The sequence below is a fragment of the Aeromonas bestiarum genome (assembly GCF_028751155.1).
Lineage (GTDB): Bacteria > Pseudomonadota > Gammaproteobacteria > Enterobacterales > Aeromonadaceae > Aeromonas > Aeromonas bestiarum.
Genome location: NZ_CP064746.1, coordinates 140,001 through 197,671, shown reverse-complemented (window position 1 = coordinate 197,671; position 57,671 = coordinate 140,001). Strand labels below are relative to the sequence as shown.

Genomic DNA, 57,671 nt, shown 5'->3' with positions numbered 1-57,671 from the left:
GGCGCCCTGCCCTTCTTCTTCATCAACCACATCGACTTCACCGATGCCTACTTCGAGACCATGTCAGGGGTCACCACCACGGGATCCACAGTGCTGTCGGGGCTCGACGGCATGGCCCACAGCATCTTGCTGTGGCGCTCCATATTGCAGTGGCTGGGGGGTGTGGGTTTCATCGTGATGGCGGTGGCCGTGCTGCCCTACCTCAACGTGGGCGGCATGAAGCTGTTCCAGACCGAGAGCTCGGATTGGTCGGACAAGAGCGCGCCGCGCGCCAAGACGGTGGCCAACAACATAGTGGTGGTCTATCTGGTGCTCTCCATGCTCTGCTTCCTCGCCTACTGGGTGAGCGGCATGACGCTGTTCGAGGCGGTCAACCACTCGATGACCACCCTCAGCACCGGCGGCTACTCCACCTCGGATCAGTCCATGTCCCACTTCTCCCACTCGGCACACTGGATCGGCACCCTCTTCATGTTCCTCGGCGGCCTGCCCTTCCTGCTCTATGTGCAAGCCCTCTCCCGCCGTGACAACAGCCTGCTCAAGGATGCACAGGTGCAGGGCTTCTTCTGGCTGGTGATCTGGGTCACGGTCGTCGTCACCTTCTATCTGTGGATAAGGGACATTTACGGCTTCATGGATGCCTTGCGCATCAGCAGCTTCAACATAGTCTCAGTGCTCACCACCACAGGCTTCGGCCTCGGCGATTTCGGCACCTGGGGGCCGCTCACCAGCATCATCTTCATCATCTTGCTGGCACTGGGCGCCTGTTCCGGCTCCACCGCCGGCGGGCTCAAGATCTTCCGGGTACAGGTGGCGTTCGCCCTGTTCAAGAAACAGATGCGCCAGCTGATGCACCCCTCCGCCGTCTTCCCGCAGAAGTACAACGGTCGTCCGGTCAACGACGCCATCATCCGCTCCATGATCTCGTTCGTGCTGGCCTACTTCGCCGTCATACTGCTGATCGCCGCCCTACTCGCCGCCATCGGGCTGGATCCCCTGACCGCCATCTCGGGCTCCATCACCGCCGTGGCCAACGTGGGTCCCGGCATGGGCCCCGTCATAGGACCCAGCACCAACTTCGCCACCCTGCCGGACTCTGCCAAGTGGATACTGTCGTTCGGCATGCTGCTGGGGCGGCTCGAGATCCTGACAGTGGCCGTGCTCTTCTTCCCCTCCTTCTGGAAGCAGTGATCAAGTTGCACTCCGGAGTCCGCCGACAAACGAAAACAAGAAGGGCAGCCAATGGCTGCCCTTCTTCCTCTCATGCCGTGCATGACCATCCACCTCACTCGGCGGACTCTTCCCGCTCCAGCGCGCGGTTGACCAGCGGCTCGGGCAGCGTCTTGGTCACCTCGACCCCCAGCTCGCGGAAGCGCTCGGCCTGGGCGATCAAGTTGCCACGGCCGTTGACCAGCCGCCCCATCGCCTTGTCGTAGCTCTCCTGCGCCTTGTGCAGGCTGCCCCCCATCTGCTGCATCTCCTCCACGAACAACCGCAGCTTCTCGTAGAGGCGACCGGCCCGCTCGGCGATCTGGCGGGCATTCTGGTTCTGCCGCTCATAGCGCCACAGGTTCTCTATGGTGCGCAGCGCCACCATCAGGTTGGTGGGGCTCACCAGCAGTATATTGTTGTCGAGGCCGTAGCGCACCAGGGAGGGATCGGCCTCCACCGCGGTCAGAAAGGCGGGCTCCACCGCCACGAACATCAGCACATAGTCCAGGGTACGCACCCCGGGCAGTTGCTGGTAATCCTTGCGGCCCAGCTCGCGGATGTGGTTGCGCACCGAGGCGACGTGCTCCTTGAGCGCCACCGCCTTGCCCAGCTCGTCGTCCGCGTTGTACCAGCGCTCGTAGGCGGTCAGCGACACCTTGGCGTCTATGATGATGTCTTTTTCCTGGGGCAGGTGGACTATGACGTCGGGCTGGTAGCGTTTGCCCCTGTCCACCTCGATGTTGACCTGGGTATGGTACTCGTGGCCCTCGCGCAGGCCGCATTCGCTGAGGATGCGCGCCAGCACCACCTCACCCCAGTTGCCCTGCTGCTTGCTGTCCCCCTTGAGGGCGCGGGTCAGGGCCGCCGCCTCTTCGGTCATGCGGGCATTGAGCTCGGCCAGACGCTCCAGCTCGAACTTGAGGCTGTGGCGCTGGGCCGTCTCCTGGGCGTGGGTCTCTCCCACCTGACGACGAAAGCCCTCGAGCTGCTCTTTGAGCGGAGTCAGCAGCAGATCCAGGCTGTTCTGGTTCAGTTCGCGGAAGTTGCCGGAATTTTGTTCGAAGATACGGTTGGCGAGGTTTTCAAACTGCTGGCTGAGGCGCTGCTCCGCCTCCTGCTGCAGTTGCAGCTTCTCGGCGGCGGCCAGCCGCTCGCTGCGCAGGGTGGCTTCGGCATCCTTGAGGCGGGCAGTGAGCTTGATCAGCAGAGTCTGCTGCTGATCCAGCTTCTGCTGGCCCTGCATCCGCTCGTCCTGCAACTCGTCGAAGCGATCCTGCAGCGCCTGATGGCGCTCTTGTGCCAGCATCAGCTCCTGAGCCTGCGCCGTGGCGGCCCGACGCCCGATCAGCCAGCCAAGCCCGAGAGCCAGCACGGCGGCAGGCAACAAGATCCCCCAGAGCCCGGGCTCGATCATTTGCGGCTCCGCTGACGCAGGAAGAGCTCGAGGTAGCGGTTGAGCAACAGCCAGATCACCACATAGAGGAGGTAGGCGGCCAACACCACCCACTTGTGACTGTTAACCCCGGTATCGAGCTCGGCGAACTCTATATCCTTGATGCGGCAGTAGCCCCACATCAGCAGGGGGAAGATATACAACAGAGACGCACGCCACAGAAATAACCACATGAGTTCATTCAATCCCGCAAAAAGACTCGCCTAGCTTACACAAGGGCAACCCGGCTTGCGATCCTGGCCGGCGCTATTCTCTGGCTTGCCAGCCGAAACTTGGATAAAATTAACCCCTAATAGGTATCAGGGGTGAGCATGACTCATTTTTTCTGTCGATGGCTGACGCACGCATTGGGGGGCTCCCGCAAACCGGACGTGGTTTGTCACGAGGCACGCCCGCCCTGGGCCATCGAAGAGTCCCAGTACCTCTCCCTCTGCACCCGCTGCGGTGAATGCTTCAAGGCCTGTCCCAACGGCCTGCTCAAACCGGCAAGCCAGCCCGAGTACGAGGGGACCGCCATCGCCGGCACCCCAGTGCTGGATCTCGCCTGCGGCCAGTGCAGCTACTGCGGCAGCTGCGCCAGGGCCTGTCCGACCGGCGCCCTCGACCTGCAGTGGGGACGACAGGTGCAGACCCGGGTGCAGATAGAGGCGAGCTGTCAGGCCAAACAGGGCTTCTACTGCCTGCTGTGTGAAGATGCCTGCCCCCAGCAGGCGATCAAGGCCACCGCCGACGGCGTCAGCGTCAACATGGCGGCGTGCGATGGCTGCGGCGCCTGCGGCCTCGCCTGCTTCCATGGCGCCATCACCCTGATCCCCCAGCTCTGACCCGGGCCGCCACCCTAGTCTCAAATACCAGAAAGCAAAAAGGGGCCTGTGGGCCCCTTTGTCATGTCCGGCGCGGCGTTTATGCCATGGCCAGGATGGAATCCTGTTCGATGCCGAGCAGGTGGCAGAGCCGGGTCGGATCGCGCACCGCATCGGCCAGGGTGTACTCCCCCAGCACCTCGAGGAAGGCGTTCATGGCGCGGCGCAGTATGCCCTGGATGCGGCAGCCACCGGAGAGGCGGCAGTTCTCGCGCTTGCAATCCACCGGGCAGAGCACGTGTTCCATGTCCATCACCACATCGCGCAGGTTGATGGAGACGGCGGAGCGGCCGAGGCGGATGCCGCCATGCTTGCCACGTACCGTCTCTATGTACCCCTTGATGCCGAGCTGGTGCACTATCTTGACCACGTGGTTGCGGGAGATGGCAAAGGTATCGGCCACCTCAGTGATGGTCGACAGGCGATCTCCCGGCTGAACCGCCAAAAAAGTCAGGGTACGCAGGGCATAGTCGGTAAATCGTGTCAGTTGCATGGTCGCACTTGCCTCTTACTACAAGCCAGAAATCAGGACGACAACCTAAAGCTAAGAAGCGGGGCCGCGCTTCGCTTGCACGGAGTACGCATCTTAATCTGAGTCGTGGAGTGACAAGGTTAAGAGCAGCTCAGGCGGGTGTCGATGAAGATGCACATAAATCGACACTTTCTTTGATTGATCGCAAACTTGCAGGCTTAGTCCAAGGTTTGGGGTGTTTTTGGCGGCTAAATTCGCCTGTCTTCCCCACACACCCGAGTGGATTCACCTGCTCCATACGAAACCGTTTTTCAGGATTCAGTGAGGCTGCCTGAGCCAGTTTTTCAAGGCGCTGGAGGGAATCGAGCTCTCGGAGGCGACCGCGAAGGCCCCCCAATCCACCGCGCACTGCAGGGCATCCTGGATCGCCATGCCGCGGGCCAGCCCGTGAATGAGGCCGCCGGCGAACGCATCCCCCGCCCCCGTGGTGTCCACCACGGACACGGGCCGCGCCGCCACCCGGATCTGCTCCTCGCCGTGAATGGCCACGGCCCCTGCCTTGCCTTCGGTCAACACCAGCCACTCCAGCTGCTCTCCCGCCAGCTGGCGGGCATGCTGCCAGGGGTCGCTCACCTCGCCGAGATCGGAGCGGGAGGCCACCAACACGTGGCAGGGGCGGCGCGCCTGCCCGCCCTTGGGATACTGGGCCACCACGAAGCTCTTGCCGAGCATCTGTCGCATGTAGCCGATGATGGCGGTGCCGGGATAGTTCACGTAGAGGCAGTCCACCCCCTCCAGCGGCAAATCGCCGGGCAGATCGGGGCGCCTCGGCCGTCTGAGGATGGTGCGCTCGCCGGTGGAGTCCACCAGGATCAGCAGCTCGCCTGTCTCACCGCCGAACCGCTCCACGTGGGAGCAGTCCAGCCCATAGCTCGCCGCCTGCTCCAGCAGCCAGTCGCCCGCCTCATCCAGCCCGATGCGGGAGGCTATGGTCACCTCGTGGCCGGCCCACACCAGCCCTATGCCGGTGTTGGCGGCGCCGCCCCCCAGCCGGCGGCCCTGATCCACGTATTGCAGGCGGGCTCCGGCCACCAGGGGTTCGGAGAGGGAGAGCACATGATCACAGTTGAGATTGGCGAGCAGCAGAATACGGGACATGGAGAGACCTCACTGACAAGGGATCCCAGTATATGAGAAAGGGCCCTGACGGCCCTCCCTGAAATCGCGGGGTTTGTGAGCCCGCTCGACGTTTGCCGGCCAGCTTCACGCTGCGGCGTCAGCCCAGCACGGACTCGGCGCTGACGTACTCGTAGCCGAGCGCCTGGGCCACCGCCGCCTGGGTGATCTTGCCCTTGAACACGTTGAGACCGGCCCGCAGGTGCTTGTCATCCCTGAGCGCCTGGGCGTAGCCCTTGTCGGCCAGCGCCAGCACGAACGGCAGGGTGGCATTGGTCAGGGCGAAGGTGGAGGTACGCGCCACGCCGCCCGGCATGTTGGCCACGCAGTAGTGAATGATGCCGTCCACCACATAGGTGGGCTCCTCGTGGGTGGTCGGGTGGGAGGTCTCGAAACAGCCGCCCTGATCGATGGCCACGTCCACCAGCACCGAGCCCTTGCGCATCAGCTTGAGCATGTCGCGGGTCAGCAGCCTGGGCGCCGCCGCCCCCGGGATCAGCACGGCGCCGATCACCAGATCCGCCTGGGCGATGCAGGCCTCGATATTGGTGCGAGTGGAGTAAAGCGTCTTGAGGGCCGGGCCATAGAGGCTGTCCAGCTCCCGCAGCCGCGGCAGGGAACGATCCAGAATGGTGACATCGGCTCCCAGTCCCAGCGCCATGCGCGCCGAGTTGACGCCAACCACACCGCCCCCCAACACCACCACCTTGGCGGGCGCCACCGCGGGTACGCCACCGAGCAGGGTGCCATTGCCCCCCTGCGCCTTCTCCAGGCTGTGGGCCCCGGCCTGGATCGCCATCCGCCCCGCCACCTCTGACATGGGCGCCAGCAGCGGCAGGCCGCCGCGCTCGTCAGTCACCGTCTCGTAGGCGATGGCCACAGCCCCCGAGTGCACCAGCAGCTGGGTCTGCACCGGATCCGGCGCCAGGTGCAGATAGGTGAACAGCAGCTGATCCGGCCTGAGCAGTTCACACTCCTCCGGCTGGGGCTCCTTCACCTTCACTATCATCTCGGCCCGGGCAAAGATCTCCGCCGCGCTGGCCACCAGTTCGGCCCCGGCCGCCTGGTACTCGGCATCGGACAGTCCGATCGCCTCGCCTCCCTGCTGTTGCACCAGGACCTTGTGTCCCCGGGCCGCCAGCTCCTGCACTCCGGCGGGAGTCATGCCGACCCGGTATTCATGGTTTTTGATTTCCTTGGGTACGCCAATAATCATGCTCGCTCTCCTGCTGTGATCCCGCCGGTCGCTCCTTCGCCACCGGGCAGTATGCCCAAAAATTGCAACAGCCACTGCATCATGGTGGCCGAGTCCACCTCCCCCTCCAGCGAGGAAAGGCTGCGCTGATAGCGGTCGTCGGACAGAAAGTCCCGCCGCCGCTCGATCAGCGCCCGGTTGTACTCCACCGAAAACTCCGGATGTCCCTGAATCGCGACTATGTGATCCCCCTGCAAGAACATGAAGTTGGGACAAAAATCGTTACCCGCCAGCCGGATCGCGCCCGGCGGCAGCTGCTCGACCTGATCCTGGTGACTGGCCAGGATCCGGATGGTGTCCAGCCCGGGCTGCATCCAGGCTCCGGTCGCCAGCATGGGATGAACTGAGACGCCGAGCCCCCAGCCCTTGGTGGATTTCACCACCTCGCCCCCCAGCGCCTGGGCGATCACCTGATGGCCGAAGCAGACTCCGGCCAGCTTGACGTCGGCATCGTGGGCCTGGCGGATCCAGCCGCGCAGCGCCTGGATCCAGGGCAGATCGCTGTAGGCATCGTGACGCGAACCCGTGATGAGCCAGGCATCGCACCCGTGCAGGTCGTCCGGCAGCTCGCCATCGAGCGCCGACCAGACCCGAAACTCCAGCCCGGGGGCCAGGGCCCGAAAGCCCTTGATAAACATCTCGGAGTAAACGGGGCCGAAATCACCCGCCAAATCGGGGTCCAGCCGGTCACAATCGAGAATTCCCAGTCGCATCTGTAACTCCTTTACAGAGATTGCCCCCGCAGAGCTATGGCCTGCGGGGGCAACAAGTTAGGCCATGGCAGCGTGCCTGCGCGTCACTTCATGGTCGGCATGGAGAACTCGGCGCCGGCGCGCAGGCTCTGTGGCCAGCGCGCCGTCACCGTCTTCATCCGGGTGTAGAAACGCACCCCATCCGGCCCGTGCATGTTGAGCGGCCCGAAGATGGACCGCTTCCAGCCACCGAAGCTGTGAAACGCCATGGGCACTGGGATGGGGACGTTCACCCCTACCATACCGACCTGAACCCTGGCGGTGAAGTCCCGCGCGGTATCGCCGTCGCAAGTAAAGATGGCGGTGCCGTTGCCGTACTCGTGTTCGTTGATGAGCCTGAGCGCCGTCTCGTAATCCGGGGCCCGCACTATGGCCAGTACGGGGCCGAAGATCTCCTCCCGGTAGATGCGCATTTCGGGGCTCACCCGGTCGAACAGGCTGCCACCGATAAAGTAACCTTCCCCGTGACTCACGCCGCGACCATCGACCCGCAACTGGGCCCCCTCGGCCACCCCCTGATCCACGTAAGCGCGCACCTTGGCCAGATGTTCACGACTGATCAGGGGCCCCATCTCGCTCTCCGGGCTCTGACCCAGACCCGGCCCGACCCTGAGTTGCGCCACCAGTGGCGAAAGCTTGGCCACCAGCGCATCGGCTGTCTCATCCCCCACCACCACGGCCACCGAGATCGCCATGCAGCGCTCACCGGCGGCGCCATAGGCCGCCCCCATCAGGGCGGAAATTGCCTGATCGAGATCCGCATCCGGCATCACCAGCATGTGGTTCTTGGCGCCGCCCAGCGCCTGTACCCGCTTGCCGTGGGCCGAGGCGGTGGCATAGATGTACTGGGCTATGGGGGTGGAACCGACAAACGACACGGCGCCGACCCGCGGATCGGTCAGCAGCACGTCCACCACCTCCTTGTCGCCGTTGACCACGTTGAGCACACCGTCCGGCAGACCGGCCTGCTTGAGCAGCTCGGCCATGCGCAGGGAGAGGGACGGATCCTTCTCGGACGGCTTGAGAATGAAGGTGTTGCCGCAGGCGATGGCCACCGGGAACATCCAGAGCGGCACCATGGCCGGGAAGTTGAACGGCGTGATGCCGGCGCACACCCCCACCGGCTGCATCATGGAGTGGCTGTCCACCCCGCGGCCCACGTTGAGGGAGTGCTCCCCCTTGAGCAGATGGGGGATGCCGCAGGCAAACTCCACCACCTCCAGCCCGCGAGTCAGCTCCCCTTGGGCGTCGGAGAAGACCTTGCCGTGCTCGCGGCTGATCAGCCGGGCCAGATCATCCCTGTGCTGCTCCATCAGCTCCTTGAAGCGAAACAGCACCCTGGCCCGTACCAGCGGCGGGGTCTGCGACCAGTCGGCGAAGGCGCGCTCCGCCACGGCAATGGCCTCGCCGCATTCGGCGGCCGTGCTGAGCACCACCTGACCCTGCTGCTGGCCGGTGGCCGGGTTGAAGATGGCACCGAAGCGCTCGCTGCGACTCTCTGTCGTCTCGCCGTTGATAAAGTTGCTGACCCTGTATGTCATAAATCCTCCGTGATGGTTAATCCGTCTCTCCCTGCGCCGTCTCGCGCGAGCCGGGCACAGGGAGATGGCGCCCAAATCCGGGGCGCCATGCAATTCAAGGTGAAAATCGGTTACGCCTGCGTCTGCAACACGTCCTGCAGCAGGGTGAAGAGATCGTCTATCTGGCTGCGCTCCATGATGAGGGGCGGCGACAGGGCTATGATGTCGCCGGTGACGCGGACAAGCGCCCCCTTCTCGAAGCAGCGCACGAACACCTCGTAGGCACGCTTGCCCGGCGCATCCGGCAGGGATTCGAGCTCTATGCCCGCCACCAGTCCGTAGTTGCGCACGTCCTTCACATGCTTGCAGCCCTTGAGGGAATGGGCCGCCTCCTCCCAGTAGCCCGCCAGATCGGCGGCGCGGGTCAGCAGGTTCTCGTTGCGATAGATCTCGAGGGTCGCCAGCGCGGCGGCGGCGGCCACAGGGTGACCCGAATAGGTGTAGCCGTGGAACAGCTCGATGGCACCCTTGCCGGCGGCCATCATGTCGTCATAGATGCCGTTGCTCACCAGCACGGCCCCCATGGGGATGGCGCCGTTGGTGAGCCCCTTGGCGCAGGTGATCATGTCGGGCATGACATCGAACTCCTGGGCGGCGAAGGGGGAGCCGAGGCGACCGAAGCCGGTGATCACCTCGTCGAAGATCAGCAAGATGCCGTGTTTGGTGCAGATCTCCCTCAGCCGCTTGAGGTAGCCCTTGGGCGGCATGATGACACCCGTACTGCCGGCTATGGGTTCGACTATGACGGCCGCTATGTTGCTGGCATCGTGCAGGAAGACTATCTTCTCCAGCTCGTCGGCCAGGGTCAGATCTTCATCGGGCAGCCCCCTGGTGAAGGCATGCTTGGCGATGTTGAGGGTGTGGGGCAGGTGATCCACCCCGGTCAGCAGAGAGCCGAACCACTTGCGGTTGCCGGGAATCCCCCCCACTGAGATGCCGCCGAAACCAACCCCGTGATAGCCGCGCTCGCGACCAATCAGCCGGGTGCGGGTGCCCTGCCCCCGCGCCCGCTGCCAGGCCAGCGCAATCTTGAGCGCCGTGTCCACGGCTTCCGAGCCCGAGTTGGTATAGAAGACATGGCCCAGCCCCTTGGGGGCTATCTCCACCAGCCGGTTGGCCAGCTCGAACGGCAGGGGGTGCCCCATCTGGAACGTCGGCGCAAAGTCGAGGTGGGAAATCTGCTGGGAGACAGCCTCTGCTATCTCGCGGCGACCATGGCCCGCGTTGCAACACCAGAGCCCGGCTGTGCCATCCAGTATCTTGCGGCCATCCTCTGAGTGATAATACATCCCCTCTGCCGACTTCAGGATGCGCGGCGCCGCCTTGAATTGCTGGTTGGCGGTAAACGGCATCCAGAAGGCGGACATGTCGGAGGGCGTATTGATGTCGCTGATCGGTTTCATGGTCACCTCATCCTTAAGGTGTTTAGTAACTATCGGCTTATGCCTATTAAATTAAACACCTAAATTCCTAAAAAGGGGCTCATTATCGCCCCATCTGGTGCCACCCCTAGCTGATACATGAGCAGGGTGGTATAAGATATTTAACACAATTTTAATAATAGTAAACAGTCAAGGAGTGTCTATTGATGGATATAGGTCACCGCCTCAAGGCGGTTCGCACCAAGGCGGCCCTCTCCCAGCGCGAGCTGGCGAAACGCTCCGGTGTGACCAACGGTTTTATCTCCCAGATCGAGAAAAATCAGGTGAGCCCCTCGGTCTCCTCACTGCGCAAGGTGCTGGAAGGTATCCCCATGTCCCTGGCCAGCTTCTTCACCGAAGAGACAGAGATGGGAACCGAGGTGATCTTCCGCGCCAGCGACATGCCGGATCTCGGCACCCATCCCATCAGCTACCGGCTGGTTGGCCACAGCCGCGCCAACCGTGCCATCGGCATGATGCAGGAGATACTGCCGCCGGGTGCCGACACGGGTGACGACATGCTGAGCCACGAGGGAGAAGAGTGCGGCATCATCATCCGGGGCACGGTCGAGGTCACAGTCGGCGAGCAGATCCACCAGCTGGCGGCGGGTGATGGCTACTACTTCGACAGCCGTACCCCGCACCGTTTTCGCAACGTGGGCGAGCAGGAGTGCGTGCTGATCTCCGCCAACACCCCGGCCAGTTTCTAAGGCCATTCAACGGCGTTCACGCCGATCGCTGACGCCTTGCCCCGGCCGGTTTCTCGCTCATGGCGAGTGACAAGGATGGCCGCCATTGCCGGGGATAAAGGGGCAAGTGTTTAATGAATTGTTACAGAATGGATTTACAAGCGGCAAGATGTTTAGCATATTGATACGCGGAGACCAATTCTTTGCCGGTTCAAGGAGTGAACATGAGTGACCTGACCCTGGCCCAGTGGCAACACAAGGCCGCCCATCTGACCCTGCCCTCGCAAGCCTTCATCGACGGCAGCTACCGGGACGCCATCAATGGCGCCACCTTCGACTGCATCAACCCGGCCAATGGCCAGCTGCTGACCAAGGTCGCCGCCTGCGACGCCGCGGATGCCGAGCTGGCGGTGCAAGCCGCCCGCGCCGCATTCAGTGACAAACGCTGGAGCGGGCTGGCCCCGAAACAGCGCAAGCTGATCATGCAACGCTTTGCCGAGCTGATGCGCCTCAACAAGGTGGAGCTGGCGCTGCTGGAGTCGCTGGACATGGGCAAGCCCATCGGCGATGCCATGGGATATGACGCCCCCGCCGCCGCCAACTGCATCGCCTGGAACGCCGAGGCCATCGACAAGATCTACGATCAGGTCGCCCCGGTGGAAGAGTCCGCGCTGGCGCTGGTGACCCGCGAGGCACTCGGGGTGGTCGCCGCCATAGTGCCCTGGAACTTCCCGCTGGTGATGGCCTGCTGGAAGCTGGGCCCGGCGCTGGCCACCGGCAACTCCGTCATCCTCAAGCCCTCCGAGAAATCCCCCCTCACCGCCCTGCGCATCGCCGGGATCGCGAAAGAGGCGGGCATTCCGGATGGCGTGTTCAACGTGCTGCCGGGCTTTGGCCATACGGTGGGCGAGGCGCTGGCCATGCACATGGACGTGGATTGCATCACCTTCACCGGCTCCACCCGGATCGGCAAACATCTGGTGGAGTGCTCCGGCAAGTCGAATCTCAAGCGCGCCTTTATGGAGTGTGGCGGCAAGAGCCCCAACATCATACTGGCGGACGCGCCGGATCTGGACGCCGCCGCCAAGAGTGCCGCCGGCGCCATCTTCTACAACCAGGGCGAGGTGTGTACCGCCGCCTCCCGCCTGCTGGTGCAAAACAGCATCAAGCCGCAGTTCATGGAACGGCTGCTGGCCCATGCCCGCGAGTGGATCTCCGCCAACCCACTCGATCCCGCCACCCGCATCGGCGCCATGGTCGATAGCATCCAGATGGAGCAGGTGCTGCGCTATATCGAGATTGGCAAACAGGAAGGGGCCAAGCTGCTGCTGGGGGGCAAGCGCACCCACACCGAGAGCGGCGGCTTCTATGTCGAGCCCACGATTTTTGACGAGGTGACGCCCGAGATGCGCATCTTCCGCGAGGAGATCTTCGGCCCCGTGCTGGCGGTAACCGGCTTCGACACGCTCGAAGAAGCCATAGCGCTCGGCAACGACAGCGACTACGGTCTGGCCGCGGCGCTCTGGACGGCGGATCTGAACAAGGCGATCAAGGGCTCCCGCGCCCTGCGCGCCGGCACAGTGTTCGTCAACAACTGGGATGGCGGCGACATGACGATGCCGTTCGGCGGTTTTAAGCAGTCCGGCAACGGCCGCGACAAGTCGCTGCACGCCCTGGATAAGTACACAGAGCTGAAAAGCACCTGGATCCAGCTCGAATAGCATCAGAAATGACGCTCATCTAGCGAATTGGGGGAGAAATCCCCCTTTTTCATTTTTACCCTTTCATCGCCCGCCTCAATCGATATAATCATCAAATAGACAAGCCCTTAAATATAAAGATAAAAATGTTATTTTTTCTGGGAAGTGTAGTGTTTCTGGTGATAGGACTGCCGCTGCTGTTCTACATGCTGGGGCAAGGTGAGGCCTATGTGACCTGGGGTCCGTGGATCTCCGCCATCGCACTCATGCTGTGGTTGCTGCTGGACGTCGAGAAGATCCGTCGCGGCGGGGGCCGCTGAGCAGAGCAAACCGCCGTTAAAATCCGCTGATCATCATTTATTCACTTCTTTCCCTCCAAAAGGATCGCTACACTGATTTTTTGCGATGTTTTCCAGCATCCGACTCTCCAGTGAAGGTTATCCACATGCAGCAACAAGCTCAGCGTCAGGGCATCATCTATGCCTTGTGCGCCTATACCCTTTGGGGTCTGGCCCCCATCTACTTCAAGACCATCTCGGCCGTACCGGCCGCCGAAATCCTGACCCACCGCATGATCTGGTCCTGCGTCCTGCTGCTGGTGCTGACCCTGATCGGCCGTCAGTGGCACAAGGTGCAGGCGGTGCTGCGCCAGCCAAAAGTGCTGCTCACCCTGGCCTTCACCTCCATCACGGTCGGCGGCAACTGGCTGCTGTTCATCTGGGCCATCAACAACGGTCACATGCTGGATGCCAGCCTAGGCTACTACATCAATCCGCTGTTCAACGTGCTGCTCGGCATGCTGTTCCTGAGCGAGCAGCTGCGCCGCCTGCAGTGGTGGGCGGTGGGACTGGCGGTGATCGGGGTCGCCGTCCAGCTCATCGCCTTCGGCTCCCTGCCCTGGATAGCCCTGGTGCTGGCGTCGAGCTTTGCCATCTACGGCCTGATCCGCAAGAAGCTGGCCCTCGATGCCCTCACAGGCCTGCTGATCGAGACCATGATCATGCTGCCGCCGGCCGCCATCTACCTGTGGGGATTCGCCGACAGTCCCACCAGCCATCTCACCGAAAATAACTGGCACCTCAACCTGCTGCTGATCGCCGCCGGTGCCGTCACCACGGCGCCCCTGCTCTGCTTCACCGCCGCCGCCACCCGGCTCAAGCTCTCCACCCTGGGTTTCTTCCAGTACATAGGCCCCAGCCTGATGTTCATACTGGCGGTCACCCTCTACGGGGAAGAGCTGGCGCTGGACAAGCTGATCACCTTCGGCTGCATCTGGAGTGCGCTTGTGCTGTTCAGCCTGGACGGGCTGCGCAGCGGCAAGCGGCGCCGGGCTGCCAGTCAGGATTGACGGCATGGCGCGTCGGCACTGCAATAATCTACAAGCCAATATTCGGGTTTCAGGTTATCAATAGTCGATGAGCGCTCCCCAATCCCGCATCCATTACTGGCAATCCCGGCTGCTGCCGGGGGTTGAACTCTCCCACTCCCACCACAGGGAGTTCAGCTATGGCCGCCACGTTCACCTGGACTATCACATAGGTCTGGTGCAGCAGGGCGGCCAGAAATTCATCCACAAGGGCAGCAGCCACAATCTGGTGCGCGGCGAGCTCTCCACCGTCAACCCGGACGAGATGCACGACGGCCTCAGTCTGCTGCCGGAAGGGTACGAGGTGCGGGTGTTCGCCATCGCCCCCGAGCAGCTGGCGCGCTGGCTGCCGGACAGCCCCGAGCCCTTCTTCGACAAGGGCTTGCAGAGCCGTCCCGACCTCTATCAGGGCTTCGCCCGGCTGCACATGTATCTGGACACCCCCCAGGCGGACGGCCTGCTGGCCGAGAGCCAACTGCTGGGCCTGCTCGGCGAGCTGTTGCACATAGCGCCGGAGCGCCACGCCCTGGCGGATCCCCAGCTCAGATACCTGCGCGACTATCTGCTGGCCCGGCTGGATGAGCGCCACAGCCTGGAGGATCTGGCCGCCCTGTTCGGACTGGATCGCTTCGCCTTCCTGCGCCAGTTCAAGAAGAAGACCGGCATGACCCCCTACGCCTGGCTCAAGCGGTTGCGACTGGAGCAGGGCAAGCGCCTGCTCGGCAGCGGCCTGCCGGTGAGCGAGGTGGCGCTGGCGGTCGGCTTCTTCGATCAGAGCCACTTCCACCACGGTTTCCGGCAGGCCTTCGGGCTGACCCCCGCCGATTACCGCCAGCAGATGCAGTCTTTTACCAGCCAGCCCGGCTAGCCAGGGGCCATGACAGGCCAGCCCGGCCGATAACCATCAACAGCTGCAATCTTTTACAATCGCCTCCCCGCCCTGATCCCCCATGCTGTCACCTCATACCGTCATCGAGGTTTTGCCATGTTCACCAGCCTGTTTCTGACCATAGGTCTCATCCATCTGATCGCCCTGGCGAGCCCGGGGCCGGACTTCGCGCTGATCCTGCGTACCAGCCTGCACAGGCCCACGGCCCTGGGGGCGGCGCTCGGCATAGCACTGGCCATCTTGCTGCACGCCACCCTCAGCCTGACCGGCATCAGCCTGCTGATCGCCGAACATCCCTGGCTCTTCATGGCGGTGAAGGTGGTCGGCGCCCTCTATCTGGGCTGGCTCGGCTGGGGGGCGCTCAAGGCCGCCTGGCACAGCTCGGCAACACTGGCGCTCAAGGCTGGCGGTGAGCAGCAAGGCTGGCGCAAGGGGATATGGAGCGGGCTTGCCACCAATCTGCTCAATCCCAAGGCGCTGCTGTTCTTCATGGGACTGCTGGCGGCCATGGTGACGCCGCAGGTGGACGGCCTGACGCGCGGCCTGCTGGTGCTGGAACTGTTCCTGCTCTCTCTGGTCTGGTTCGGCGTGCTGGCCTGGAGCCTCTCCACCCCGCGGGCCCAACGCCTGCTTGGCCGGATCCAGCGTCCGCTCAATCTGGTCACGGGTCTGCTGTTCGGCGCCGTCAGCCTCTCCATCCTGACCGGCATGGCCGGCGAGGCCTATGCCCTGGTCCCGCACTGACCTCCTCCCGACCCCATGAAAAAGAGGGATGGCCTGAGCCATCCCTCTTTGCGTTCACACAGATAAAAATCCGCATGGCAGTCTGGTTCACACCGGGCACCACTGACGCTGGTACCTGATGGCCAGGCTTATCCCATCAGAACCACTGGCCGTGGCGCTTGATGTAGATGGTCTTGATCGCCTGGGTCAGCCCCATGTAGGCCAGCATGGTGATCACCAGCCACATGAAGTACTTGGGCGCTTCCAATGTGATGAAACCGAAGTGCTCCGCCAGCGGCGAGAACGGCAGGTAGCAGCCGATGGCGATGGCGATGGAGGTCGACAACAGCACCGGCAGGGTAGCCGTACTCTGCAGGAAGGGGATCTTGCGGGTCCGCAGCATGTGCACCACCAGGGTCTGGGAGACCAGCCCCTCGATGAACCAGCCCGAGTTCATGATGGCCTGACCGTTGACCAGGGGATCCATGCTGCCGTTGGCGGTGGCATACATGGCGCCGGCTCCGAACACGAACCACATCAGGCAGAAGGTGCTGATGTCGAACACCGAGGAGGTCGGGCCCAGCCACAGCATGAAGCGCTTGATGTTGCTGGCCTCCCACTTGCGCGGACGCTTGAGGAACTCGGGATCCATCTTGTCCCAGGGCAGCAGCATCTGGGAGACGTCATACACCAGGTTCTGGATCAGCATCTGCATCGCCAGCATGGGCGCCCAGGGCAGCCAGGCAGAGGCGACCAGCACCGAGAAGACGTTGCCGAAGTTGGAGCTGGCGGTCATGTTGAGGTACTTGAGGATGTTGCCGAAGGTCTCGCGTCCCTTGACCACCCCCTCTTCCAGCACCATCAGGCTCTTCTCCAGCAAGATGATGTCGGCCGTCTCCTTGGCGATGTCGGCGCCGCTGTCCACCGAGATCCCCACGTCCGCATCCCGCAGCGCCGGGGCGTCGTTGATGCCGTCACCGAGGAAACCGACCGTGTTGCCGTTGGCCTGCAACGCCTTCACCACCCGCGACTTCTGCAGCGGGGTGAGCTTGGCGAAGATGGTGGTGTGCTTGACGACTGTGCACAGGGCCACGTCGTCCATCACCTCTATGTCCTTGCCAAGCAGGGGCACCCCAGGGTTCAGCCCCACATCGCGACACACCTTGCTGGTGATGATGGGGTTGTCGCCGGTCAGCACCTTGACCGCCACGCCGTAGTCGTTCAGCGCACGTATGGCCGGGGCGGCCGAATCCTTGGGCGGATCGAAGAAGGTGAGGAAGCCGCGCACCACCAGCTTGACCTCGTCACTGGTGCGGTAGCTCTGCTTGCACTCGGCGGCCGGGATATCGCGGGTCGCCACTATCAGCACCCGATAACCGTCGGCGTTGTACTCCTCGCTGCGGCGCAGCAGGGCACGGCGCTCAATCTCATCCAGCTCGCGGATCTGCTTGCCGTCGTCGATGTGGCTGGAGACGGAGAGCATCTCCTCGACCGCCCCCTTGGAGACCATCAGCTGCTGGCCACTCTCATCCTGCACTATCACCGACAGGCGGCGGCGCACGAAGTCGAACGGCAGCTCATCCACCTTGCTGTAGCCAGCCGGCTTGCAGCCCGCACCCAGCGCATCGGCGTGCTCTATGACGGCTATGTCCATCAGGTTCTTCATGCCGCTCTGGTGATGGCTGTTGAGCCAGGCCAGCTGCAGTATCCTGTCGTCCCGGCTGCCGCGCACGTCGTAGTGGTGCTCCAGAATGATCTTGTCCTGGGTCAGGGTGCCTGTCTTGTCGGTGCAGAGCACATCCATGGCGCCAAAGTTCTGCACCGAGTTGAGCCGCTTGACCACCACCTTGCGCTTGGCCATGGCCACGGCGCCCCGCGCCAGGTTGGCGGAGACTATCATGGGCAGCATCTCCGGGGTCAGCCCCACCGCCACCGCCAGCGCGAAGGTCAGCGCCGACATCCAGTCACCGCTGCTGACGCCGCTCAGCATGAAGACCACGGGCACCATCACCAGCATGAAGCGGATCAGCAGCCTGGTGACGCTGTTCACGCCGCGATCGAAGCTGGTTTCGATGCGCTTGTGGCTTACCACGTTGCGGGCCAGCGAACCGAAGTAGGTGTCACTGCCGGTTGCCACCACCACCGCCTTGGCGGTGCCGCTTACCACGTTGGTGCCCATGAAGCAGATGTTGGGCAGGTCGAGCAGGCCCACCTCCCCCGTGCTGCTGCCGTCCGCCGACTTCTCGGCCACGGCCCCCAGGGTGTCGTATTTCTCCACCGGCAGGGCCTCGCCGGTCAGCACCGCCTGACTGATGAAGAGATCGCGGGATTCGATCAGCTTGATGTCGGCCGGGATCATGTCCCCCGCCTGCAGGTGCACTATGTCACCGGCCACCAGCTCGACCATCGCCACTTCCTTGCGCAGGGAGGGGGCTCCCGGCGAAGGGCGGCGCTGCACTGTGGCGGTGTTGCGCACCAGCGACTTGAGGGTTTCGGCCGCCTTGGCCGAGCGGTACTCCTGCCAGAAGCGGAGCAGGCCGCTCAGGCTGACCATGACGCCGAGGATGATCACCTTGACCCAATCCTCGTCACCCGGCTCGGCCATCAGCACGTCCATCACGTAGCTGACCAGTCCGAGCACGATCAGCACCATCACGAAGGGGTTCTTGAACGCCTGCATCAGCTGGATCAGCGGATGGGGCGGCTTGTCGTGGGTCACCTCGTTGGGGCCGAACTGGACCAGACGGTTGGCCGCCTCGGTCGAGGTCAGGCCGTCGACATTGCCGCGCACGGCTGTGAGGGTGTACTCGAGAGACTTGTCGGCCTCGTCGAGCACCCGGGAGGAGAGCTTCTCATTGGCACGGCCCGGGGACACGAATCCCTGCTGCTTGTGCCGGCTGGCGGTATGTTGTTGCTTCATAACTCTTTTATCCTGATTTTCGCTTGCAGCAAGGCCCTGTCGCGGGCCAGGCCAGGCGTCAGTACTGATGTGAGACAGGCAATGGGCCCCCGGCTGGCGCAGGCGCGGCATGGCGCCGCCCGCAGGACATGCCGCCAGACGGCGTGTCTGTCGGGCAAGCTTGCCAGCAGGTAGGGGCTATCAGGGATCAGGACTCCGCATCCTGTTACCCGCAGGGGGATCAGGCGTGGGGAGGCGTGGACCCCGAGGGTCGAGGCTTGGGCTCTTCGGTCATACGATATCCTCCGAGTGGGGTGGAGAGAGTCGGGCGCGGCCACTGACAGCCAGATGCACTGTCGCTGGCGGGCATGACCCGCGGGTCTGCATTATCGGCGGATGAGTCCGGTGATCCCGCCACCAGGGCGGCATACACCCATAAAGGAAATAAGGATAACGACAGCTTGAAATAACTGGATGCTGGGCAGGTAATAATATCAGCGATGCCGGGCGGGTGAAGATAACGGAGAAAACCGCACCCCATGGAAATATTACGGCGTAACTCTTGTTACGACCGAAATATATTGAGCAATCACGTTGATTATTTTATTTCGCAACCTGTCCTATCGAAAACGAATCCGTTTTCAATATGGTATTGTCCATCTTGTTATTTTACGCTCGATCACTTCCCGGCCACGGCACGGATGCACGGATCCGACGCTGTGGCGGCCCTGACGGGCAGCACCCGGGGCGCATGATGAAGCGTTCAATTGCAGGGGTCGCGAGGCGGCATGGCTCGCAGGTGAGCGGAACAATCCAGATTTACAACGGCAATCCCTGATGAAGGCCGGGATTAAGCGGTTGTGAGAGTCGAAGGTGACTCATATAGATGCTGCACTCTGAGCGATCAGAGTGAGGGGGAAGACAGGATATCAACCTCAGCTCTGGTAAGCCCACATCGCGATTTGCAATCGGCTACAACTGTCGCTTTCCATAATATCCTTCCATCTGTTGATAACACGCCGAGATTCTACCCAAAAGCATTCGACGGCGCAAAATTTAAATTCATCTTTTTCAATTTAATTAGTTTCACACTCGCCACATCATTATTTTCAGAGCCTGAAATAGATTCATCCTCATTTCGCCAGGGGCCCTTGCCAGGAATTGATCTGGATGGGGTTTTGCTTTCATTTTCCGCCACAGGCGCGGATCCGCGCTGGAATCGGACTCAATGTGGGAATAGGATGCACGGCTTCACTCACTCATGACGCACAGGAAACAACAACATGAATCGAAAATGGTCGCTCCCCATCGTGGCACTCGCGGGGGGAGCGTTACTCTGGCTCGGCAACACCTTTGGTATGAAATGGGCCCTGATGGCCCTGATCGGATTCGGCTTCGGCTTCACCCTCTCCTTCAGCCGCTTCGGCATCGTATTCGGTTGGCGCGAGATGCTGACCAAGCGCAACAGCTACTATGTGCGGGTTCACCTGCTCACCATCGCCATCGAAATCCTGCTGTTCACCTGCTTCCTCTCCTTTAGTCACGCCCTGTTTGGCGATGCCATGGTGGGCAACGTGATGGCCATCGGCATTCCCTTCATCGTCGGCGCCTTCCTGTTCGGCCTCGGCATGCAGCTGGCGGGCGTCTGCGCCACCGGCACCCTCTACTGCTGCGGCGAGGGGCAACCCCGCTTCTGGCTGGTGCTGCTCTGCTACGGCATAGGCACCCTGATCAGCAACCAGTTCCGCCCCATGCTGGATGCCACCTTCTCCAGCCATGTGGTGCTGGCCAAGGATCTGACCGGCAATATCTGGAGCGGCATGCTGCTCAACCTGGCGCTGGTCGCCGTGCTCTTCCTGCTGTTTCGCAACAGCGAACTAAAGCGTACCGGCGAGCTCAAGCCCCTCTTCAGCGGTGGCAACCTGTTCTGGCGTGACGGCCGCTTCACCGTGCTGACCGGCGGCATCCTGATCGCCCTGCTCAACTCCAGCGTGGTGGCCCTGCACGGCTCAGCTTGGACCATCACGGGCGCCGTCTATGACATGGCGCTGCGTGGCGCCTCTTTGTTCGGTCTGTTCGAGGGGAACCCGAAACTGGCCCAGCCACTCTTCATCAACCCCATGGTCGGCATGTTCTGGCTCGGCATTTTGGGGGCCATGCTGGCGCGCTGCATCAGCGGTGGCGGCACCTTCGCCCCGATGCGCCTCGGCAACAGCCTGGCATCCATCCTCGGCGGCCTGCTGATGGGGATGGGCGCCATGTACAGCGCCTGCAACCTCGGCGGCTTCTTCGACGGCACAGCCTCCGGTAGCCTGCACGGCTGGGTCTGGATGCTGATGGCCCTGGCCGGCAGCCTGATCGGCATCCGCCTGCGGCCGCTGTTCAAGCTTTGATGACGTGACGGGATGGCGCACAAGGGCGCCATCCCGTCAAAATACCTTTCCTTATATCCCGGCCGGATTGCTATCCCGCCAGGACTCTCCTTTTATCTCAGCTCAGCGCCCTGATCAGCAGCAGGATCGCGAAGCCGGTGAACATCACCGCCGACAACCGGTTGATCCCTTTGGCGAAGCGCTCGCCATATCCCTGCATGCCCACCCAGCGAAACACCAGACAGTAGCCCCCGTGCACCACCAGCACCACGGCGCTGAAGGTCAGCGCCAGCAGCATGCACTGGCCCAGCGCCCCCTGACGAAAATCGATGAACTGGGGAAACAGGCTGGTGAAGAAGATGATCGCCTTGGGATTGAGCAGGCTGATGAGCGCTCCCTTGGCGAAACTGCGGCCGCAATCCCGATCGGTGGAGGCCCCCACGACCGTGCTGACCGCGCGCTGACGCCAGGAGTTCACCCCCAGATAGAGCAGATAGAAGGCGCCCCCCAGGGTGAGGATCTGCTGCCCCCCGGCCAGCCAGTGGGTAAACCAGAGCACCGCCAGCGAGGCCAGGGTCGCCACCATCAATATCCCCACCGCCACCCCGACAAAGCCGGCGATGGCGTGGCGGGTTCCCCGGGTCAGGGTGTTGCCTATGGTGTAGATCACCGCCGGGCCGGGACTGAGCACAGTCCCCACGGCGAGCAGCAGGTAGAGGGCGTAATATTCGAGGCTCATCACAGGGTATTCCATCGTCGTGCAAGTGCCGCCCAGTATATTGACAGCCTCTTCGCCAGCCAGACATAGTGGCGCTCGGCTTTATAAACCAGGAGTTTAGAGTGGATCGTCTGACCGCCATCGAGATCTTCGTCGAGGTCGCCCGCGCAGGCAGCTTCAGTGCCGTGGCGGAGCGATTCGAGATGACGCCGGCCATGATCGGCAAATACATCAAATGGCTGGAGGCCAGGGTCGGTTCCCGCCTGCTCAACCGCAACACCCGCTGCCAGAGCCTGACCGAGGCGGGCAGAGAATACCTCGGCGGTTGCCAGAACCTGCTGCAACACTATCGGGAGCTGGAGCAGAACACCCGGGCCCACACGGGTCAGGCAGCGGGCAAGATCCGCATCAATGCCCCCATCACCTTTGGCAGCTATCGGCTGACCCCCTTGCTCTGTCGCTTCATGGCGCAGTACCCGCAGATCCGCATCGAACTGGATCTCTGCGATCGGCTGGTCGATGTGATCGGCGACGGCTTCGACCTCATCTTTCGGGTCGGCACTCCCAAGGATGCCGCCTACATAGCCCGCCCACTGACCAGTTCGGCCTCGGTCTTCTGTGCCTCACCACACTACCTGCAACGCCACGGCACTCCGCTCGAACTGGCGGATCTGGCCCGTCACCGCTGCCTGGGTTTCACCCCCTGGCTGACGCAGTCGAGCCTGGCCGAGGAGTTCCCCCTCGAACATCTGCACCTGTGGGACAGCCAGTTCATCAGCAACCATGGCAGTGCCCTTAAGGTGGCGGCCCTGAATCATGCGGGCATAGTGCTGCAACCCAGGGCCCTGCTGAGCCAGGAGCTGGCCAGCGGCGCCCTGCTGGAGATACTGCCGGATGCCCTGCCCGCCCCGCGCCCGGTCAATCTGCTCTACCCGGCCAGGGAGCCCATGCCGCTGCGCCTGCGGCTGCTGATCGACTACCTCAGCGACCACCGTCATGAGCTGGATCTGCCCGCCTGAGAGGCAGGCCAGACCGGGTTACTCTCCGCGCAGTGTCGCCTTGCGCAGATAGACATAGCCCTCGCCCGGGCTGCCCCAGCGCTGATGGGCCTCGTTGTCGTAGGCCCGGTCCAGCAGCCTGACGCTGTCGGGGCCGATCCAGAGGTACTGCACCAGAGTGCTGGCGCCGCCGAAATTGGTGGAGCAGCTGCCGACCTTGCTGTGGCCCGCGTACTCCCCCGAGGGTTGGCGAGTCAGCCAGATCTCGCAGCCCTGACGCAGGGAAAGCTGTTGCGGGGTGAGGGAGTTCAGCAGACTGGGGTCGCGCCAGGCCCCGGCGAAGTCGACGGCTCTGGGCATGGTCAATTCGGCCATCAGGATGCGGCCATCGGGGACGGGAGAGAAACGGTAGATACGCTGGCGAAACGGGCGCACCGCCCGCTCGGTCAGGAACTGCTCGGCATAGACCCAGCGAAAGCCCTTGTAGCCGGGCCAGATCTCCACCAGCCGCAGCTCGGCGCTGGTGAAACGGGTGTCATAACTGGCCTGCTCGCGGCTGGAGAACTCGCCGGTAAACCAGGAGAGCAGCGGTTCCATGCTGACCTGAGCCGTCGTCGCCCTGGCCGCTGATGGCCCGGTCGGGATGGCGACAAAGGGGGCGGGCGCCGCCCATACCAGGCAGGTGCAGAGCAGCCCGCACAGGGCCGCCATCAGCGTGACCATCGAATCCTTCCGAATCATTTTCATGGCGGCGATTATATGAGCGAATGGCCGCAATAACCGCAACCTTGATCAAATCCTTGCCGATCCATCGAAAAATCACAGTGTTAGCGAAAGGAAGTGACGGCGGCGCCGGGTTCCATGGTCCCGTCACCTGCCGGCACGGAGGCAGGCCAGCCCACCCAGCCAGCGGCAAGCAAAGCCCCCTCCCCGATAACTTGGATGACGGCTGAACGGGCCACGGCTTCCTCTTGTGGGCGCTCTTTGAATCGGTTATTTCTCTTGCAACGCCTTGCGCATCGGATGCAAAGGTCATGCATATCAGGAGCAGAGATGAAGAGAGCCGTAATCGCAGGCATGGTGGCCATCAACGTCACCCGCGAAGTGATCGGCAAGGAGCCCTATCTGCTCAAGGTGGGCAGCATGGCCCAGTTGCTCGACTCCCAAAGCGGCAAGCTGCTGGTGCGGGTGATGGATGCCCGCGAGAGCCCGGATACCACCCACAAGGACTCCCCCATCACGGCCGACGAGATGGAGAAGATGATCGATCAGTGGGCCGCCAGTCGCGCCAAACAGCTGGCCGACAATCTGGGCCGCTAGTCCGGCTTGCCACCTCCCGGCCCGTGCGCCCTGCGGATGGGGCCGGTTATTTCCCCTTTCTGTGACAAGGAGCCGTCATGAACCGTCACCCCAGCATCAAGCACTGGCGCGAGCTGCAAGAGCCGGAGCCGGGATGTTACCCAGGCAGTGAAGAGCGCATGTCGCGCGGCAGCGCTCTCGGCAGGCACTTTGGCTTCAGCCGCATCGGCATTCACCACGAGCTGGTCGAGCCCGGCCATCGCACCAGCTGGCCCCACGCCGAAGAGACCGAGGACGAGTTCGTCCACGTGCTGGAAGGCACCCCGGACGTCTGGCTCGACGGCGTGCTCCATCGGCTGCAGCCCGGTGACTCGGTCGGCTTCAAGGCGGGCGACGGCCTGGCCCACACCTTTATCAACAACACGGATGAGCCGGTGCGGCTACTCTGCGTGGGGGACAGGGATCGCGCCGACAACCGCATCCACTACGCCCTGCACCCCGAGTACAACCGCCAGATCGGCAAGCGCCACTGGGACAAGGTGCCCGCCCGCGACATGGGCGATCACGACGGCCTGCCAGACCGGCTGCGCGAGAGTAACGGCCCCTTCTGATCCGGCGCTCATACCGGAATGACCCAGCGCTGACGACTATCCTTGATGCGGATCTCAATCAGGAGGAGTTGACCATGACGATGGGAACAGTACGACTGCACAGGGTGCTCAAGGCACCGCCGATGCGGGTCTATCGGGCCTTTATCGAGGCGGATGCGCTGGCCAAGTGGCTGCCGCCCCACGGCTTCACCTGCCGGGTGGCGCAGCTGGAAGCCAGGGTCGGCGGCCACTTCCGGATGGCGTTCACCAACTTCGGCACGGGCCACAGCCACGCCTTCGGCGGTGAGTACCTCGAGCTCGAACCCGGCAAGCACATTCGCTACACAGACAGCTTCGACGATCCCAACCTGCCAGGAGAGATGCGGGTGACCATCCGCCTGACCGGTGTGCTCTGCGGTACCGAGCTTGCCATAGAGCAGGCAGGGATCCCCGAGGTCATACCGGTGGAGATGTGCTATCTCGGCTGGCAGGAGTCCCTGACCCAGCTGGCCGCCCTGGTCGAACCCGAGATCCCGGCGGAGTAGCCAGGCACAGGCCCGAGCGGGTTGCGCGCGTCGGCCAGCCCAAAAAAGAGAGCCTGCTACTTGGCAGGCTCTCTTCATTCCGGCAACCCTGAGACTTATTGCAGGTTCAACCCGCCCAGATAGTCCCGTTTGCCGAGATCGACCCCGGCCCGGCGCAGCAGGGCGTAGGTCATGGTGAGGTGGAAATAGAAGTTGGGGATGGCGTATTCATGCACGCAGGTATGGCCATCCATCCCCTTGCCGCCCGCCCAGTGGGGGACATAGCGACCGCTCTCGAACTGGCTGAAATCGGCATCCAGCTTGCCCTGCAAAAAGGCGATGGTCTTGGTGATATGGGCGCGCAGATCCGCCATAGTCCTGGGCTCATCCCCCATCACGGGCTGCTCGCCATGGCTGGCGGTGGCGACACAGGCACGGGCCGAATCGCAGCAGATCAGCACCTGTTTGCTGAGCGGCAGCATGTCGACGATCAGCCGATCGCCGAAGAAGTTCTCCACATTGAACTGCTTCGCCTCGGCATGGGCGGCGGCCTTGGCCAGGCACAGGTCGAGGTTGGTCAGCATCTTGATAAACTGGGCAGCAATATCACGGTTCATGGTGCGTTCTCGGTTGGTTGAAGGCAGTTAAACGAGCCGCCCCACTATAGCGCATCCCCCCGCAGTATCACCCCCACCCCACAACCGCCGCGACAAGGTATGGCCATCGACCAGGGCATCTTGGGACACCCACCTTTTTGACAGCGCTTTACCTCTGTTCTTGACTGAAAGGGATATCGCAGGAGGTTGCCATGACCATTGCCCGTTCCCGTCAAATCAGTCTGCAAGATACGCCTTACTACCATGTGGTCAGTCGCTGCGTACGGCGGGCCTTCTTGTGCGGCGAAGATGCCCATTCCGGCCAGAGTTACGAACACAGACGCCAGTGGGTGGTCGACAAGCTGAGCCAACTGTCGCGACTGTTTGCCATCGGCGTCTGCGCTTATGCGGTGATGAACAATCACTACCACCTGGTGCTCAAAGTTGAGCCTGATACGGCCACCAACTGGAACGAGCGGGAGATAGCCGAGCGTTGGGCTGCACTGTTTCAGTGGCCCCTGCTGGTGCGGCGCTGGTATCAGGGGGAATCCCTGATTGAACCGGAACTCATGGTCGTACAACAGCTGATAGCCCAATGGCGTGAGCGGCTGCATTCCATCAGCTGGTTCGTTCGGCTGCTCAATGAAAACCTGGCCCGCCAGGCCAATCTGGAAGATGGTTGCAAGGGCCATTTCTGGGAAGGGCGCTTCAAAAGTCAGGCATTGCTCACCAAGTCAGCCCTGCTGGCCTGCATGGCCTACGTTGACCTCAATCCGATACGGGCTGCGATTGCCGACAGACCGGAAGAGAGCGACTACACCAGCATCAAGCAGCGCCTCGCTGACCAACAACCCACAGCACCATTGCCACCTCTGTTGCTGCCATTCTCCAGCAGAAGTGATGGCCTGCCCTACCTCTTTACCGACTACCTGGCGCTGGTCGACTGGACAGGACGAGCCATCAGAACCGACAAACGGGGCCATATTGCGGCTCACCTTGCTCCCATCCTGCAACGACTTGGCCTTGATACTGCACAATGGTTGCGACAAGTGACGATGTTCCGGCGGCAAGGCATCAGAGCCGTGGGTGACAGGGAACATTGCCAACTGTTCGCACAGCACTGCGGCCAGCAACGATGTCACCAGCCGCCTCTTTGAATCGCTAGTCCCCACTTCATATCACACCCGGCATGTCATCCGATGCCAAGCATGACGCTGCCTGAACAAGAGGCTTTAAAGGCCAGAACCGTCACCTTGTCGCTCCCGCTCTGGCCACCGAACCATCCATCACCTCATCACCAGCCTGGTTGCGGCTTATCCAGAAAGGTGGATGTCCCAGGTTTTCTGTACCGAGCTTGCCATAGAGCAGGCCGGGATCCCCGAGGTCATACCGGTGGAGATGTGCTATCTCGGCTGGCAGGAGTCCCTGACCCAGCTGGCCGCCCTGGTCGAACCCGAGATCCCGGGGGAGTAGCCGGGCACAGGCCCGAGCGGGTTGCGCGCGTCAGCCAGCCCATAAAAAGAGAGCCTGCCACCTGGCAGGCTCTCTTCATTCCGGCAACCCTGAGACTTATTGCAGGTTCAACCCGCCCAGATAGTCGCGCTTGCCGAGATCGACCCCGGCCCGGCGCAGCAGCGCATAGGTCATGGAGAGGTGGAAATAGAAGTTGGGGATGGCGTACTCATGGACGCAGGTATGGCCATCCATCCCCTTGCCGCCCGCCCAGTGGGGAACATAGCGACCGCTCTCGAACTGGCTGAAATCGGCATCCAGCTTGCTCTGCAAAAAGGCGATGGTCTTGGTGATATGGGCACGCAGATCCGCCATGGTCCTGGGCTCATCCCCCATCACGGGCTGCTCGCCATGGCTGGCGGTGGCGACACAGGCACGGGCCGAATCGCAGCAGATCAGCACCTGTTTGCTGAGCGGCAGCATGTCGACGATCAGCCGATCGCCGAAGAAGTTCTCCACATTGAACTGCTTCGCCTCGGCATGGGCGGCGGCCTTGGCCAGGCACAGGTCGAGGTTGGTCAGCATCTTGATAAACTGGGCAGCAATATCACGGTTCATGGTGCGTTCTCGGTTGGTTGAAGGCAGTTAAACGAGCCGCCCCACTATAGCGCATCCCCCCGCAGTATCACCCCCACCCCATAACCGCCGCGACAAGGAATGGCCATAGACAAGGGCACATTGGGAAAGGGCATATTGGGACACCCATCTTTTACTCATTACCAACTTGGCTACGGCTTACTCAGAAAGATGGGTGTCCCAGATTTTGCTGCCGTTCTCCAGCAGAAGTGATGGCCTGCCCTACCTCTTTACCGACTATCTGGCGTTGGTCGACTGGACAGGACGAGCCATCAGAACCGACAAACGGGGCCATATTTCGGCTCACCTTGCCCCCATCCTGCAACGACTTGGCCTTGATACTGCGCAATGGTTGCGACAAGTGACGATGTTCCGGCGGCAAGGCATCAGAGCTGTGGGTGACAGGGAACATTGCCAGCTGTTCGCGCAGCACTGCGGCCAGCGGCGATGTCACCAGCCGCCTCTTTGAATCGCGAGTCCCACTTCATATCACACCCCGGCATGTCATCTGATGCCGGGCATGACGCATGCCTGAACAAGAGGCTTTAAAAGCCAGAACCGTCACCTAGTCGCTCCCGCTCCGGCCACCGAGCCAATCATCCCATCACCAGCTTGGCTACGGCTTACTCAGAAAGATGGGTGTCCCAGATGTTCTTCCCGGAGGGGGACACCGATTTCCCCCTGCGTTGGCGGCTGATCAAAAGTCACTTTTCCCGCGCCTTGCCGGTAAACGAGCGCCGCAGCCAGACGCGGTTTCGTCACGGGGAGCGGGGCATCTGGCAACGCCATTATTGGGAACATCTGATCCGGGATGAGCAGGATTACCGCCACCATATGGATTACGTCCATATCAACCCGCTCAAGCATGGTCATGTTACGCGGGTGGCCGATTGGCCATATTCCACCTTCCATCGTTATGTGGCGAGCGGCGTCTATCCGCCGGATTGGTGCGGGTCGGTGGATGGGGGATTGGGGGGATTGGGGGGATTGGGGGGATTGGGGGGATTGGGGGGATTGGAGCAAACCCCTAAAAGGGTTGTTCCGTTGTAAGCGTCCGATTACGCGAACGTCTTACGCGATCGTCCGATTACGCTTCGCTAATCGAACCTACGGCCCTTCAATTAAAGAAAACGGCGTAGCTTCACCAGCTACGCCATCTACTAAAAGATCGATGTCACAGATTTTATGTAAATATATCATAAGATTAGGCGTATTTTTGTTACATTAACAATCCGAAATTAAAACTATTTTTGCCGATGGGAGTGAGAGTGGGAATATTAGAGGATATATGGAGCTCCATTAAAGGTAATGCCAGAATAAGGGTTAAAGACCCTATAATTGGCACCTTTATTTTCTCTTGGTGTATATGCAACTGGGATAAGTTGGAACCCTCTTTTTAGGAACAGCCTCAATTGATGAAAGAATAAAATACATGGTTGATACCATGCACATCACAAATCTACTTTATGATGTAGATCTGATAATCCTTCCATTAATGCTGACGCTATTATATCTGTTTGTATTTCCACATTTATCACTATGGGTAAAACAAAAACAGAATGCCGTTATTTTATCACAGCACAAGCAAGCTATAGAATTGGATATTAACCAGGCAAAGGCTCAGAAACAACTTAACAAAGTCAGGCTTAGAGCAAATCCTGAAAAAGAGTTTCTTACTCAAGAAATTGAAATGGATCTTCAAGAGGAGATGCGGAAAAGTGAACGCCGTAACAAGATAATGGAATATATCGATTTAAAGACAAAAAACAAACGTGCAGAGTTGGAAATAAAAAGTTCTCAGGCAGAGAAGTTACGTGTCGAGCTTGAAGTGAAAAAACGACAAGAGGACACAGAAAAAATGAAATTTGAAAGGCAAGCCGTAATTCATAGGGCAACGTTAGCTTCAAATCGCTTTCCTATCTTGTATCAATGGATGAATTTGCTTTCAAATAGCATCCAACAAGATGGCGTGACCATGAGCCTTAGTGGATTAACTAACACTATCGCTGCCATGTTTGGGTATGACACCATAGATATGCTGATCAATGATAAAAATTTCAACAACTCAAAGTTAGATGAAATAAAATTCATCTATCACGATTCAGTATATTTGGCTGATAAGCTTAGCAATATAGCAAGCGCTGAAAATGACAATGAAGAAATAATATCTGGAGAGTTACTTTTTGATCATGTTCAGATGATATTGGAGGGTTTCAACATAGATTTGTTATCTGCTGATGAATTAGCGGAAAAGATATGTGATATGGTCAATGAAACAAGTTATGACATTCTTAATAGTGAGGAATTATCAGGCCCAATGGCTGAGACTGACACTATATTTGATGACCTAGAGATAGCCGTCGATAGTTTTAAATTTAATGACGGATTTGAAGTCTCAATGAGTGGTTATGCTAGTGGTCATCATCGAAAAGAAGATGATGTTATCGGTCGAGAATTGTCAGTTAATATAATCGCTAGTTGTACACCACAGATAGGTAGATTCGGTTTGTCAGATTACAAATTAACTATTAGTGGTTCGCCTAGAGATTATGAGTGAGTTAGCAACTTTGGATTTTTCTTATAAATAAAAATTATTGCATAATAAAGCTATGATATATAAACCAACCCGGCCTAAGCCGGGTTGGTTGCATCAAGAGCGGGAATAATCAAAGCGCTTCCAATCTGGCATACGCCGTCACCAGCCACTTGGCGCCGACCTCGTCGAACTGGATCTGCACCCGGCTCTGCTGGCCGACCCCTTCGAAGTTGAGCACTATGCCTTCGCCGAATTTCGGGTGCAGCACCCGCTGACCGAGCGTGATGCCGCTGGCGTCGAAGCTCTGCTGCACCTCGTTCTGGCTGAAGCGGCCGTACTGGGTGGGTCTGCTCACCTGAGTGCGCAGCCGGATCTCTTCCAGACACTCGGCGGGCATCTCGCGGATAAAGCGGCTCGGCTTGTGGAACATCTCGCGGCCATAGATACGGCGGCTCTCCGCATAACAGATGTAGAGCTTTTCCATGGCGCGGGTCATGCCCACGTAACAGAGGCGGCGCTCCTCTTCCAACCGGCCCGACTCCTCGGTGGATTGCTGGCTGGGGAACATCCCCTCCTCCACCCCGACCAGCAGCACCAGCGGGAACTCCAGCCCCTTGGCGCTGTGCAATGTCATCAGTTGCACCGCATCGGCATATTCGTCCGCCTGATTCTCGCCAGACTCCAGCGCCGCATGGGCGAGGAAGGCGGAGAGATCGCTCATGTCTTCCAGCTCGTCCGGGCGCTGGTACTGGCGGCAGGCGGTGACCAGTTCGTCCAGGTTTTCCACCCGCGCCTGGGATTTCTCGCCCTTCTCGGCCAGATACATGGCCTTGAGGCCGGAGTGCTGGATGGCGATGTCCGCCTGCTGATGCAGCGGCAATAGAGAGACCTTCTCTTCCAGCGCATCCAGCAGATCGACGAAGCCGCGCACCGCGTTGCCGGCGCGACCGGTCAGCACCTTGTCGTTGAGCAGCCCCTTGGCCGATTGCCACAGGTTCTGGCCCTGATCCCGGGCGTTGGCGCGCAGTATCTCCAGGGTGCGATCGCCTATGCCACGGGTCGGGGTGTTGACCACCCGCTCGAAGCTGGCATCGTCGCCACGGTTGTTGATGAGGCGCAGGTAGGCCATGGCGTCCTTGATCTCCTGACGTTCGAAGAAGCGCAGGCCGCCGTAGATGCGATAGGGCATGGCGTCCTGCATCAGCGCCTCTTCCAGCACTCGCGACTGGGCGTTGGAGCGGTAGAGGATGGCGCAGTCGGCCAGGAGGCCCCCCTTCTCTTTCCAATCCTTGAGACGGCCCACCACGAAGCGGGCCTCGTCCACCTCGTTGAAGGCGGCATAGAGGGAAATCGGGTCGCCCTCGGCCCCCTCGGTCCACAGCTCTTTGCCGAGCCGCTCAGAGTTGTTGGCAATGACGCAGTTGGCGGCCTTGAGGATGTTGGCGGTGGAGCGGTAGTTCTGTTCCAGGCGTATGGTCTCGGCGCCCTGATAATCGGTCAGGAAGCGCTGGATGTTCTCTATCTTGGCGCCGCGCCAGCCGTAGATGGACTGGTCATCATCGCCAACTATCATCACCTTGCCGGAATCCCCTGCCAGCATCCGCAGCCAGGCGTACTGGATGCCGTTGGTATCCTGGAATTCGTCCACCAGGATATTCTGGAAGCGGTCGCGGTAGTGCTCGAGGATGTGCGGTTTGTTGAGCCACAGCTCGTGGGCGCGCAGCAAGAGCTCGGCAAAGTCCACCAGCCCGGAGCGATCGCAGGTCTCCTGATAGGTCTGGTAGATCTGCTGATAGGTGCGGGTGACGGGGTCGCCGTAGAGGTCGATGTCGCCGGGGCGCAAGCCCTCGTCCTTCTTGCCGTTGATGTAGCTCATCACGGCACGCGGAGCCCAGTGCTTCTCGTCTAGGTTGAGCGCCTTGATGACGCGGCGGATGAGACGGTACTGGTCGTCTGAGTCGAGAATCTGGAAATCCTGCGGCAGACCGGCATCCAGATGGTGGGCCCGCAGCAGACGGTGGGCGATACCGTGGAAGGTGCCTATCCACATGCCGCGTTGCATGCTGCCCAACACCTTCTCGACCCGACCGCGCATCTCGGCGGCGGCCTTGTTGGTGAAGGTCACGGCTATGATGGAGAAGGGTGAGCAACGCTCCACCTGCATCAGCCAGGCAATACGGTGCACCAGCACCCGGGTCTTGCCCGAGCCGGCGCCGGCCAGCACCAGCAGGTTGCTGCGGGGCGCCGCAACGGCATCTCTTTGCTTGTCGTTGAGCCCGTCGAGCAGGGTTGAAACGTCCATCACCACTCCTGTTTATTTATACAGGCGGGGATTATACGACCTGTGGCGCCACAGACCAAATCGGCGTGAACGACCGACGCCATCGGGTATGTCGGGCCTGGGTCGAGAGAAGCCAAAACGGGCGTAGAACATAAACAGGCACCAATAGAAACCACTTTTTAGCCAGCCGGGCGAAAACGCTTGCTTATAACCATATGAATATAAACAAAAATGTCATTTGAAACCCTGTTTTTGCAGAATTTAAATCTGAAAACAGGCATCAAAACAACCACTTATAAATTGATTTGCTTATATTTCAAACCGTTACCGCAAACGTTTTTCCTTTATGATCTCCTTGACCCGCACCGTGGCTCACTTACAGTTAGCCAGCGTGCTTTATGGCCTGCTCCGGCAGGTTGTGGACCCTCACATAACAATCAAGGATACGATCGTGACTAAAGTGCTCAAGCTGGCCACCGTTGCCACCCTCACTCTCGCTGCCCTTTCTGCTCAGGCAGCTTCCCAGCCCGCCGTCATCTATGACACCGCCGGCAAATTCGACAAGTCATTCAACGAAGCCGTGTTCCGTAACGGCGTCGAAGTCTACAACAAGGACAAAGGCGTCAAGGTCAAGGAGTTCGAACCCCAGAACGAAGCCCAGCGTGAGCAGGGCCTGCGTCGTCTGGCCAGCCGTGGCAACGGCCCGATCGTCGCCGTCGGTTTCAACATGGGCTCGGCCGTCGAGAAAGTCGCGACCGAATTCCCGAAAACCCAGTTCACCATCATCGACATGGTGGTCGACAAGCCGAACGTGCAGTCCCTCATCTTCAAGGAGCATGAAGGCTCCTTCCTGGTAGGTGCGCTGGCGGCCATCGCCTCCAAGACCGGCAAGGTCGGCTTCGTGGGCGGCATGGATATCCCGCTGATCCGCAAGTTCGAGTGCGGCTACGAGCAGGGTGCCAAGTACGTCAATCCGAAGATCGAAGTGTTCCAGAACATGACAGGCTCCACCCCGGCGGCGTTTGCTGACCCGGCCAAGGGTGCCGAGCTAGCCAAGTCCCAGTTCGCCAAGGGCGTCGACGTGGTTTACGCCGCGGCCGGCGGTACCGGTATCGGTGTTTACCAGGCAGCCAAGGATGAAGGCAAGTTCGCCATCGGCGTGGATTCCAACCAGAACCACCTGCAACCGGGCACCATGCTGACCTCCATGGTCAAATCCGTGGGTCTGGCCGCTTATCAGACCTGGGATGACGCCGCCAAGGGCACCTGGAAACCGGGTATCAAGAACCTGGGCCTGGCCGAGGGTGGTGTGGATTGGGCACTCGACAAAGACAACGAGAAGCTGATCAGCGCAGACATGAAAGCCAAGGTTGACGTCATCAAGGCCGACATCATCTCCGGCAAGGTCAAAGTTCATGACTATATGAGCGACAACAGCTGCAAATACTGAGTAACCGCTACTACTCTCAACCCAACGACCGGCCCGTACGGGCCGGTTTTTAGTCTCTCTTCATGACCCGCAAGGACTGCATCATGGACCAGACAGATCGCTATGCCATCGAATTAAGGGGTATCGATAAGCGGTTCGGCGAAGTGTACGCCAACAAGCAGATCGACCTTAAGGTTCAAAAAGGCAGTATTCACGGTATCGTCGGCGAAAATGGCGCCGGCAAGTCGACTCTGATGAGCATCATCTACGGTTTCTACCACGCCGACAGAGGCGAGATGTTCATCGACGGCAACCCTTTCAAACCCCATGGCTCACAAGATGCGATCGCCGCAGGCGTGGGCATGGTGCACCAGCACTTCATGCTGGTGAACAATTTCACCGTGCTGGAGAACGTCATCCTCGGCGCGGAAAACGGCTGGCACCTGGGCCAGAGCCTGGCGGCGGCCGAGAAGCTGCTCGGCGAGCTGGCGCGGGACTATGGTCTCGACGTGCCGCTGCACGAGAAGATCGAGGATCTGCCGGTGGGCCTGCAACAGCGGGTCGAGATCCTCAAGGCGCTCTATCGCGGTGCCCGCATCCTGATCCTCGACGAGCCGACCGGGGTGCTGACCCCGCAAGAGGCGGATCACCTGTTCGAGGTGCTGAAAAAGCTGCGGGATCAGGGCGCGACCATCATCCTCATCACCCACAAGCTGCGGGAGATCCTGGCCATCACGGATCAGGTCTCCATCATGCGCCGGGGCGAGATGGTGGCCCACGTCGCCACCAAGGATACCGACAAGGAGCATCTGGCCGAACTCATGGTGGGCCGCAAGGTGCGCCTCAAGGTCGACAAGGGCCCGACCCAGCCGGGCGAGGCCAAGCTCAGGGTCAACGGGCTCAGTTACTTCGACGATGCCAAGGTGGAGCGGGTCAAATCCGTCAGCTTCGAGGTGCGGGCCGGTGAAGTGGTCGGCATCGCCGGCGTCTCCGGCAACGGCCAGTCCGAGCTGCTCAGCCTGCTCGGCGGCATCATCAAGCCCAGCAAGGGCAGCTTCACCATCACAGGCAATGGTCAGGCGCACGAGGTGAGCGTGGCGCATCCGGCCGATCCCGAGCGGGTGCGAAATTATGGGCTAGGCCATGTGCCGGAAGACAGGCACAAGATGGGGCTGATCAACCGCTTTGAGGCGCAAGAGGCCTTCATCCTGGGTTATCACCGCCGCCCCCAGTACAACAAGGGCTGGCTGCAGAACAAGGAGGCGATCCTGCAGGATTGCCAGGCCAAGATGGACAAGTGGGACGTGCGCCCGCCCCATCCCGACCACAAGACCGCCAACTTCTCCGGTGGCAACCAGCAGAAGCTGGTGATCGCCCGGGAAGTGGAACAGAACCCGGATGTGCTGCTGATCGGCCAGCCGACCCGCGGGGTCGATATCGGTGCCATCGAGTACATCCACCAGCAGATCATCGCCATGCGCGACAAGGGCAAGGCCGTGTTGCTGGTGTCGGTGGAGCTGGACGAGATCATGAGCCTGTCTGACCGGATCCTGGTCATCGCCGACGGTCGCATCGTCGGTGAGCTGGACGGCGCCAAGGCGGATGAGCGCACCATAGGTCTTATGATGGCGAACATAGTTCCCGACGAGGTGGCGGCAAACCAATCGCAAGGAGCCACATCATGAACCAGGTCCCCTTCCGTGAAACAATGGGGTTGATGATGGTCAACGCACCAGTCCCCGACCAGATTGCCAAGGAGGCTCGCTCATGAGCCAAGCACGTATCCCTGCCTGGATCTCCGTGGGCGTGCTGCCCGCGGTCAACATATTGCTGGCCTTCCTGGTGTCGGCCATCCTGTTCTACTACCTCGACATCAACCCGGTCGATGCCGCCAAGATCATGTGGTACGGCGCCTTCGGCACAGGAGAAGGGGTCGGTTTCACCCTCTACTACGCGACCGGTTTCATCTTCACCGGCCTGTCGGTGGCGGTGGCCTTCCATGCCGGCCTGTTCAACATAGGCGGTGAAGGTCAGGCCTATATCGGCGGCCTCGGCGTCGGCCTGGTCTGCCTGCTGCTCGGCGACTCCCTGCCGTTCGCCCTGCTGCTGCCGCTGGCCATCATAGCCGGTGGCCTGTTCGGTGCTGCCTGGGCCTTCATCCCGGCCTGGCTGCAAGCCAAACGCGGCAGCCACATCGTCATCACCACCATAATGTTCAACTTCATCGCCGCCTCCCTGATGGCCTACCTGCTGGTCGAGGTGTTCAAGCCGGCGGGCTCCATGGCGACCGAAAGCAAGGTGTTTGCCGAGGCGAGCTGGTTGCCCAAGGTCAGCGAGCTGGCGAGCGGTTTCGGCATGGAGATGCCCAACAGCCCGCTCAACATCAGCTTCTTCTGGGCGCTGATCTGTGCGGCCCTGGTCTGGGTCTTCATCTGGCATACCCGCTGGGGCTACGAGATCCGCTCCGTGGGCGCCAGCCAGAGCGCCTCCGCCTATGCGGGCATCTCCTATCCCAAGGTGGTGATCCTGGCCATGGTGATCTCCGGCATGCTGTCGGGCTTCTTCGCCCTCAACGTGCTGCAAGGTGAACTGCACCAGATCAAGCTCAACTTCGTGGAAGGCTTCGGCTTCACCGGTATCGCGGTGGCCCTGATGGGACGCAACCACCCGGTCGGCGTCATCATCGCCAGCCTGCTGTTCGGCTTCCTCTATCAGGGGGGCGCCGAGCTCAGCTTCGAGTTCGGGGTCGACCGCAACATAGTGGTGGTGCTGCAGGGTCTGGTGATCCTGTTCTGTGGCGCCCTTGAGCACATGATGCGTCCGCGCATCGAGCAGCTCTATCTGGCGTTTGCCAACCGCTCATCCGCGCAAGCCAAGGGAGTCTGATCATGTTCGAAACTCTGATCCTGATGCTGGATGCCACCATACGGACAGCACCGCCGCTGATCCTGGCCGCCATGGCGGGCATGTTTTGTGAACGCTCCGGTGTGGTCAACATAGCGCTGGAAGGCAAGTTGCTGGCGGCGGCGTTCGCCAGCGGCGCGGCGGCGGCCGTCTCCGGCTCTGCCTGGATTGGTCTGGGTGCGGGTGTGGGCGTCTCCATACTGTTCGCCCTGATGCACGGCTTTGCCACCATCACCCACAGGGGCGATCAGGTGGTGAGCGGCATGGCCATCAACATACTGGCGGCCGGTCTGACCGTCACCCTGGGCCGTTACTGGTTCGATCAGGGTGGCCAGACCCCGGCGCTGTCCGGTGCGGCCCGCTTCGCCCCCATAGATCTGCCCTACGCCAAGGAGCTGTATGACGTGCCCGTCATAGGCCAGCTCTACAGCGAGCTGCTGAGCGGCCACTCCCTGCTGGAATACGTGGCGTTTGCCGCCGTGCCCCTGGCCTGGTGGGTCTTGTTCCGCACCCGCTTCGGCCTGCGTCTGCGCGCCGTGGGCGAGGCGCCGGCGGCGGTCGACACCGCCGGCATTTCCGTGGTGCGGATGCGTTATACCGCGCTCATCATAGGCGGCCTGCTGGCCGGTATAGGTGGCACCTATCTGGCGGTAGCCCAGACGGCCCAGTTCATCCCCAACATGAGCGCGGGCAAGGGCTTCATGGCGCTGGCAGCGCTGGTGTTCGGCAAGTGGCGCCCCTGGAATGCCATGGCGGCCTGCCTGCTGTTCGGCTTCCTCGATGCGGTCGCCATCCGGCTGCAAGGGGTCAGCATAGGTGGCTTCGCCATTCCGGTGCAGGCCATAGAGGCGCTGCCCTACATACTGACTGTGTTCCTGCTTGCCGGTTTCATCGGCAAGGCGGTGGCCCCCAAGGCGCTCGGCACCCCCTACGTCAAGGAACGGGAATAGCCCTCTCCTTCATGCCATACCAAAAGGCCCGCACAAGCGGGCCTTTTTTATCTCCATTTTCATGCCGCCCGCCCCTCAACCAACCGGTCGCACCAGCGCGGGCTGATGGGGATCGCTGAGCCGCTCGGCCAGGTAGTCCACCAGCAGCCGCACCTTGGGGGAGAGATGGCGGTTGTGGGGGTAGAGGGCCCAGATCCCCTCCTCCGGTGCCCGCAGCTCGGGCAGCAGCTCGACAAGCTCGCCCCGCGCCAGATGGTCGCTCACGTAGTAGTCCGGCAGCTGGATGATGCCGATCCCCTTGAGCGCCGCGTCCAGCAGGGCGTGGCCGCTGTTGCACTGCAGCAGACCGTGCACCCGCACGCTGTGAGGGCGAGCGTCCAGGGTGAAGTACCAGTCGTCACTGTTACCCACCAGACAGCGGTGGCGGGTCAACTCGGAGAGGCTGTTGGGGATGCCGTGACGGGCCGTGTAGGCCGGCGAGGCGCACACATAGGGCACCCGCTGCGCCAGCTTGCGCGCCACCAGGGTCGAATCCTTGAGGTGACCGAGCCGGATCGCCAGATCGTAGCCTTCGTGCACCAGATCCAGCAGCTGGTTGGTGAGGTTGAGGGTCACCTCCAGCTGGGGGAAACGCACCATAAAGTCGTTTACCAGCGGGGCGATGCGGCTCTCACCATAGGAGACGGGCGCCGTGATCCGCAAAGACCCTTGCGGCACAGCCTGATGGCGCCCCACCGCCAGCTCCGCCTCGTAGAGGTTGTCCAGCAGCTGGCGGCAGTGGCGATAGTAGATTTCGCCAAGCTCGGTGAGCCGCACCTGACGAGTGGTGCGCAGCAGCAGCTTGGCCTGCAGCCTGTCTTCCAGCTGCGCCACCTGCCGGCTCACCTGAGCCACCGACACCCCCAGCTTGCGCGCCGCCGGGGTAAAGCCCCCCTGCTCCGCCACGCTGACAAATTCACAGATCCCTTCCCAGCCGAGCATTATTACCTGTGTGTAAAAGTGATTTGATATTTAGCCTTATTATCACCAAATCGAAGGGAAACTACACTGCATACCTGAGTTCATCTCTGTTCACCTACCGCAACAAGAAGGATGTCATTCATGGCACAGGTTCAAAGCATCAAGTGTAAAGCCGCCATCGCCTGGGGACCGGGCCAGCCCCTCTCCATCGAAGAGGTGGAGGTCATGCCACCCCAGGCCGGTGAAGTGCGAGTGCGGATCGTCGCCACCGGCGTCTGCCACACAGATGCCTTCACCCTGTCCGGTGAGGATCCGGAGGGAGTCTTTCCCTGCATCCTGGGCCATGAGGGCGGCGGCATAGTCGAATCCGTCGGCGCCGGCGTCACCAGCGTCAAGGTCGGCGATCACGTGATCCCGCTCTACACCCCGGAATGCGGCGAGTGCAAGTTCTGCAAATCCGGCAAGACCAATCTGTGCCAGAAGATCCGCGCCACCCAGGGCAAGGGGCTGATGCCGGACGGCACCACCCGCTTCTCCAAGGACGGTCAGCCCATCTATCACTACATGGGCACCTCCACCTTCAGCGAATACACGGTACTGCCCGAGATCTCCATCGCCAAGGTGGACCCGGCCGCCCCGCTGGAAGAGGTCTGCCTGCTGGGTTGCGGCGTCACCACCGGCATAGGCGCCGTGATGAACACCGCCAAGGTGAAAGAGGGTGAGAGCGTCGCCATCTTCGGGCTGGGCGGCATTGGCCTCTCCGCCGTGATCGGCGCCCGTCTGGCCAAGGCCGGCCGCATCATCGCCATCGACATCAACGAGAGCAAGTTCGAGCTGGCCCGCAAGCTGGGGGCCACCGACTGCATCAACCCGAACGACTATGACAAGCCCATCCAGGAAGTGATCGTCGAGTTGACCGATGGCGGCGTCGACTTCTCCTTCGAGTGCATCGGCAACGTCAAGGTGATGCGCGCCGCGCTGGAGTGCTGCCACAAGGGCTGGGGCGAGTCTGTCATCATAGGCGTGGCCGGCGCCGGCCAGGAGATCAGCACACGTCCGTTCCAGCTGGTCACAGGCCGGGTCTGGCGCGGCAGCGCCTTCGGCGGCGTGCGCGGTCGCAGCGAACTGCCGAGCTACGTGCAGCGCTACATGCAGGGTGAGTTCCGCCTCGATGACTTCATCACCCACACCATGCCGCTGGAGCAGATCAACGAGGCGTTCGAGCTGATGCACGAAGGCAAGAGCATCCGCACCGTCATCCACTACTGAGCATGATCACCCCGCCCGTCAGCGCGGGCGGGGTGCAGGAGTTCCTCGATGAATCTGGACATTATCAGCAGCAACAAGAGCTTCGATGGCTGGCACAAGCGCTACAGCCACAGCTCCAGCCTGCTCGGCTGCGAGATGCGCTTCGCCATCTATCTGCCGCCCCAGGCCCTCACAGGCCAGAAGGTACCCGTGCTCTACTGGCTCTCAGGCCTCACCTGCACCGATGAAAACTTCATGCAGAAGGCGGGGGCACAGCGCATCGCCGCCGAGCTCGGCATAGCCCTGGTGGCACCGGACACCAGCCCGCGTGGCGAAGACGTGGCGGACGACCCCACTTACGATCTCGGCATGGGGGCCGGCTTCTACGTCAATGCCACCCAGCATCCCTGGCGCGATCACTACCAGATGTATGACTACGTCACCCGCGAGCTGCCCGAGCTCATCGAGACCCACTTCCCGGTCTCGACCCGGCGTGCCATCAGCGGCCACTCCATGGGCGGCCACGGCGCGCTCATCGCCGCCCTGCGCGAGCCCGGTCGCTACCGCTCTGTGTCGGCCTTCAGCCCCATCAGCCACCCGAGCCGCTGCCCCTGGGGCCAGAAGGCGCTCGGCGCCTACCTCGGCAACAATCCGCTGTTGTGGCAGGAGTGGGATGCCTGCCAGCTGCTGCGCCACCATGAGGTGACGCCGCTGCCGACTTTGCTGGATGTAGGGCTGGACGACCCCTTCCTCGCCGAGCAGCTGCACATAGATGCCCTGGCCGATGCGGCCGCCAGCAAGGCCTGGCCGCTGGAGCTCAACCGCCATGCCGGCTATGACCACAGCTACTACTTTGTGGCGAGCTTCATCGAGGCACACCTGCGCTTCCACGCCCGCCACCTCTGATCGAAACAGGCCCGTCACGGGCCTGTCTCTTTTCTGCTTTCGATTGTCGGCTTGAGGCCAGCGGCATCAGCTGCCCTGGCGGGTCACGTCACCCGAGCCCGCGATCTTGCTCTCCAGCTTGGGATCACCCCAGTAGCTGACCGAACCGGATCCGGCGATGCCGACCTTGAGCCGATCCCGGGCCCGCACCTCCACATCCCCGCTGCCGGCGATATTGATCTCGACCTGATCGCTTCTGAGACCCGCTCCCAGCACATCGCCGGTGCCGGCTATGTTCAGCTCCACGGCTTTGGCCGAGCCTTCACCCAGATCCAGGCTGCCCGAGCCGGCTATGTTGCCCTCCAGTCGGTTCAGATCCAGCTTGCTGGCGACTATGTCGCCCGTGCCGGCTACCGACAGCACCAGCTGGTCACCCTTGAAGCCATGCAGATCGCCGCTGCCCGTGCCCGCCAGCGCCAGCTCATGGAGCACCGGCAGTGTGATGGTGAGCTCCAGCGGCTCAGTGGGATCGAGCCGATAGCCATCCTTCACCTCTATCTCCAGCTTGTCTTCCTTCTCGGTCAGCACCAGATAGGGCAAGAGGTTCTCCTGTCCCTTGATATGAATACCGCTCGCCTCACCCGCGACCAGATGGATACTGGCGGGCACACCAGCCAGTATCCTGGTCACCTGCCGACCCATGGCGTGCTGCTGCTCGATCACGGCCCCCGCCCCGCTCACCCGGGTATCATCCAGCCAGCTGCAACCACTGAGCCCCACGACCAGCATAATGCCCATCATCCATTTCATCGCCACTCTCCTCGTTGTGTTCTGGCCGTCTTCAGACCGTTTGGTCCTCATAGATGGCAAACCCCATGCCAAATCATCAACCGCATGATTTTCATCATCATTTAACTTTCCCATGTCAGCATCATCACTATACAGAGAGTCATTCAGACCATAATTTGGTAAAAATGACCATCCCAAAACGGGGAGATCCCGGTCAGTTGGCAGCCCTCCCGCAGGGTCGCTATGCTGACAAACCGTGGAAGTTTTTTGTTGTGGCGCCAGTCCGTTGAGCCAATAGTGATACCTTGTGCGTATAGAGCTCTCCATCGATGCATTTACCACTGTCTTGTCAGTCTTCACTGCAACAAGGAGTCAGAGCGTGACCCAAGTCAGCACCTCGTTTTACACCGCCGTCGGCCTGCCCGAGCCGACCCGCACCCCGCTGCTGACCGGCAGCGATCCCGAGCAGAAGCGCCGCGAGCTGCTGGCCTACTTCTGCCAGACCTTCGATCTCTACGACTCGCTGTTCGATTGTCTGGCCGATGAGCGCGCCTGGTTCAACAAGGCGATCCCGCTGCGCCATCCGCTGATCTTCTACTACGGCCACACGGCCGCCTTCTTCATCAACAAGCTGCTGGCGGCCCGCCTCATCGACAGTCGCCTCGACGCCCGCATCGAGGCCATGGTCGCCATCGGGGTGGACGAGATGAGCTGGGACGATCTCGACGAGACCCACTACGACTGGCCCGCCGTCGCCGAGCTGCGCGACTACCGCGCACAGGTGCGCGCCCTGGTGGTCGACTTCATCGAGCGGATGCCGCTGACCCTGCCCATCGACTGGCAGAGCCCGGCCTGGGTCATATTGATGGGGATAGAGCACGAGCGCATCCACCTCGAGACCTCCAGCGTGCTGATCCGCCAGCTGCCGCTGGCCTGGGTACGGCCCCGCCCCTATTGGCCCGCCTGCCCCCAGGTACGCCATCAGATGGCGGACGTGCCTGCCAACAGCCTGCTGCCGGTGGCAGGGGGTCAGGTGCACCTCGGCAAGCAGGATGCTACCTATGGCTGGGACAACGAATATGGCGAGCGCCACATCGACGTCACCCCCTTTCAGGCCAGCCGCATGCTGGTCAGCAATGCCGAGTATTTCGCCTTCGTGCAGGCGGGGGGGTATGAGCAGCAGCAGTGGTGGGATGAAGAGGGCTGGGGCTGGTGCCAGTATGCCAGGGCGCGCATGCCCACCTTCTGGGTCGGCGATCCCAGCGAACCCGAGCAACTGCAACTGCGGCTGATGACGGAGCGGGTGGCCATGCCCTGGGATTGGCCCGCCGAGGTCAATCAGCTGGAGGCCGCCGCCTTCTGTCGCTGGAAAGCGGCCCAGACCGGGCTGCCCATCCAGCTGCCGAGCGAGGGGGAGTGGGCGCTGCTGCGCGATCAGCTGGCGGGGGATCAGCCGGACTGGGTTGAGGCACCAGGCAACCTCAATCTGGCCCGCTTCGCCTCCTCCTGCCCGGTGGACGCCTTCCCCCAGGGCAGCTTCTTCGATCTGGTGGGCAACGTCTGGCAGTGGACCAGCACAGCCATCGACGGCTTCGAGGGATTCAAGGTGCATCCGCTCTACGATGACTTCTCCACCCCTACCTTCGATGGCAAGCACACCCTCATCAAGGGCGGCAGCTGGGCAAGCACGGGCAACGAGGCCCTCAAGTCATCCCGCTATGCCTTTCGCCGCCACTTCTTCCAGCATGCGGGCTTCCGCTATCTGGTCTCCCGCTATCAGGAACCCGTTATCGTGAATCCTTATGAAACCGACACGCTCGTCGCACAATACCTCGACTTCCAGTACGGTCCGGCCCACTTCGGCGTGGCCAACTACGCCAAGACCCTGGCCGACCTGGCCAGCGAGCTGTGTGGCAACCACCAGCGGGCGCTGGACATAGGCTGCGCCACAGGTCGCGCCAGCTTCGAACTGGCCCGTCACTTCCAGCATGTGGACGGAGTGGACTACTCGGCCCGCTTCATCGACGTTGCACTCGCCCTCGCCAGCCAGGATAGCTTCCGCTATGCCGTGCCACTGGAGGGAGATCTGGTGGAGTATTGCGAGGCGCGGCTGTCGAGCCAGGATCTCGGCGCCGAGCAGGCCGGGCGCGTCCACTTCAGCCAGGGGGATGCCTGCAACCTCAAGCCCAGGTACGGCGACTACGATCTGGTGCTCGCCGCCAACCTGATCGACCGGCTGCGCGAACCGGCCCGCTTCCTGCGGGACATTGCTCCCAGACTGCGCAGCGGCGGCCTGCTGGTGCTCACCAGCCCCTACACCTGGTTGACCGACTACACCCCAAAGGCCAACTGGCTCGGCGGCATCCGTGAAAATGGCGAGGCCCTCAGCACCTATCAGGCGCTGCAACGGCTGCTGGCGGAGGAGTTCGAGGAGCACTGCCCGCCCAGGGACGTGCCCTTCGTGATCCGCGAAACCGCCCGCAAGTATCAGCACACCCTGGCCCAGCTCACCGTCTGGCGTAAGCGCTAGAGAGCGGCGACGGCACGGGCCGTGAAAATAAAAAAGGAGGCCTGTCGGCCTCCTTTTTTTCATTGTGGCGCGCACCCGGCTGGGCTCAGGTCCCCTGCTCGTGATAGCGGCGGGCCAGCACGGTGCAGACCATCAGCTGGATCTGGTGGAAGATCATCAGCGGCAGCACCATGACACCGACGCTGGCGGCCGGGAACATGACGTTGGCCATGGGCACACCATTGGCGAGACTCTTCTTGGAGCCGCAGAAGACTATGGTGATCTCGTCCGCCCTGTTGAAGCCGAGCCGGCGACTGATCCAGACGTTCCAACCCAGCACCAGCGCCAGCAACACGCAGCTCAGCAGCACTATGCTGGCGAGATCGTACCAACCGACTTGATGCCAGATCCCCTGCACCACGGCCTCGCTGAAGGCCACATAGACCACCAGCAGGATGGAACTCTGATCCAGCTTGCCGATCAGCGGGCGATGGCTGTCGACCCAGCGGCCGATCAAGGGCCGCGACAGATGACCCACCACGAACGGCAGCATCAGTTGCACCATGATGGCCTGGATGGAGTGCCAGGTGTCGACCCCCTCCCCCTGTACATTGATCATCAGCCCCACCAGCACGGGGGAGAGGAAGATACCGAGGATGCTGGAGGCAGAGGCGCTGCACACAGCCGCCGACACATTGCCGCCAGCCATGGAGGTGAAGGCGATGGCCGACTGCACTGTGGCGGGCAAGGCGCACAGATAGAGGAAACCGAGATAGATGGCCGGGCTCAGCCATTGCGGCACCAGCGGGGTAAGCAGCAGCCCCAGCAGCGGGAACAGCAGGAAGGTGCTGGCCATCACCACCAGATGCAGCCGCCAGTGACCCAGCCCCGCCAGCAGGTTCTGGCGCGACAGCTTGGCGCCGTGCATGAAGAAGAGCAGTGCCACCGCCAGCTTGGTCAGCAACGCGAACCAGACGGCAACCTGCCCCTCGCAGGGAAAGAGGGAGGCCAGGGTGACCACCAGAATAAGCACACAGGTAAAGGGATCCAGACGCACGAGCGGTCTCCATCGGAAGCAGATCCCGCCCTCATCAAAGAGGCCGGGTTCAGGGACGACAAGAAACACAACAGGAGGTGTCTGGCACCTCCCGTTGAAACGAATCCCCAGCTTACCCCTATATGCGGGAGGCGCAAAGTTGAGCGGCCCCTCGCAGCGTGCAGGAAATTAAACAACCAGGGCTGACGGCCAGCCCTGTGATTCAGCGCTGCTTGGCCAGCTTGGCGCCGTCTTCCAGCTTGCCGTTGCCGGTTTTCTTGTCATTACCACCAAGCTTGCGGGCCTGGCGCTTCTCGAAGCGGGAGATCCACCAGTAGGCCAGCGCCGAGAACACCGCCGTCATGAAGACGTTGATGAAGAAGGCGCGTACCAGATCCACCCCGCTCGGGAAGGCGGAGGCGCTCATGCTCACCACGAAGATGAGGATGAGCACGGACACCACGGCCATGCCGAAGGTGCGTGAGCCCATGCGGAACTCCCGCGGGGTGTCGTCGTGTTTCCAGCGGAACACGAAGTAGGCCACCATGATGAAGATGGGCGGCAGCATGGCGGTACCGGCGGTGAGGTTGATCGCGGTGTTCATCATCTGCTGCACCGACTCGGAGCCGAAGCCGTTCACCACCAGCATCACGAACACGAACGCAAACTGCCACCAGGCGGCGCGCACCGGCACTCCGTGCTCGTTGAGCTGGGTAGTCTTCTCGCCGTACACCCCCTGCGGGATCTCGGAGAAGTGGATCTTCACCGGGGCCGAGGTCCACATCATCATGGAGCCGAACATGGCGATGAAGAGCACAACCCCGACCGCGCGGCCGACCAGCGCCTCGGACAGTTGGAAGTACTGGGCCATGCCGGTGAAGATCTCCACCATGCCGCCGGCATAGGTGAGGCTTTCCCGCGGCACGAACACGTTCACCAGCAGGGAACCCAGCGCATACATGGCACCTATGACGATACCGGCCGTGATGATCACCCTGATGAAGGACTTCTGACCACCTTTCACGTCATTGAGATAGGCCGCCGCCGTCTCGGCGCCACCGGCCGCCTGGAAGATCCAGCACATGATACCCAGCGTCGCCCAGTTGACTGTAGGTGTCATGGCTTCCAGCGTGATGGGCTGGGCCGCCACATGATCTCCACTCAGTGCCATCAGGGCACCCAGCACATAGATGGCGAACAGCGCGAACACCCCGTAGGCCACCAGTTCGGCAATCTTGCCGAGCCAGGTCGCCCCCTTGGTGGAGATATGGGTTGCCGCCGCGAACAGCGCTATGGAGATGATCGAGGTCACCATGGGGGAGAAGCTGTATTCATACCCCAGCATGGCGTAGGAGGCGTAGGCGATGACGTTGGGCAGCAGGGAGACGAACCAGAACAAGTTCACGAACCAGTAGAGGAAGGAGCCCAGATAGGCCATTCGGGTGCCGAGCGGCTTCTTGAGCCAGTCATACATGCCCGATTCGGAGTTCTTGTTGGCCGAGACGAACTCGGAAATGATGAACACGAAGGGGATGAAATAGACCAGCGTGGCCAGCAGGAAGATGGGCGCCGAACTGAGCCCAAGTTCTATGTTGTTGTTGACTATGTTGCGCACGTTGAACACGGCGGCAAAGGTCATCGACAACAGGGCAAACTTGCCTATGGTGCCGCGTACGGAATCAGACATATGTCCTCCAATGGAATAACGCCGCTTCACCAGCTGACGCTTTGACTCTGAATGTGTTCGGCACAGGCCTAATGGCCCGGCCAGAGATTTTCTTGTTATGGTCGGGCCGCTCAAGCGACCTCGCTGGCAAACCGCTGCGGCCCAACCGCACCGGCACTCAATCAGGGATCGCTCAGACGATCGGGGTACCCGGCGCCATGGGCACGCGAGGCTGCAGCAGCACGCTCTGGCTCTCGTCCGGCGTCTCGGCGCAGAGCAGCATGCACTCGGAGCGCTCGCCGCGCATCCTGGTCGGCTTGAGGTTGGTCAGCACCACCACCTGGCTGCCCAGCAGCTCATCTTCGCTGTAGTGGGGCACCAGGCTGGTGACGGTCTGCAGCAGCCGCTCGCCGCCCACGTCGATCTGGACGATATAGAGTTTGTCGGCCCCTGGATGGCGCACCACCGCCAGTACCTTGCCCACCTTCATCTCGACCCGCTTGAATTCGGCAAACTCGATCGTCTCGCTCATTCCATTCTCCTTCTGTTCTGTGGTTCAACCGGTCACGGGTGGCCGCCGCCACCCGCTTTCTCTCTCTTGGCCACTCGGGCCGGCTTGCGCTGGGGATCAGGAGGCCTGGATGGACACCTGAGCGGCCGGCAGGGCCTCTTTCGCGCGCGCTTCGTCGCTCAGGGAGGCTTCGTATCTGTTGTATTTCCACCAGGCGAAGCCCAGGAAGATCACTATCCCGCCCACGTTGTAGAAGACGATGGTCACTATGTCGGCACCGGTCGGGAAGGTGGAGGCCAAGAAGCCCACCGAGAAGATGGCGATCAGCACCGAGACCACGGCGATCCCCGTGGTGCGCGAGCCCATCTTGAACTCCCGTGGCAGGTGTTCCAGCTTCAGACGCAGATTGAGGTAGGCCAGCATGATGAACAGCGGCGGCAGCATGGAGGCGGCCGCCGTCATGTTGATGACGGTGTTCATCAGATCCTGCGCGGTGTTGGAGCCCAGGGTCGGGATCAGCATCAGGGGCAGCACTATCAGGTACTGGATCCAGGCAGCGCGGGCGGGCACGCCGTTCTCGTTCAGCTCGACCGTCTTCTTGCCGAAGATGCCGGCCGGGATCTCGGAGAAGAAGATCTTCACCGGGGTGGCGGTCCACATCAGCAGGGAGCCGAACATGGCGGTAAAGGAGACCAGCCCCACGAAGCGGTTCATCAAGATGGCGGGCAGACCAAAGTAGGACGCCAGCCCTTCGAATACCTGCACCGAGCCGCCGGTATATTTCAGGGTGCCGCTCGGCACGAACACGTTGATCAGCAGTGAGGCGATGGAGTAGAGCACGCCGATGAAGATCCCGGCGATGATGATCACCTTCACGAACGACTTGGATCCGCCCTTGACGTCATTCACGTAGACGGCCACCGATTCCGCGCCACCGGCTGCCATAAAGATCCAGGTGGTGATCCCCAGGAAGGCCCAGCTGAAATCGGGGATCATGGCCTCTACCGTGATGGGATCGGCCGGTTGCACGCCGCCGATCAGGGCCGCCCCTGCCAGCAAGATGTAGGAGAGGGTGAGCAGCAGCATCAGGGACGAGGTCACCGAGGTGATGGGGCCGAGCATCTTGGCGCCATTGGTGGAGACGTAGGTCGCAAAGGCGAACAGGATCATGCTCAGGCCAGTGGTGGCCAGCGGGGTGAGTATGTATTCGTAGCCCAGGAAGGCATAGGAGGCGTAGGCGATCACCCGCGGCAGCAGCGAGGTGAAGAAGAAGAGGTTCACGAACCAGTAGGTGTAGGCGGAGATGAAGGCCCAGCGACCGCCGAGGGAGCTCTTCACCCAGGCATAGACGCCCGCTTCGGAGTTCTTATTCAGTGACACGAATTCCGCGATGATGAGGCAAAACGGAATGAAGTAAAAAATGGTGGCCAGAAAGAACATAGGGGCCGAGGCCAGACCGATCTCGATGTTGTTGTTGATGACGTTGTTGAAGCTGAATACCGCCGCGAAAGTGAGCGACAGCAGACCAAACTTGCCTATCGTATTGCGTTTGGAATCAGACATGGTGCATCTCCAGACCTGTAGTTATTGCTGCGAAAGGGCGGGGCATGATTTGTAGGGTGAACCCCGCCCTTCCGGCTTTGTCAGTGCAAAAACAGCGGCTTGTTATTTGTTTTTGAAGTAGCCGCCTTCGACCGTGACCTTGATGATCAGCTTGCGCACCGGCGCATCGCCGGCGAAGCGATAGGCCTCATGGTTCTCGAAGATCACCAGCTGGCCATTGCCGACCTTCTGGCGCTCTCGCACCTCGCCGGCCAGCCACTCGCGGTCGCTGGTGTCGTCATAGGCCGATTCCGTCTGCAGGCCGTGCTTCTCGGCCCACTCCACCGTCTCTTCCCCTTCCAGGTAGTAGTGGATATCGAAGTAGCGGCGTTGCCCCTCAAACAGAGAGGTGGCCGGGCTGGCCCCCTCCTGCAAGCGGTAGGTGAGGGAGTCACCGATGGAGTGACAGATGCCGGGCTTGAGGTTTGGCAGGTTGTCGATGGCCTCCACGCAGCGGCCCCACTTCTTGCCCTCCCGGTAGATGTTTTTGAACAGGGTCAGGTTGTCCAGGGTGATCATGCGAGGTTCCTCCCGCCGTTGATGGTGAGATCGATCCCGGCCATCGCAGCCGGATTGAGGTTGCCACGGGCGATGGGCAGCAGGGTCAGGCCGAAGCTGAACGGTTCGAAACGCACCCGCCAGGAGTCCAGCACCTCTGAGCCCCAGGAGTTGGAGCCCAGCCCCAGCACCTTGTGATCCAGATTGAGGGTGAGATAACCGCTCGGCTCCAGCTCATTGATGTGCTGGGCGGCGTGGATATGCTCCCAGCTGTAGGGCCAGACGCTCAGGTTGATGGGGGCATCAGGCCGCACATAGAGACCGGCGCCGTGGCGGTTGGTCAGGGTCGCCCAGCGCACCTGCTGGCGGTTGCCGTTGTCCTGCGGGAAGGGGTAGTGCTCCCACATCTCGGCCACCGTGCTCTGGAAACTGTCGATCCAGTTGCTCTGGCGGCTGTCCTGATAGTTCTCGCCCGGCCCCATGCCAAGGTAGTGCACCCGGTCTAGATCCTGGCGAATACCCAGCTCGAAGCCGATCTTGGGGATGATGTCGTCATAACCGCCGTAGGGCTGACCGGACAGTGCCACGTGCAGCTGACCGTTCGGGCTCAGGGTGTAGACGTAGCGGCAGCGCATACCGAAGTCGAACACTGGCGGCGCTATCAGGCTCTCCACCGTCACCTCGACCGCCTCCCCCAGCTGGCGCCAGCTCAGAGTACGGAAGTGCTCCTGCATGATCTGCAGGTGGTTGGGGTGCCACAGGCTCTCGTACTCCTGCTTGTGGTTGTCGATCATCGGCTTGAAGAAGGTGAGGCGTGGCGAGCGTTCGACAAGCTCATTACCATCCTGCTGCCAGCTCACCAGCTTGCCGTCGAGGCGCGAGAAGCGCAGGGCAAAGCCGCTGCCGCTCAGGGTCAAGTCGAGCCGCTCGTCGACAATCTGCAGCGCCGTGGCGTTGGGATTGGCAAAGGGCTGCAGCTGGCGAGTCGACTCTTTCAGCTGGAACTGGTACTGGCCCAGCTCGTGCTCCGCCGCGCTATGGCGGGTGGCGGTGGCCTTGATGACTCGCAGCTGGACGAAGGTTTCCCGCCCATCGAGCGTGGGCAGCTCAAACTGCAGTTCTGTGGTGGCACCGGGGGCAATACCTTCCAGACGAATTTGCTGGCTGGCCAGCAACTCGCCCTCGGCCTTCACTTCGACCAGCAGGCGGATGTCGTCGAGATTGGAGAACCAGTAGCGGTTTTCCACCGCCAGCTTGCCACTCGCCAGATCCAGCGCGCGCACCTTGACCGGGCAGATCACCTGCTTGTATTCGCGCAGGCCCGGCCCAGGGGTCTGATCCGGATAGATGAGCCCATCCATACAGAAGTTGTAGTTGTTGGGGTAGTCGCCGTAGTCACCGCCGTACTTGTAGACGGGTCGGCCCTGCTCGTCCTGATCCAGAATGCCGTGATCGCACCACTCCCAGATGTAGTGGCCCTGGATATGGGGATGGCGGTCGAACACCTGCTGGTATTCGCTGAGGCCACCCGGGCCGTTGCCCATGGCGTGGGCGTATTCGCAGAGGATGCGCGGCTTGGCCATAGGGAACTCGCCGAAGCAGTTCATCTGGGAGACGCGCGAATACATTGTGCTGACCACGTCCACCACCTCGGCATCGCGATCCTCCTCGTAGTGCACCAGCCGGGTCGGGTCTATCGCCTTGCAGCGCTGGTACATGGCCCTGATGTTGCAGCCGTAGCCGGACTCGTTGCCCAGCGACCAGATGATGATGGAGGGGTGGTTCTTCTGGGCGTGAACGTGGCGTTCGATGCGATCCACAAACACCGGCTCCCAGAAAGGGTCGTCCGTGATGCGGCTGAGATCGCCGACGTTGGCGAAGCCGTGGGTCTCCACGTCGGTCTCCGCCATCACGAACAGGCCGTACTGATCGCACAGCTCATAGAAGCGCGGGTCGTTCGGGTAGTGGGCCGTGCGCACCGAGTTGAGGTTGTGCTGCTTCATCAGCACCAGGTCGCGCTCCACCCTATCCATGCCGACCGCACGACTCTTGAGGTGGTCGTTGTCGTGGCGGTTCACCCCGTGCAGCTTGAGGTACTGGCCGTTGACATAAAACAGACCATCTTTGACCTTGATTTCACGCACCCCGACCCGCTGCGGGATCACTTCCAGCAGTTCGCCCTGACCGTTGTAGAGGGAGAGCATCAGCTGATAGAGATAAGGGTCTTCGGCGTTCCATAGATGGGGGTTGGCCAGATCCAGCGTGAAGCGACAGTCAAGCTTGCCGTCGATGGCGAGATTGTCGAGAGAGCCGCTGGCGATCTCGCTGCCCTGATCCAGCAGGGACCAGACCAGACGGTGATCACGGGCCGACGCCCCCAGATTTTCCAGCTGGATGTCGCAGCTCAGGGTGGCGCCTTGATTGTCGTCGGCCAGCGCGGTGCGGATGAAAAAGTCCTGCACGTGGGCAGCCGGTTTGCCCACCAGATAGACGTCGCGGAAGATGCCCGCCATCCACCACATGTCCTGATCTTCGATATAGGTGGAATCGGCCCACTGCATCACCCGTACCGAGAGCAGGTTCTCGCCGGTTTGGGCATAGGCGCTGATATCGAACTCGGCGGTAAGGCGGCTCCCCTTGCTGAAGCCCACATAGTGGCCGTTCACATAGACCTCGAAGTAGGTCTCCACCCCGTCAAACTTGATGATCACCTGCTCGCCGTCCCAGGCCGGGCTCAGCACGAAGCTGCGCTGATAGGCGCCGGTGGGGTTGTTGCTCGGCACGAAGGGCACGTCTATGGGAAAGGGAAAGCCCTCATCCGTGTATTGCAGGTTGCCGTGCCCTTCCATCTGCCACATGTTGGGCACTGTGATCTGGCCCCACTCGCTCATGGGGCTGTGATAGAAGGCCTCCGGCACCTGCAATGGGTGCTCGAAGTAGTTGAACTGCCACTGGCCGCTCAAGGAGAGAAAGCGGCGGCTCAGCTCGCGCTGCATGGTGGCCGCCAGCGCGTGGTCGGCATAAGAGAAGAAGTAGGCGCGCGGGGCCAGCCTGTTTTCACCAACGAATTGAACGTTTTCCCAGTTATTCACATGTCCTCCCGGAACAAGGCAACTTTGACTGGGTAAACTCTAGATAAACATTTACTAAATATCAGGTAATGATCGGTAAAGTTTTAACCCCATCACACAAGATGGCTGGATTTGTGAGCGAGATCAGAAGCCGGAACTAAAGGAGAGGTTTGTCTGCCTGGGTGGCATGGATGTTGATTCTCATAAGAGATAAAACAATAATATTGTTGTATAACAATATATTAAGTATTTATTAAGAGTGGAGATGTCTATCCGGGATAAAGAGAGTCGCCGCACCATGTCAGAATGGTGCGGCTAAAAACCAATGAGTTTTACTAAAACTACCGGGTGGTACCACGCAGGGTCAGTCGGCTGGGGACCAGTACCCGCAGCGGGACCTCACGTTCGTCGCGAAGCCGTTCTACCAGCAGATTGACCCCCTGGGAGCCCATCAACTCGGAGTGGATCCGCACGGTGGAGAGCGGCGGGAAGGTGAATTTGGCGGTCGGAATATCGTTGACGCTGATGAGCTCGATCTGCTGGGGAATGGCCAACCCCTTCTCGTGGATGGCTCGCAGCACACCGATGGCGATGGAGTCGGAGGCAACAAACAAGGCCTTGGGCCAATCCCCCGCCAGCATCTCCTTCGCCAGTCGATAGCCGGAGGCACTGGAGAAGTCCCCGCGATAGAGATCATTCTCCTGCACCACTCCCAGCCGCTGACCGTAGTCGAGGAAGGCCAGCTCACGCAGATCCGGCGCCTCATCCTGACCACCTATGTAACCGATGCGGCCGTGTCCCTGGGCAATGAAGAAATCCACCACCTGCTGGCTGATCAGCGCCAGATCCACGTCCACCGAGTCGAACTCCCCCTGGGAGCGACAGTCCACGAACACCAGCTGGGCAGAGAGGGAATAGAGTGCGGCAAGCCGCTCAGGTGGCAGATGGCCGATAACCAGAATACCGTCGACGGCGGAGAGCTCACGCCCCTCGGCACCGTTGTAAAAATGGGTAAGCTCGATATTGAGGCGGGCACACTGGGTCTCGATGCCATAGCGAATGGCGAGATAGTAGGGGTCGTTGACCTCGGTGCTCTGCGGGTAGGCATAGACAGCCAGAAAGTGCAGCTTGCTCTTGTGCACCCCTTTGCGAGCCGTGCTGGTCTTGTATTCCAGCCGCTCGGCAATCTCGAAGATCTTCTGCCTGGTCTCTTCCTTGACGCTCAGCGTCGGGTCTTCATTGAGCACCCGTGACACAGTCGCCTGGGAAACCCCCGCCTCCTGCGCAATTTCCTTCAACGTGGCCATGCATACTCCTCTGGCGATGACTCCCGACAATACCAGACCAAGAGTAACGGGCAACGTGCTGACATCCCAGCATTTTTACTAAAAGAAACCCATGGTGGGAGGAAAAATTCCAAAGCAAAAAGGCCTCCCGAATGGGAGGCCTCTTCTAAATAGGAGCCTGACAGTGTCCTACTCTCGCATGGCGAATGCCACACTACCATCGGCGCTACCGCGTTTCACTTCTGAGTTCGGCATGGGATCAGGTGGTTCCACGGCGCTATTGCCGTCAGGCAAAAAGCGTTAAAACTAACTTAAAACTGGTGCTGATACCCAGAGTCGAACTGGGGACCTCATCCTTACCAAGGATGCGCTCTACCAACTGAGCCATATCAGCACACTAACCGGTAAAGACCGCACTGCGTGCGTTATCTAAATCTTCTGTCCAACACAACCTGACGTTGTGTCGCGACCAACCACATCGCTGTAGTTGCTTAATTGAAGCCTGGCAGTGTCCTACTCTCGCATGGCGAATGCCACACTACCATCGGCGCTACCGCGTTTCACTTCTGAGTTCGGCATGGGATCAGGTGGTTCCACGGCGCTATGGCCGCCAGGCAAATAACTTCAATCTCGGAAAGCTGACGTGAGTAACGACTGATTGGCTATTGCCTGGTCGTTATCACTGAATTAGGTAAGTAGTCTCGCACTTGCTACAAGTCTCAGAACACTTCTTGGGTGTTGTATGGTTAAGCCTCACGGGTAATTAGTATGGGTTAGCTCAACACGTCGCCGCGCTTACACACCCCACCTATCAACGTTGTGGTCTCCAACGGCCCTTTAGGACCCTCAAGGGGTCAGGGATGACTCATCTCAGGGCTCGCTTCCCGCTTAGATGCTTTCAGCGGTTATCGATTCCGAACTTAGCTACCGGGCAGTGCCACTGGCGTGACAACCCGAACACCAGAGGTTCGTTCACTCCGGTCCTCTCGTACTAGGAGCAACTCCCTTCAATCATCCAACGCCCACGGCAGATAGGGACCGAACTGTCTCACGACGTTCTGAACCCAGCTCGCGTACCACTTTAAATGGCGAACAGCCATACCCTTGGGACCGACTTCAGCCCCAGGATGTGATGAGCCGACATCGAGGTGCCAAACACCGCCGTCGATATGAACTCTTGGGCGGTATCAGCCTGTTATCCCCGGAGTACCTTTTATCCGTTGAGCGATGGCCCTTCCATTCAGAACCACCGGATCACTATGACCTACTTTCGTACCTGCTCGACCTGTCCGTCTCGCAGTTAAGCTGGCTTATGCCATTGCACTAACCTCCTGATGTCCGACCAGGATTAGCCAACCTTCGTGCTCCTCCGTTACTCTTTGGGAGGAGACCGCCCCAGTCAAACTACCCACCAGGCACTGTCCGCGATCCCGATTCAGGGACCTGCGTTAGAACATCAAACATACAAGGGTGGTATTTCAAGGACGGCTCCAGCGCAACTGGCGTCACGCCTTCAAAGCCTCCCACCTATCCTACACATGTAGGTTCAATGTTCAGTGCCAAGCTGTAGTAAAGGTTCACGGGGTCTTTCCGTCTAGCCGCGGGTACACCGCATCTTCACGGCGAATTCGATTTCACTGAGTCTCGGGTGGAGACAGCATGGCCATGGTTACACCATTCGTGCAGGTCGGAACTTACCCGACAAGGAATTTCGCTACCTTAGGACCGTTATAGTTACGGCCGCCGTTTACCGGGGCTTCGATCAAGAGCTTCGCTTGCGCTAACCCCATCAATTAACCTTCCGGCACCGGGCAGGTGTCACACCCTATACGTCCACTTTCGTGTTTGCAGAGTGCTGTGTTTTTGATAAACAGTCCCAGCCATCTGGTCACTGCGACTCCCAACTGCTCCATCCGCAAGGGACTTCACTGTCAAGAGCGAACCTTCTCCCGAAGTTACGGTTCTATTTTGCCTAGTTCCTTCACCCGAGTTCTCTCAAGCGCCTTGGTATTCTCTACCCGACCACCTGTGTCGGTTTGGGGTACGATGACTTGTAATCTGAAGCTTAGAGGCTTTTCCTGGAAGCAGGGCATCAATGGCTTCACCACCGTAGTGGCTTCGTCTCGTGTCTCAGTGTTGTGTCTCCGGATTTGCCTAGAAACACCACCTACGCACTTTCACCAGGACAACCGTCGCCTGGCCCACCTAGCCTTCTCCGTCCCCCCATCGCAATTACAAGTCGTGCAGGAATATTAACCTGCTTCCCATCGATTACGCCTTTCGGCCTCACCTTAGGGGTCGACTCACCCTGCCCCGATTAACGTTGGACAGGAACCCTTGGTCTTCCGGCGAGGAGGCTTTTCACCCCCTTTATCGTTACTTACGTCAGCATTCGCACTTCTGATATCTCCAGCATACCTCTCGATACACCTTCGCAGACTTACAGAACGCTCCCCTACCACTCACACATAAGTGTGAATCCGCGGCTTCGGTGCCTGGTTTGAGCCCCGTTACATCTTCCGCGCAGGCCGACTCGACTAGTGAGCTATTACGCTTTCTTTAAATGATGGCTGCTTCTAAGCCAACATCCTAGCTGTCTGAGCCTTCCCACATCGTTTCCCACTTAACCAGAACTTTGGGACCTTAGCCGGCGGTCTGGGTTGTTTCCCTCTTCACGACGGACGTTAGCACCCGCCGTGTGTCTCCCGGATATTACTTACTGGTATTCGGAGTTTGCATGGAGTTGGTAAGTCGGGATGACCCCCTAGTCCAAACAGTGCTCTACCCCCAGTAGTATTCGTCCGAGGCGCTACCTAAATAGCTTTCGGGGAGAACCAGCTATCTCCGAGTTTGATTGGCCTTTCACCCCCAGCCACAGGTCATCCCCTAACTTTGCAACGTTAGTGGGTTCGGTCCTCCAGTTGATGTTACTCAACCTTCAACCTGCCCATGGCTAGATCACCCGGTTTCGGGTCTACACCTTGCAACTAGACGCCCAGTTAAGACTCGGTTTCCCTACGGCTCCCCTATACGGTTAACCTCGCTACAAAATGTAAGTCGCTGACCCATTATACAAAAGGTACGCAGTCACCCCGAAGGGCTCCCACTGCTTGTACGTACACGGTTTCAGGTTCTATTTCACTCCCCTCACAGGGGTTCTTTTCGCCTTTCCCTCACGGTACTGGTTCACTATCGGTCAGTCAGGAGTATTTAGCCTTGGAGGATGGTCCCCCCATATTCAGACAGGATGTCACGTGTCCCGCCCTACTCGATTTCACTTCAAGGTCGTTTTCATGTACGGGGCTATCACCCTGTATCGCTGGCCTTTCCAGGACCATTCCACTAACTTCCAAGAAACTTAAGGGCTAATCCCCGTTCGCTCGCCGCTACTGAGGGAATCTCGGTTGATTTCTTTTCCTCGGGGTACTTAGATGTTTCAGTTCTCCCGGTTCGCCTCTATTACCTATGTATTCAGTAATAGATACCCAGCTTATGCTGGGTGGGTTTCCCCATTCGGAAATCTGTGAGTAATAGCGTCTCTTACCGACTTCTCACAGCTTATCGCAGGTTAGTACGTCCTTCATCGCCTCTGACTGCCAAGGCATCCACCATGTACGCTTAGTCACTTAACCATACAACCCCAAGAAGTGTCGTCGAAACGACGCGACTTGTTGTCGTACAACAAGGACCAAAATAAATTTTGGTTTTCGCCAAGAAGTTTCCAAAGCACTTGTAACAAATGTTTGAGAACTACTTTTTAAATCAGCTTTCCAGATTGTTAAAGAGCAAACTTCATAAAGAAGTCAAAGACATAGATTGAACATCAGGGCTCAATGCATGGCTTTTGCTTCTCGCAAAATACAGTACCGATTATG

47 protein-coding genes, 2 tRNA genes, 3 rRNA genes and 1 pseudogene (2 of these 53 cut by a window edge) are annotated in these 57,671 nt (G+C 60.7%); 24 read left to right on the top strand and 29 right to left on the bottom strand.

Features of this window, described 5'->3' with window-relative positions; translation table 11 throughout:
- Positions 1-1,191: the 3' portion of a TrkH family potassium uptake protein gene (locus IU367_RS00905; RefSeq protein ID WP_274453199.1), read on the top strand. 252 nt of this gene lie to the left of the window's left edge; 1,191 of the gene's 1,443 nt are visible here — the last part of the coding sequence; the start codon falls outside the window, past its left edge; it ends in the stop codon at positions 1,189-1,191.
- A gap of 94 nt (positions 1,192-1,285) precedes the next feature.
- Here the strand turns inward: IU367_RS00905 and rmuC are convergent, their stop codons facing one another.
- Together rmuC and IU367_RS00895 are read right to left on the bottom strand one after the other, a co-directional pair.
- Positions 1,286-2,626 carry a DNA recombination protein RmuC gene (gene rmuC / locus IU367_RS00900; protein WP_274453198.1) on the bottom strand — a complete coding sequence of 447 codons (1,341 nt, stop codon included), beginning with the start codon at positions 2,624-2,626 and terminating at the stop codon, positions 1,286-1,288.
- Positions 2,623-2,838, bottom strand: a complete 216-nt coding sequence (locus IU367_RS00895; RefSeq protein ID WP_043136509.1) for a hypothetical protein — start codon at positions 2,836-2,838, stop codon at positions 2,623-2,625. The genes rmuC and IU367_RS00895 overlap by 4 nt, the downstream gene beginning before the upstream one ends.
- Before the next feature lie 138 nt (positions 2,839-2,976).
- On the opposite strand from IU367_RS00895, the gene IU367_RS00890 reads away from it, so the two are divergent.
- Positions 2,977-3,489, top strand: coding sequence for a ferredoxin-type protein NapF (locus IU367_RS00890; RefSeq protein ID WP_098981048.1), 513 nt, complete (start codon positions 2,977-2,979; stop codon positions 3,487-3,489).
- A 79-nt stretch (positions 3,490-3,568) separates the two neighbouring features.
- Here IU367_RS00890 and IU367_RS00885 read toward each other — a convergent pair whose 3' ends face one another.
- From IU367_RS00885 to aptA, 6 genes are all read right to left on the bottom strand, one after another.
- On the bottom strand, positions 3,569-4,021 hold the full coding sequence (locus tag IU367_RS00885; RefSeq protein WP_011704258.1) for an Rrf2 family transcriptional regulator: 453 nt from the start codon (positions 4,019-4,021) through the stop codon (positions 3,569-3,571).
- A gap of 297 nt (positions 4,022-4,318) precedes the next feature.
- Positions 4,319-5,158: a PfkB family carbohydrate kinase gene (locus tag IU367_RS00880; RefSeq protein WP_043136515.1), complete on the bottom strand. Its 840-nt coding sequence runs from the start codon at positions 5,156-5,158 to the stop codon at positions 4,319-4,321.
- A gap of 118 nt (positions 5,159-5,276) precedes the next feature.
- Positions 5,277-6,392: an alanine dehydrogenase gene (ald, locus tag IU367_RS00875; protein ID WP_042866877.1), complete on the bottom strand. Its 1,116-nt coding sequence runs from the start codon at positions 6,390-6,392 to the stop codon at positions 5,277-5,279.
- The gene (locus IU367_RS00870; protein ID WP_098981049.1) at positions 6,389-7,144 is read right to left on the bottom strand and encodes a glutamine amidotransferase-related protein; all 756 of its coding nucleotides are present in this window, start codon (positions 7,142-7,144) and stop codon (positions 6,389-6,391) included. Before IU367_RS00870 ends, ald begins: the two co-directional genes overlap by 4 nt.
- 83 nt (positions 7,145-7,227) lie before the next feature.
- On the bottom strand, positions 7,228-8,724 hold the full coding sequence (locus IU367_RS00865) for a CoA-acylating methylmalonate-semialdehyde dehydrogenase (RefSeq protein ID WP_274453197.1): 1,497 nt from the start codon (positions 8,722-8,724) through the stop codon (positions 7,228-7,230).
- 110 nt (positions 8,725-8,834) lie between these two features.
- Positions 8,835-10,166: an omega-aminotransferase AptA gene (gene aptA, locus IU367_RS00860; protein WP_042866871.1), complete on the bottom strand. Its 1,332-nt coding sequence runs from the start codon at positions 10,164-10,166 to the stop codon at positions 8,835-8,837.
- Positions 10,167-10,351: 185 nt separating this feature from the next.
- Between aptA and IU367_RS00855 the strand changes: the two genes are divergently transcribed.
- The 6 genes from IU367_RS00855 to IU367_RS00830 all read left to right on the top strand — a co-directional run bounded on the left by IU367_RS00855 (position 10,352) and on the right by IU367_RS00830 (position 15,572).
- Positions 10,352-10,894, top strand: coding sequence for a cupin domain-containing protein (locus IU367_RS00855; RefSeq protein ID WP_043136526.1), 543 nt, complete (start codon positions 10,352-10,354; stop codon positions 10,892-10,894).
- Between the two features lie 203 nt (positions 10,895-11,097).
- A complete protein-coding gene (locus IU367_RS00850) occupies positions 11,098-12,594 on the top strand; it encodes an aldehyde dehydrogenase (RefSeq protein WP_274453195.1) in 1,497 nt (498 codons plus the stop codon).
- 149 nt (positions 12,595-12,743) lie between these two features.
- Positions 12,744-12,893 (top strand): hypothetical protein, encoded by a 150-nt coding sequence (locus tag IU367_RS00845; protein WP_165576249.1) that lies wholly within the window; start codon positions 12,744-12,746, stop codon positions 12,891-12,893.
- 125 nt (positions 12,894-13,018) lie between these two features.
- Complete coding sequence (gene rarD / locus IU367_RS00840; protein ID WP_103472668.1) at positions 13,019-13,921, top strand: EamA family transporter RarD; 903 nt, start codon at positions 13,019-13,021, stop codon at positions 13,919-13,921.
- A 67-nt stretch (positions 13,922-13,988) separates the two neighbouring features.
- On the top strand, positions 13,989-14,807 hold the full coding sequence (locus IU367_RS00835) for an AraC family transcriptional regulator (RefSeq protein WP_098981052.1): 819 nt from the start codon (positions 13,989-13,991) through the stop codon (positions 14,805-14,807).
- Between the two features lie 117 nt (positions 14,808-14,924).
- The gene (locus IU367_RS00830; protein WP_043141603.1) at positions 14,925-15,572 is read left to right on the top strand and encodes a LysE family translocator; all 648 of its coding nucleotides are present in this window, start codon (positions 14,925-14,927) and stop codon (positions 15,570-15,572) included.
- Between the two features lie 136 nt (positions 15,573-15,708).
- Here IU367_RS00830 and mgtA read toward each other — a convergent pair whose 3' ends face one another.
- Positions 15,709-18,471 carry a magnesium-translocating P-type ATPase gene (gene mgtA, locus IU367_RS00825; RefSeq protein ID WP_274453194.1) on the bottom strand — a complete coding sequence of 921 codons (2,763 nt, stop codon included), beginning with the start codon at positions 18,469-18,471 and terminating at the stop codon, positions 15,709-15,711.
- A 1,262-nt stretch (positions 18,472-19,733) separates the two neighbouring features.
- On the opposite strand from mgtA, the gene IU367_RS00820 reads away from it, so the two are divergent.
- Positions 19,734-20,843: a YeeE/YedE thiosulfate transporter family protein gene (locus IU367_RS00820; protein WP_274453193.1), complete on the top strand. Its 1,110-nt coding sequence runs from the start codon at positions 19,734-19,736 to the stop codon at positions 20,841-20,843.
- 97 nt (positions 20,844-20,940) lie between these two features.
- On the opposite strand, the gene IU367_RS00815 is transcribed toward IU367_RS00820, so the two are convergent.
- A complete protein-coding gene (locus IU367_RS00815) occupies positions 20,941-21,561 on the bottom strand; it encodes a LysE family translocator (RefSeq protein ID WP_274453192.1) in 621 nt (206 codons plus the stop codon).
- A 101-nt stretch (positions 21,562-21,662) separates the two neighbouring features.
- Here IU367_RS00815 and IU367_RS00810 point away from each other — a divergent pair, with 101 nt between their 5' ends.
- Positions 21,663-22,559 carry a LysR family transcriptional regulator gene (locus IU367_RS00810; RefSeq protein ID WP_241280483.1) on the top strand — a complete coding sequence of 299 codons (897 nt, stop codon included), beginning with the start codon at positions 21,663-21,665 and terminating at the stop codon, positions 22,557-22,559.
- 18 nt (positions 22,560-22,577) lie between these two features.
- On the opposite strand, the gene IU367_RS00805 is transcribed toward IU367_RS00810, so the two are convergent.
- The gene (locus tag IU367_RS00805; RefSeq protein WP_241326368.1) at positions 22,578-23,261 is read right to left on the bottom strand and encodes a chromophore lyase CpcT/CpeT; all 684 of its coding nucleotides are present in this window, start codon (positions 23,259-23,261) and stop codon (positions 22,578-22,580) included.
- 300 nt (positions 23,262-23,561) lie between these two features.
- On the opposite strand from IU367_RS00805, the gene IU367_RS00800 reads away from it, so the two are divergent.
- From IU367_RS00800 to IU367_RS00790, 3 genes are all read left to right on the top strand, one after another.
- Complete coding sequence (locus IU367_RS00800) at positions 23,562-23,858, top strand: DUF3313 family protein (protein ID WP_274453191.1); 297 nt, start codon at positions 23,562-23,564, stop codon at positions 23,856-23,858.
- A gap of 77 nt (positions 23,859-23,935) precedes the next feature.
- Entirely contained in the window at positions 23,936-24,448 is a 513-nt protein-coding gene (locus IU367_RS00795) for a cupin domain-containing protein (protein ID WP_274453190.1), read from the top strand.
- A 74-nt stretch (positions 24,449-24,522) separates the two neighbouring features.
- A complete protein-coding gene (locus tag IU367_RS00790; protein ID WP_274453189.1) occupies positions 24,523-24,972 on the top strand; it encodes an SRPBCC family protein in 450 nt (149 codons plus the stop codon).
- 95 nt (positions 24,973-25,067) lie between these two features.
- Here the strand turns inward: IU367_RS00790 and IU367_RS00785 are convergent, their stop codons facing one another.
- The gene (locus tag IU367_RS00785; protein ID WP_274453188.1) at positions 25,068-25,568 is read right to left on the bottom strand and encodes a DUF1993 domain-containing protein; all 501 of its coding nucleotides are present in this window, start codon (positions 25,566-25,568) and stop codon (positions 25,068-25,070) included.
- Positions 25,569-25,759: 191 nt separating this feature from the next.
- Between IU367_RS00785 and IU367_RS00780 the strand changes: the two genes are divergently transcribed.
- Positions 25,760-26,704, top strand: a complete 945-nt coding sequence (locus tag IU367_RS00780) for a transposase (protein ID WP_274453187.1) — start codon at positions 25,760-25,762, stop codon at positions 26,702-26,704.
- Positions 26,705-26,885: 181 nt separating this feature from the next.
- Positions 26,886-27,020 (top strand): annotated as a pseudogene (locus IU367_RS00775) (polyketide cyclase); the annotation flags it as partial.
- Between the two features lie 96 nt (positions 27,021-27,116).
- On the opposite strand, the gene IU367_RS00770 reads toward IU367_RS00775, so the two are convergent.
- Complete coding sequence (locus tag IU367_RS00770) at positions 27,117-27,617, bottom strand: DUF1993 domain-containing protein (protein WP_274453186.1); 501 nt, start codon at positions 27,615-27,617, stop codon at positions 27,117-27,119.
- A 181-nt stretch (positions 27,618-27,798) separates the two neighbouring features.
- The gene (locus tag IU367_RS22040; RefSeq protein WP_337999329.1) at positions 27,799-28,089 is read right to left on the bottom strand and encodes a hypothetical protein; all 291 of its coding nucleotides are present in this window, start codon (positions 28,087-28,089) and stop codon (positions 27,799-27,801) included.
- 194 nt (positions 28,090-28,283) lie between these two features.
- Between IU367_RS22040 and IU367_RS00760 the strand changes: the two genes are divergently transcribed.
- Positions 28,284-28,685, top strand: a complete 402-nt coding sequence (locus IU367_RS00760) for an REP-associated tyrosine transposase (RefSeq protein ID WP_274453185.1) — start codon at positions 28,284-28,286, stop codon at positions 28,683-28,685.
- A 382-nt stretch (positions 28,686-29,067) separates the two neighbouring features.
- Complete coding sequence (locus IU367_RS00755) at positions 29,068-30,192, top strand: caldesmon family protein (protein ID WP_274453184.1); 1,125 nt, start codon at positions 29,068-29,070, stop codon at positions 30,190-30,192.
- 109 nt (positions 30,193-30,301) lie between these two features.
- Here the strand turns inward: IU367_RS00755 and uvrD are convergent, their stop codons facing one another.
- Entirely contained in the window at positions 30,302-32,473 is a 2,172-nt protein-coding gene (gene uvrD, locus IU367_RS00750; RefSeq protein ID WP_103472655.1) for a DNA helicase II, read from the bottom strand.
- 430 nt (positions 32,474-32,903) lie between these two features.
- Between uvrD and IU367_RS00745 the strand changes: the two genes are divergently transcribed.
- The 4 genes from IU367_RS00745 to IU367_RS00730 all read left to right on the top strand — a co-directional run bounded on the left by IU367_RS00745 (position 32,904) and on the right by IU367_RS00730 (position 37,735).
- On the top strand, positions 32,904-33,902 hold the full coding sequence (locus IU367_RS00745; RefSeq protein WP_043139487.1) for a BMP family lipoprotein: 999 nt from the start codon (positions 32,904-32,906) through the stop codon (positions 33,900-33,902).
- Between the two features lie 83 nt (positions 33,903-33,985).
- Entirely contained in the window at positions 33,986-35,566 is a 1,581-nt protein-coding gene (locus tag IU367_RS00740; protein WP_241280475.1) for an ABC transporter ATP-binding protein, read from the top strand.
- An 82-nt stretch (positions 35,567-35,648) separates the two neighbouring features.
- Positions 35,649-36,767 (top strand): ABC transporter permease, encoded by a 1,119-nt coding sequence (locus tag IU367_RS00735; protein ID WP_042866832.1) that lies wholly within the window; start codon positions 35,649-35,651, stop codon positions 36,765-36,767.
- A gap of 2 nt (positions 36,768-36,769) precedes the next feature.
- Positions 36,770-37,735 carry an ABC transporter permease gene (locus tag IU367_RS00730; RefSeq protein WP_042866829.1) on the top strand — a complete coding sequence of 322 codons (966 nt, stop codon included), beginning with the start codon at positions 36,770-36,772 and terminating at the stop codon, positions 37,733-37,735.
- Between the two features lie 75 nt (positions 37,736-37,810).
- Here the strand turns inward: IU367_RS00730 and IU367_RS00725 are convergent, their stop codons facing one another.
- Positions 37,811-38,716, bottom strand: coding sequence for a LysR substrate-binding domain-containing protein (locus IU367_RS00725; protein ID WP_043554608.1), 906 nt, complete (start codon positions 38,714-38,716; stop codon positions 37,811-37,813).
- 120 nt (positions 38,717-38,836) lie between these two features.
- Here IU367_RS00725 and IU367_RS00720 point away from each other — a divergent pair, with 120 nt between their 5' ends.
- Both IU367_RS00720 and fghA read left to right on the top strand, forming a co-directional pair.
- Positions 38,837-39,964, top strand: a complete 1,128-nt coding sequence (locus IU367_RS00720) for an S-(hydroxymethyl)glutathione dehydrogenase/class III alcohol dehydrogenase (protein WP_098981066.1) — start codon at positions 38,837-38,839, stop codon at positions 39,962-39,964.
- Positions 39,965-40,012: 48 nt separating this feature from the next.
- Complete coding sequence (gene fghA, locus IU367_RS00715; protein ID WP_241280474.1) at positions 40,013-40,849, top strand: S-formylglutathione hydrolase; 837 nt, start codon at positions 40,013-40,015, stop codon at positions 40,847-40,849.
- A 66-nt stretch (positions 40,850-40,915) separates the two neighbouring features.
- Here the strand turns inward: fghA and IU367_RS00710 are convergent, their stop codons facing one another.
- Positions 40,916-41,638, bottom strand: a complete 723-nt coding sequence (locus IU367_RS00710; RefSeq protein WP_241280473.1) for a head GIN domain-containing protein — start codon at positions 41,636-41,638, stop codon at positions 40,916-40,918.
- A 358-nt stretch (positions 41,639-41,996) separates the two neighbouring features.
- On the opposite strand from IU367_RS00710, the gene ovoA reads away from it, so the two are divergent.
- Positions 41,997-44,147, top strand: coding sequence for a 5-histidylcysteine sulfoxide synthase (ovoA, locus tag IU367_RS00705; protein WP_241280472.1), 2,151 nt, complete (start codon positions 41,997-41,999; stop codon positions 44,145-44,147).
- Between the two features lie 85 nt (positions 44,148-44,232).
- Here ovoA and IU367_RS00700 read toward each other — a convergent pair whose 3' ends face one another.
- The 12 genes from IU367_RS00700 to IU367_RS00645 all read right to left on the bottom strand — a co-directional run.
- Complete coding sequence (locus IU367_RS00700) at positions 44,233-45,183, bottom strand: bile acid:sodium symporter family protein (RefSeq protein WP_274453183.1); 951 nt, start codon at positions 45,181-45,183, stop codon at positions 44,233-44,235.
- A gap of 202 nt (positions 45,184-45,385) precedes the next feature.
- Positions 45,386-46,849, bottom strand: a complete 1,464-nt coding sequence (locus IU367_RS00695) for an amino acid permease (protein WP_274453182.1) — start codon at positions 46,847-46,849, stop codon at positions 45,386-45,388.
- Between the two features lie 172 nt (positions 46,850-47,021).
- Complete coding sequence (locus tag IU367_RS00690) at positions 47,022-47,360, bottom strand: tRNA-binding protein (RefSeq protein ID WP_274453180.1); 339 nt, start codon at positions 47,358-47,360, stop codon at positions 47,022-47,024.
- A gap of 96 nt (positions 47,361-47,456) precedes the next feature.
- Positions 47,457-48,902 (bottom strand): amino acid permease, encoded by a 1,446-nt coding sequence (locus IU367_RS00685; protein ID WP_274453179.1) that lies wholly within the window; start codon positions 48,900-48,902, stop codon positions 47,457-47,459.
- A 102-nt stretch (positions 48,903-49,004) separates the two neighbouring features.
- On the bottom strand, positions 49,005-49,460 hold the full coding sequence (locus IU367_RS00680) for a beta-galactosidase subunit beta (RefSeq protein ID WP_098981074.1): 456 nt from the start codon (positions 49,458-49,460) through the stop codon (positions 49,005-49,007).
- Entirely contained in the window at positions 49,457-52,531 is a 3,075-nt protein-coding gene (gene ebgA, locus IU367_RS00675) for a beta-galactosidase subunit alpha (protein WP_274453178.1), read from the bottom strand. Before ebgA ends, IU367_RS00680 begins: the two co-directional genes overlap by 4 nt.
- Before the next feature lie 320 nt (positions 52,532-52,851).
- Positions 52,852-53,817: a transcriptional regulator EbgR gene (ebgR, locus tag IU367_RS00670; RefSeq protein ID WP_043554618.1), complete on the bottom strand. Its 966-nt coding sequence runs from the start codon at positions 53,815-53,817 to the stop codon at positions 52,852-52,854.
- Positions 53,818-53,972: 155 nt separating this feature from the next.
- Positions 53,973-54,087: ribosomal RNA gene (gene rrf, locus IU367_RS00665) — 5S ribosomal RNA — on the bottom strand.
- A gap of 27 nt (positions 54,088-54,114) precedes the next feature.
- Positions 54,115-54,190: transfer RNA gene (locus tag IU367_RS00660), tRNA-Thr, on the bottom strand.
- A 106-nt stretch (positions 54,191-54,296) separates the two neighbouring features.
- Positions 54,297-54,411 (bottom strand): 5S ribosomal RNA (rrf, locus tag IU367_RS00655).
- Positions 54,412-54,538: 127 nt separating this feature from the next.
- Positions 54,539-57,428: ribosomal RNA gene (locus IU367_RS00650) — 23S ribosomal RNA — on the bottom strand.
- 241 nt (positions 57,429-57,669) lie between these two features.
- Positions 57,670-57,671 (bottom strand) — tRNA-Ala (locus IU367_RS00645); it runs 74 nt beyond the window's last position.

Coding starts and splice junctions, on each gene's coding strand:
- IU367_RS00730 (WP_042866829.1), top strand. CDS start 36,770: ATGTTCGAAACTCTGATCCTGATGCTGGATGCCACCATACGGACAGCA.
- IU367_RS00695 (WP_274453182.1), bottom strand. CDS start 46,849: ATGTCTGATTCCGTACGCGGCACCATAGGCAAGTTTGCCCTGTTGTCG.
- IU367_RS00685 (WP_274453179.1), bottom strand. CDS start 48,902: ATGTCTGATTCCAAACGCAATACGATAGGCAAGTTTGGTCTGCTGTCG.
- IU367_RS00835 (WP_098981052.1), top strand. CDS start 13,989: ATGAGCGCTCCCCAATCCCGCATCCATTACTGGCAATCCCGGCTGCTG.
- IU367_RS00890 (WP_098981048.1), top strand. CDS start 2,977: ATGACTCATTTTTTCTGTCGATGGCTGACGCACGCATTGGGGGGCTCC.
- IU367_RS00790 (WP_274453189.1), top strand. CDS start 24,523: ATGACGATGGGAACAGTACGACTGCACAGGGTGCTCAAGGCACCGCCG.
- IU367_RS00850 (WP_274453195.1), top strand. CDS start 11,098: ATGAGTGACCTGACCCTGGCCCAGTGGCAACACAAGGCCGCCCATCTG.
- IU367_RS00800 (WP_274453191.1), top strand. CDS start 23,562: ATGCAAAGGTCATGCATATCAGGAGCAGAGATGAAGAGAGCCGTAATC.
- rmuC (WP_274453198.1), bottom strand. CDS start 2,626: ATGATCGAGCCCGGGCTCTGGGGGATCTTGTTGCCTGCCGCCGTGCTG.
- IU367_RS00830 (WP_043141603.1), top strand. CDS start 14,925: ATGTTCACCAGCCTGTTTCTGACCATAGGTCTCATCCATCTGATCGCC.
- IU367_RS00855 (WP_043136526.1), top strand. CDS start 10,352: ATGGATATAGGTCACCGCCTCAAGGCGGTTCGCACCAAGGCGGCCCTC.
- IU367_RS00760 (WP_274453185.1), top strand. CDS start 28,284: ATGTTCTTCCCGGAGGGGGACACCGATTTCCCCCTGCGTTGGCGGCTG.
- uvrD (WP_103472655.1), bottom strand. CDS start 32,473: ATGGACGTTTCAACCCTGCTCGACGGGCTCAACGACAAGCAAAGAGAT.
- IU367_RS00770 (WP_274453186.1), bottom strand. CDS start 27,617: ATGAACCGTGATATTGCTGCCCAGTTTATCAAGATGCTGACCAACCTC.
- rarD (WP_103472668.1), top strand. CDS start 13,019: ATGCAGCAACAAGCTCAGCGTCAGGGCATCATCTATGCCTTGTGCGCC.
- fghA (WP_241280474.1), top strand. CDS start 40,013: ATGAATCTGGACATTATCAGCAGCAACAAGAGCTTCGATGGCTGGCAC.
- IU367_RS00755 (WP_274453184.1), top strand. CDS start 29,068: ATGGTTGATACCATGCACATCACAAATCTACTTTATGATGTAGATCTG.
- IU367_RS00865 (WP_274453197.1), bottom strand. CDS start 8,724: ATGACATACAGGGTCAGCAACTTTATCAACGGCGAGACGACAGAGAGT.
- IU367_RS00870 (WP_098981049.1), bottom strand. CDS start 7,144: ATGCGACTGGGAATTCTCGATTGTGACCGGCTGGACCCCGATTTGGCG.
- IU367_RS00780 (WP_274453187.1), top strand. CDS start 25,760: ATGACCATTGCCCGTTCCCGTCAAATCAGTCTGCAAGATACGCCTTAC.
- IU367_RS00690 (WP_274453180.1), bottom strand. CDS start 47,360: ATGAGCGAGACGATCGAGTTTGCCGAATTCAAGCGGGTCGAGATGAAG.
- IU367_RS00720 (WP_098981066.1), top strand. CDS start 38,837: ATGGCACAGGTTCAAAGCATCAAGTGTAAAGCCGCCATCGCCTGGGGA.
- IU367_RS00815 (WP_274453192.1), bottom strand. CDS start 21,561: ATGAGCCTCGAATATTACGCCCTCTACCTGCTGCTCGCCGTGGGGACT.
- IU367_RS00735 (WP_042866832.1), top strand. CDS start 35,649: ATGAGCCAAGCACGTATCCCTGCCTGGATCTCCGTGGGCGTGCTGCCC.
- IU367_RS00820 (WP_274453193.1), top strand. CDS start 19,734: ATGAATCGAAAATGGTCGCTCCCCATCGTGGCACTCGCGGGGGGAGCG.
- aptA (WP_042866871.1), bottom strand. CDS start 10,166: ATGAAACCGATCAGCGACATCAATACGCCCTCCGACATGTCCGCCTTC.
- mgtA (WP_274453194.1), bottom strand. CDS start 18,471: ATGAAGCAACAACATACCGCCAGCCGGCACAAGCAGCAGGGATTCGTG.
- IU367_RS00880 (WP_043136515.1), bottom strand. CDS start 5,158: ATGTCCCGTATTCTGCTGCTCGCCAATCTCAACTGTGATCATGTGCTC.
- ebgR (WP_043554618.1), bottom strand. CDS start 53,817: ATGGCCACGTTGAAGGAAATTGCGCAGGAGGCGGGGGTTTCCCAGGCG.
- IU367_RS00795 (WP_274453190.1), top strand. CDS start 23,936: ATGAACCGTCACCCCAGCATCAAGCACTGGCGCGAGCTGCAAGAGCCG.
- IU367_RS00680 (WP_098981074.1), bottom strand. CDS start 49,460: ATGATCACCCTGGACAACCTGACCCTGTTCAAAAACATCTACCGGGAG.
- IU367_RS00885 (WP_011704258.1), bottom strand. CDS start 4,021: ATGCAACTGACACGATTTACCGACTATGCCCTGCGTACCCTGACTTTT.
- IU367_RS00805 (WP_241326368.1), bottom strand. CDS start 23,261: ATGGTCACGCTGATGGCGGCCCTGTGCGGGCTGCTCTGCACCTGCCTG.
- IU367_RS00710 (WP_241280473.1), bottom strand. CDS start 41,638: ATGAAATGGATGATGGGCATTATGCTGGTCGTGGGGCTCAGTGGTTGC.
- IU367_RS00725 (WP_043554608.1), bottom strand. CDS start 38,716: ATGCTCGGCTGGGAAGGGATCTGTGAATTTGTCAGCGTGGCGGAGCAG.
- IU367_RS00785 (WP_274453188.1), bottom strand. CDS start 25,568: ATGAACCGTGATATTGCTGCCCAGTTTATCAAGATGCTGACCAACCTC.
- ald (WP_042866877.1), bottom strand. CDS start 6,392: ATGATTATTGGCGTACCCAAGGAAATCAAAAACCATGAATACCGGGTC.
- IU367_RS00895 (WP_043136509.1), bottom strand. CDS start 2,838: ATGTGGTTATTTCTGTGGCGTGCGTCTCTGTTGTATATCTTCCCCCTG.
- IU367_RS00740 (WP_241280475.1), top strand. CDS start 33,986: ATGGACCAGACAGATCGCTATGCCATCGAATTAAGGGGTATCGATAAG.